Raw genomic sequence first — 51235 nt, 5'->3', positions numbered from 1 at the left:
TGGTGGAGGCGGGCGGCCGCGCGGCCGGGCGCCCGCGACGGCCCCGCGCCGGCTTCGCAGGCACGGCGGTGTCGCGGTCCTGCTGCGCGGCCCGCGACGGGGCCTTGGCCGCACGCGCTGCCGCGCGTGCGCTCCTCCTGCCCGCTCGGGCCGGAGCCGGCACCGGGGGCCGGCTCAGGAAGATCCGCAGGCCGCCGACGACCAGGACCGCCACCGTGGCGGTGAGCATCACGGGGAAGCGGTTCACCAGCGGATACGCGACGTTGAGCGCCAGATCCTTCAGGCCGCCGCCGCCGGATTCGACGAGGAACTCCTGCGCGATCGGGACGGCGACGAGGAGCAGCAGCGGCGGCTGCGCCATCGCCGTGAACAGCGCCCGGTGCTGCACGGCCGCCACCGCCGCGATGCATCCGAGCACGTAGAACGCGGAGAACGCCGAGCCGAGCTCGTTACCGCGTGCCGCGTCGATGAGGAAGCCGAGCAGGGTCGAGCCCGCCGCGACGAGGATCGCGCCCCACCACGGGACGCCAGGCACAGTGGGCGCCACCGACCGCATGTCGAGCGGCACCGCCGAGCGAGCACGTTGCGTTGCAGACACATGTCGACACTAGACCCATCGGGTCAACTTGCTTCGTCGACAGGACCGCCGGACTCGGAGATGTCGGTCGGAGTCGTGCGGCGCGGCCACGCGTCGACCGGTCGCACCTCCGGGTGCTCGCCGTCGAAGATCTCCAGTTCGCTCAGCTTCCGCGCCGTCACCGCCACCCGGGACTCCATCGACGCGACGGTCAGATTGAACGAGTCGACGGCCTTGCCCAGCTGGGATCCGAGCCGATCGAGGTGCCCCCCGACGACGCCGATCCGCTGGTACAGCTCCCGGCCGAGCTGGTGGATCGTCGCGGCCTCCTTCGACAGGGCCTCCTGCCGCCACGTGTGCGCGATGGTGCGCAGCAGCGCGACGAGGGTGGTGGGGGTGGCCAGGATCACGTTCCGGGCGAACGCGTACTCGAGCAGCTCCGAATCCGCGGCCAGCGCCGCATCGAGGAACGGGTCGCCGGGGACGAACAGCACCACGAACTCGGGCGTCGGATCGAACGACTCCCAGTAGGCCTTCGCCGAGAGCTGATCGATATGCGTGCGCACCTGGCGGGCGTGCCGCACCAGGTGCTGGTCCCGCCGGGCGACGTCCTCCTCCTGGGCGGCGTCGAGATAGGCGGCGAACGGCACCTTCGCATCCACGACGATCTGCTTGCCGCCGGCGAGATACACCAGCAGATCCGGGCGCACCCCGTCCTTGGCGACCTGGGTGTCGAAGTCGCAGTGCCGCACCATCCCGGCGAGCTCGACCACGCGTTCGAGCTGGATCTCGCCCCATCGTCCGCGCACCTGCGGGGCGCGCAGGGCCGTCACCAGCTGCTGCGTCTGCGTCGAGAGCAACTGCGAGGCGCGGTGCATGCCCTCGACCTGCTCGGTCAGGCCGGCGTAGGCGTGCACCCGGTTCCGCTCGACGTGCTCCACCTGCCGCGCGAGGGCTCCCACCGCCTCCTGCAACGGCCCGACGAGACGTGAGACCTGCTCGCCGATCGCACCGGAATGCCGGTGGGCGGAATCCTCGCTCACTGCACCGAGCGCCTGCCGCAGTTGCGCTTCGTTCTCGCGCAGGGCCGCGAGCTGGGCCTCTGCCCGCGCGGCGCGGTCGCCGCTGCGCGCGGCGTGCAGCAACCAGCCGAGAACCGCGCCGAGTGCGAGGGCGGCGAGCAACGCGAGTGCCGTGAGTGCCGTCATGGTGCGCATGATGCCCGAGACGACCGACAGGCTCACCCGGACCGGGAGATGTCGTGTCGGTGCGCTGCTCTACGGTCTGACGGCATGCGGATCCTGCACACCTCGGACTGGCACATCGGCCGCACCTTCCACGGCGTGGACCTGTTGTCCGACCAGGCGCAGGCCCTCGCTGCCCTCGCCGACCTCGTCGCCGAGCGGCGCGTCGACGTGGTGGTGGTGGCCGGCGACGTCTACGACCGGTCCATCCCGAGCGCGGATTCCGTCGCGGTGTGCAACGCGGGATTCGAGGCGATCCGCCGGGCCGGCGCCGTCATCGTCGCGACGTCCGGCAACCACGACTCACCCGTCCGTCTCGGCGCCGCCGCGGCATTCGCCGCCGAGGGCGGGCTGCACCTGATCACCCGGGTCTCCCAGGTCGACCGGCCCGTCCTGCTCGACGACGCCCACGGCCCCGTCGCCTTCTACGGCATCCCCTATCTGGAGCCGGAGATCACCCGCGCCGAACTGGGGGTGCCCGAGGCCCGCTCGCACGCGGAGATCCTCGGGGCGGCGATGGACCGGGTCCGCGCCGACGCGCGCGCCCGCGGCGTTCGCGCCGTGGTGCTCGCCCACGCCTTCGTCGTCGGCGCCGAGGCCGCCGGCTCCGAACGGTCGATCTCGGTCGGCGGCGTCGAAACCGTCCCGGCGTCGGCGTTCGACGGCGTCGACTACGTCGCGCTCGGTCACCTCCACTCCCCGCAGACCGTCGCCGAGCACATCCGCTACTCGGGCTCGCCGCTGCCGTACTCGTTCGGCGAACGCACCCACCGCAAGGCCGTGTGGCTCGTCGATCTGGACGCCACCGGGCGGGCGGCCGTCGAGCGCGTCGACCTGCCGGTCGTGCAGGGCCTGAGCCGTCTCACCGGCGTCCTCGACGACCTGCTCACCGACGTCGCGCACACCGGGGCGGAAGACCACTACGTCTCGGCCGTCCTCACCGACGCCGTGCGCCCCCTCGACGCGATGCGTCGGCTGCAGTCCCGTTTCCCCCGCGCCGTCCACGTCGAGTGGGAACCGCCCGTCGCGGCATCGACCGTCACCTACCGGCAGAAGGTGCGCGGCCGAAGCGACCTCGACGTCACCCGCGGATTCCTGGCCGATGTGCGATCGGAGCCGTCCGAGCGGGAGCTGCGCTGGGTGCAGCAGGCGCTGCGCGACGTCGACCGTGCCGCGGGCGTCGGGACCGAGCAGACCGTCGCACCGGGGGAGGCGTCCGCGTGAGGCTGCACCAGCTGGAGATCACCGCGTTCGGGCCGTTCGCCGACACCGTGCGGGTGGACTTCGACGAGCTCGGCGCGGACGGGCTGTTCCTGCTGCACGGCCGCACCGGCGCCGGCAAGACCTCCATTCTCGACGCGGTGGCGTTCGCCCTGTACGGCACGGTGCCCGGAGCCCGCGCCGACGGACGCCGGCTGCTGTCGGACCACGCTCCCGCCGGCACCGCACCGCAGGTGAGTCTCGAGGCGACCATCGCGGGCCGGCGGCTGCGGATCGTGCGCAGCCCCGACTACGAGCGCCCGAAGCTGCGCGGGACCGGGACCGTCAAGCAGAATGCCAAGGCGAGCCTGACCTGGCTCGACGGCTCGGGCGAGCACCTCTCGCGGCTGCCCGACATCGGGGAGGCCGTCCGGCGCCTGCTCGGGATGAGTGCCGAGCAGTTCTTCCAGGTGGTGCTGCTGCCGCAGGGCGAGTTCGCGAAGTTCCTGCGCGCCGACAGCGAGGACCGCGGCAAGCTGCTCGAGCGGCTGTTCGACACCACGCGATTCGGCTCCGTCGAGCGCTGGTTCAAGGACCGCCGCAGCACCGCCGCCAAACGCCTCGAAGAACAGCAACGCGCCGTCGACCTGCTGCTCGCCAAGGTCAGCGCCGCGGCTGGCCTCGAGGCCGGCGCCGACGCCGAACCGGTCGTGTGGGCGCACCGGCTGCGCGACGACGCCGCCGAGAGCCGCGATCTCGCGCTCGCGGCGCTCGACGTCGCGCGCGCCGACGACACCCGCGACCGGGCGGTCCTCGCCGAGGCGACCGAGCTGCGACGGTGCCAGGAACGACGCGCCCGCGCGGTCGCCGAACTCGCCGACCTCGATGCCGCGGCCGGCGAGCTGCAGACCCTGTCCACGGAACTCGAGACGGCCCGGCGGGCGGCGCCGGTCGTCGACGTCGCCCGCGACGCGCACCGCGCCGCGGAGGCCGCCGCCGCCGCACACGCCGCCGCGGTGGCCGCGGCCGCCCCGCTCGCCGCCGACGGGGAGGGACAGGCCCTCGTCGCCGAGCTCGACGGTTCCCCCGCCGAAACCGACCGCGCTCTGATCCGCCCCCACGAACAGCGGTGGTCTGCAGAGGTGGTCCGCCTCGACGCCCTGCTCGAACAGGAGCAGCGCCTGACCCGGCTCGAGGCCGACCGCGTCGCCCTGCAGCAGCAGCGGCGCGACCTGGCCGTGCGCGCCGAGCGGATCGCCGCGGAACTGGAGGGACTTCCGGGCCGCCGCGACGCCGCGGAGGAGGCCGCGCGCCGGTCCGAGCGGGCCGCGGCCACCCTGCCCCGGCTCGAGGCCGAATTGGCGCGGGCCACCGACGCCCTCGCGGCCGCCACCGAACTCCAGGACCGGGCCCCCTGGCTGCGACGCCTCGAGGACGAGGTCGTCGCCCTGCGCGACGCACACCACGACGCCCGCACCGCCCTGCTCGACGTGCGCGAGCGCCGCATCGCCGGGATGGCCGCCGAGCTGGCCACCGATCTGGTCGACGGGCGTCCGTGCGTGGTGTGCGGAGCCACGGCGCACCCGAACCCGGCCCGGCCCGCCTCGGACACCGCGACCAAGGCGGACGAGGACGCCGCCCGGGAGGCCGAGCAGCGAGCCGCCGCGGAACTGACGCGGGCGCAGGCGGCGGTCGCGGACGCGGCCAACACCGTCGCGGTGCTGCGGCAGCGCTGCGGTGACGCCGGTCTCGACACGCTCACCGAGATGCGGGCCGCGGCCGCCGCCACGCACGCCGCGACGGCGGCCACGGCCGCCGAACGCGAGCGCCATCGCGGCGAGATCGCCCGGCTGCGCGGGCTCGACGCGGACCTGCGCGAGCAGGCGCACGCGGTGGACGTCGAAGCCGCCCAGGCCGCGCACCGCGAGGAGAGCGCCGCGGCAGAGGCCGACGAGATCCGCACCCGCATCACCACGGCGGCCGGTGCCGAGGACTCCCTCGCCGCCCGCCGACGTCGGATCGCGGCGCTCGCCGGCGCTGCGGCGAACCTGCTCGACGCCCGGGTGCGGGCCGCGAACGCCGCGACGGTCGCGCGCGAGCGGGCCCAGGAGGCGGCGGCAGCCGCCGAACGGGCCGGGTTCGCGAGCATCGAGCAGGCACTCTCGGCGGTGCGCCCCGATTCGCGCCTCCGCGAGATCGAGCAGGCCCTGCGCGCGGCGGCGGACCGGCGTGCGGCCGCGCAGGCCGTGCTCGACGACCCGGAGACCGCCCGGGTCGGCGACGACCCGGTGGACCTGACGGAACCGGAGGCGGCGGTCACCCGGAGCGCGGCCGCGCTGGCCGCGGCGGTGTCCGCGGCCTCCGAGGCCGAGCGGCGCCACGCCGACATCGAGAAGTTCGCGGCGCGTCTCGAAGAGGAGTACGCCAAGCTGGTGCCGCTGCGGGACGAGCAGGCCGAACTCGCAGCGCTCGCCGACGTCGTCGCGGGCACCGGGCAGAACACGCGCAAGATGTCGCTGCGCTCGTACGTCCTCGCGGCTCGCCTCGAGGAGGTGGCCGAGTCGGCGTCGGTGCGGCTGCGGCGCATGTCCGGCGGCCGCTACGAGTTCGTGCACACCGATGCCGCCGGCACGCACGGCAAGCGCGGCGGCCTCGGCCTCGACATCCACGACGAGTACACCGGTGCGGTGCGGTCGACGAAGACCCTCTCGGGCGGCGAGTCGTTCCAGGCGTCGCTGGCGCTGGCCCTCGGGCTCGCGGACGTCGTCGCCGCCGAATCCGGGGGACTGGTGCTCGACACGATGTTCATCGACGAGGGGTTCGGCACGCTCGACGCCGACGCGCTCGACGCGGTGATGGGGGTGCTCGACGAGCTACGCGCCGGCGGCCGCGTCGTCGGCGTGGTCAGCCACGTCGACGAGATGCGTCAGCGCATCCCCAGCCGCCTGCACGTCGTGCGCGGCCGCACCGGATCCACGGTGGAGATCGCGAGCTGAGCCCCGCCGATCAGGCCGGGCCCGGCTCGGCTGCCGCCGGTCCCGGCGGCAGCGCCGGGGTCTCCTCCCCGGCAGTTTCGGGCTCCTCCGGCGTGGCGCTGCGTTCGTCGATCTGCTCGCCGACGTAGCGCAGCACCACCGCGGCGACGGCCGCGACGGGGACGGCGAGGAACGCGCCGATGATCCCGAACAGCGACGTCCCGGCGGTGACGGCGAGCAGCACCACCACCGCGTGCAAGTGCATGCTGCGTGACTGCAGCACGGGCTGCAGCACGTTCCCCTCGAGCTGCTGCACCGCGATGATGATGACGAGAACGATGATCGCGGTGGTCAGACCGTTCGCGACCAGCGCCACGAGGACGGCGAGCGCTCCGGCGACGAAGGCACCCACGATCGGGATGAACCCGCCGATGAAGGTGAGGATCGCCAGCACGGGCGCGAGGGGCACTCCGAGGATGACCAACCCCAGGCCGATGAAGAACGCGTCGATGAAGCTGACGAGCGCCTGGGTGCGGATGAAACCGCCGAGGGTGTTCCACATCCGGATCAGCACCTCCTCGAGGTGCCGGCCGGCGCGACCGCCGCCGACGGCGTGCACCCACGGGATGAACCGCGGGCCGTCCTTGATGAAGAAGAACACCAGGACGAGGACCAGACCGATCGTCACCAGCAGGGAACCGGCCGTGCTGACACCGGTGAACACGCCGCTGGCGATGGTCGCGCCGCTCTCCTGGACCTTGTCGATCACCACCTGCGTCGCGTTCTCGAGCTGCTCGTCCTTCAGATTGACCGGGGGGCCCTGCACCCAGTCGAGCACCTTGTTGATGCCGTCGGTGGTCTTGTTCGCAAGCTCCGGCGCCTGCGCCACCACCGACGGGACGATGCCGGCGATGATGCCGCCGAGAATCGCGAAGAACAGGAACAGGGTCAGGCCCGCCGCGGCCGCCGGCGGCACGCCGCGCTTCATCATGCCGCGGGTGGGCGGCCACAGCATCGTGGCGATGACGATCGCCAGCGCCACGGGCAGGACGATCACCCACATCTTCTCGATGATCCAGCCGATGACCAGTGCGCCCGCCGCGATCACCACCAACGCCGCCGACCACTTCGCCAGCGTCAACCCGCCGGAGGCGATCAGCGTGGTGCGGTCCGGTTTCGGTGCCGGTGGCTTCCGCTCGGTGCTCTGCACATCGCTCAACGGACGGTCCTTCCGATGCTCTCGACGACGTGGATCGGGCTCGTCTGCAATCTACGGGAACCGCGCCCCGCGGGGCGGTTCACCGGCGCGAACACCCGGATCGTGGCAGGCTCTGATCATGAGGAAGCTCACCGCCGTGCTGGCCGCGGGTGCCGCGGCCGTCGTGCTCGTGTCCTGCAGTTCCGGTGACGACGCGTCGAACGAATCCGATGCGGCGCGCACGACGCTTGGCGGGGCGGCCTCGAGCCTCGCCTCCGCCGCGTCGAGCGTGGCCGAGCGGGCGCGCGGCGCCTTCGACGAGGCGAAGCTCGCGACGTTCGTCGCCGCGTTCCGCACGGGCTATCCCAACCTCGCCGCCGACCGCGACGACGCCTCCATCGAGGCGATCGTCATCGAGACGTGTCCGCTGATCGACTCCGGCGCGAGCGATCAGGAGGTGATCGCGAAGGTCGGTGAGCTGGCACAGAACGGGGACACCGCTCCCACCGAGGAGCAGGCCGGCCGGATCTCGCAGCTCGTCCGCGTCGCCTGCTGACGCCCGCGGCCCGGGCTAGCATCGGGCCCATGTCCGCGACGCGATGGCAGTCCGAGCGCAGTGCCGGGGATTCCCGGGCCTACATCGAGCGGTTCGCCGAGCTCGCCCATGCGGGGACGGATCTGCACGGGGAGGCCCGATTGGTCGACGTGCTCGTTCCGCGCGGCGCGCGGATCCTCGACGCCGGCTGCGGCACCGGCCGTGTCGGGCTCGAGCTGGCCCGGCGTGGCCACAGCGTGACCGCCGTCGACCTCGACCCGGTGCTCGTGGAGGAGGCCCGGGCGCACCCGGAGCTGACCGTGCATCTCGCCGACCTGGCACAGCTGGATCTGCCGGGCGAGCGGTTCGACGCGGTGGTCTCGGCCGGCAACGTGATGGTGTTCCTCGCGCCCGGTTCGGAGCGGACCGTGCTCGAGCGGATCGCCACGCATCTGCGTCCCGGTGGGGTGTTCGTCGCCGGCTTCACCACCGGCGCGGCATACCGCCCGTCGCAGTTCGCCGCCGACCTCGCGGCCGCCGGCCTGAGCCTCGAGCACCGCTTCGCCACCTGGGACCTGCGGCCGTGGCACGACGACGCCGAGTGGCTGGTGGCCGTCGCACGCCGTGGGGATGGAAGGGGCGCGACCGCGACCACGTAGAATATCGATTCCGTGAGCCTAACCCTCGGAATCGTCGGTCTTCCCAACGTCGGAAAGTCGACGCTGTTCAACGCGCTGACCAAGAACGAAGTGCTTGCCGCGAACTACCCGTTCGCCACCATCGAGCCGAACGTCGGCGTCGTCGAACTGCCGGATCCGCGGCTGGAGCGGCTCGCCGAGATCTTCGGGTCGCAGCGGATCCTGCCCGCGACCGTGTCGTTCGTCGACATCGCCGGCATCGTCAAGGGCGCCTCCGAGGGTGCCGGGCTCGGCAACAAGTTCCTCGCCAACATCCGGGAGGCCGAGGCCATCTGCCAGGTCGTGCGGGTGTTCGCCGACGACGACGTCGTCCATGTCGACGGCCGCGTCGATCCGCTCGCGGACATCGAGATCATCGAGACGGAGCTGATCCTCGCCGACCTGCAGACCCTGGAGAAGGCCCTGCCACGCCTCGAGAAGGAGGCGAAGAAGAACAAGGAACTCAAGCCGCAGTTCGACGAGGCCGTCAAGGCCCAGGGCGTGCTCAACGAGGGGAAGACCCTGTTCGCGGCGAAGGACTCGCTCGACTTCGGCCTGCTGCGCGAGCTGAACCTCATGACGACCAAGCCGTTCCTGTACGTGTTCAACGCCGACGAGGCGGTGCTCACCGACGAGGCGAAGCAGCAGGAGCTCCGCGCGGCCGTCGCCCCGGCCGACTGTGTGTTCCTCGACGCGAAGGTCGAATCCGAGCTGATCGAACTCGAGCCCGACGAGGCCCAGGAGCTCCTCGAGTCCATCGGCCAGACCGAGCCGGGCCTGCACTCGCTCGCCCGCGTCGGCTTCCACACTCTCGGCCTGCAGACCTACCTCACCGCCGGGCCGAAAGAGGCTCGTGCATGGACCATCCCGCAGGGTGCGACCGCACCGCAGGCCGCCGGCGTCATCCACTCCGACTTCGAGCGGGGCTTCATCAAGGCCGAGGTCGTCTCCTTCGAGGACCTCGACTCGGCCGGGTCGATGGCCGAGGCGAAGGCCCGGGGCAAGGTCCGCATGGAGGGCAAGGACTACGTGATGGCGGACGGCGACGTCGTGGAGTTCCGCTTCAACGTCTAGATGTAAGAGGCCACGACGTTGGCGGCACCGGCTCGGCGTTTGCTCACGAACCGGTGTCGGTGACGATGCGGTGGATGTGCCCGATGCCGCGGCCGGCGCGAGGGCGAGGCGCCGCGCCGACCGCTTCTGCTCGCGTCGCCACTGCTCGATCCGGGCGGCGACCTCGGCCGTCGCGTCCACCGGGTTGCCGAGCGCGACGTCACCCGGCCGCGCACGCGCGGCGCTCAGCGCCCCGGCACGGGTGCCTCGCTCAGCGTCCGGCGGGTGACGAACCTTCGCGGCGTCCCCGACAGCGGATCGCTGAACTCCAGTTCCCGCGCGAGCAATTGGAGTGGGAGGGAATGATCGTCCGGGGCCTCGGGCAGCAGGTCGGGATACCAACGGTCGCCCAGGATCCCGGCGCCGAGCGCTGCCAGATGCACCCGCAACTGGTGCATCCGTCCGGTGTGTGGACGCAGAACCGTGTGCAGCACAGCACGTCCGGAGGCGCTCACGCCGGTCCCACTCACATCGACCACCGTCTCGGCGTTGGGCTCACGGAAGTTGTCGACGACCACCCGTAACTCCCCGCGCCGCGCCTCGATGTGGTTGCGGTAGACGATGGGCAGGGCGCGCCCGGCAAGCGCCGGTGCGTCCGGGTCCCACCCGGGTGGTCGCGCCGACACCGCCTCGTAAACCTTCACGACCCGCCGCTTTTCGAACAGCGACTGGTATGCGCCGCGCGTCGCGGGACGGGCCGAGAACATCACCAGGCCGGCGGTCGCTCGGTCGAGTCGATGGATCGGCGTCAGGTCCGGGTTGTCGAGGCGGGTCCGCAACCGGACGAGCGCGGACTCGCGCAGGTATCGTCCGCCCGGAGTGGTCGGGAGGAAGTGCGGCTTGTCGATCACGACGAGGTCGTTGTCGACATGCAGGATCTCCTCGTGGAACGGCATCGGTTCCTCCACCGGCAGATCGCGGTAGTACCAGACGAACCGATGCGCGCCCAGCGCGGTGCCGCGACCGATCGCACTGCCGTCGGAGCCCACGATCTCGCCGGCGTCGAACCGCCGGTACAGGTCGTCGGCGTCCAGGTGGTCGAACCTCGCGACGACGTACGCGGCGATCGTTGCCCACGGACCGGACGTCGGGACGCGCAGGCGCGTCGGTCCGACCCCGTTCTTGACGGGGAGCGGTGAGGGCATCGGCACGCCCGTCATCATCCCACCGCCTGCCGTCTCGTCCCGCCGCGGGTCGCGACGAGACGTGGGGTGAGGCGGCAGATTCCTCGGTGTGCCGCCGACGTCCGAAACCGGATGCTTCCGGGACGAGGGTGCCCGGGGGTCCTGTGGTTCGTGGTTGATCCCTTCCGGCACCGGGATTCGCAGCCGGTCGCGCGGTGCGTCGAATCATCCACGTACGCAATGGGGACCGGGGGAGATTCCCGCCCGCGCGGGACTGCCCGGCTCACAAGCGACCGCCGGGCCCCGCGGCGCGGAACCCGGCGATCTCCTGGGGCGTGTGATCAGTGGAGCCCGACGACCTCCTGGGCGATGGCGGCCAGGCGGGTCTGGGCGGCCGACACGACGCCGTGCCGGTTCTTGTGGGCCTCCTCGTACGCGACGATCGCGCGCACGTCGGCTGGTTCGGTAAGTTCCTTGACGGCGGCGACCGCCTGGGAGACGTTGAGGTTGTCGTAGTCGGGGATCGGGAGTTCCTCGGCAGTGAGGATCCCGGTTGCACTGCGGGCCGTGTGGATCGCCCGGGCGGTCCCGTCCGCACCTTCGCGGCGGGTGACCCGTTCGGCGGTCTCGAGCGCGGCGTCCCGGCTGGCCGTCAGGGTCTTCGTGGCGACGTCGCCGGCGTGGGCGCCGCGCGCCAACAGCGCGCCGAGGGCGGGCCGCGTCGAGCGGGTGGCGTCGATCGCGCGGTCGATACCGCGCGCGGACCACGTCACGGGCAGGTTGACGATGCGGACCGCGGCGCCCGCGGCGGCCTGCAGCGGGGTGCGCCGCAGCGCGGCGGGTCCGCCGAGCGCATCCTCGGCCAGGACGGTGGTCAGCCACTCCACGGTCGCGCTGTGGGCGGTGATCAGCCGGTCGGCCAGGCCGACGACCGCGGGGGCCTGGGCCGCCGTGGCGAGGGCCTTGAGGTAGCGGGCGCGGTCGAGTAGCTGGTGCTCGAGCGCGAGGTCGCCCAGCAGTGCCTCGTCGAACGGCTGGGCCTGTTCGGCCATGGCCTTCACCGCGGCGGCGGCGCGGCCGACGAACGGGCCGATGACGTCGGGCAGGCCGCCCAGCTCGCGGATGGTGCGCTCGATGGCTTCGGCGCGGGCCCGGCCGTTGGCGGCGTTCTCGGTCAGTTCGCGGCGGACCGCGTCGGTGCGGGCCTGGGGAATGCGGGTCTCGGCGACCTGGATCTCGGTGTTGGTCAGGTCGAGCAGTGCTCGCAGCTGTGTGAGCAACGTAGCGGTGTCGGTCTTGGTCATCGTGCGTTCGCTCCTTCGGTCGATGTCATCGATGGGGCTCACCGACGTGACACGATTCGGCTACCCGGCTCCTACCGACGGGTAACACGATGTGAGGGAGGACACATTCAGCGGGATGTGATCGGGTCCTGCTGGTCTGGCCCCGACGCCGGCGATCAGTCCGCGCGCGACATCACCGCCACCAGGAACTCGGACTCGTCGGTGAACGGGCGCAGATCCCAGGTCGAGAGCTTCAGGTCCACCACGAGACCGTTGGCCGCGGCGTCGGCGAGGAACTGCGGGAACTCGTAGCCCCGGTTGGCCCCGAACCCCACGACCGCCCGGCCGGTGGGCGCGAGATGACGGGCGAATCCCGCCAGTACCGCGCCCCGGGTGGACGGCGCCAGGAACGTCATCACGTTGCCCGCGCAGACGATGACGTCGAAGTCGGCCGCGACCCCGCGGGCCGGCAGATCCAGCTCGGCGAGATCACCGACGAGCCAGGTCGGGCCGGGATGGTCCTCCTCCGCGGCGGCAATCAGCACCGGATCGACATCGACGCCGACCACCACGTGACCGGCATCGTGCAGATAGCCACCGAGCCGGCCCGGTCCGCACCCCGCGTCGAGGACCCGTCCGCCGCGGCCGAGCATCGCGTCGACCAGGCGTGCCTCCCCGACGATGTCCTTGCCCTCCGCCGCCATCGACCGGAAACGCTCCACGTACCACGTGGAGTGCGCGGGATCGGCAGCGGTGATCTCCTCCCACTGGCTGGGGGTGCGATCGCTGGGAGTACGTGCACTCATCGTCGGTTCCTCCTCGATTCGACCGCGCGGCACGCCGCGGTCACCTGTGCGGCCCACCTTAGGCACCCGGGGCGTCGGCCCGCCGATGCCCGCCCGCCCGATGCCCGGTCACCGACCTGTCTCGGGCAGGTTGACATTTCCGCGCCCGGGGGCAAATCTCCGGTGGGACGAATCCGACGACGGCGGCCGTGGTGGGAGTCGTGCACCCTGCTCGCCCGATCTCCGGCGCAAAGGAGCGCGATGTGAGTTCCCGCGATGTGAATTCCCCTGCCCAGCCCGACCGTCCGGTTCCGGACGAGGGGCCCGGCGCCGGGAACCGCCCCGGCGCGGCGCGGCCGATCCGCCGGTATCGCAGGGGCCGGGCTCATCGCCTGGAGAACGCCCTGATGAGCGCGCTGGTCCGGGCCGGCGTCGTCCCGCACTCGTACCTGCTGACCACCCGGGGTCGTCGCACCGGCCGGAAGCGCGCCAACCCGGTCACGGTCGTCGAGCATGCGGGCCGACGTTGGCTGGTAGCGCCCTACGGTGTGGTGCCCTGGGTGCTCAACGCGCGCGCTTCCGGCCGCATCGGCCTGACCCGCAGGTTCCGCACCCGTCACTACACGATCCGGGAGGTGTCGGCGCGGGAGGCCGGACCCGTCCTGCAGAAGTACGTGGCCATCGCATCCGCGACCCGGGACTACTTCCAGGCCGACAAGAATGCCTCCCCGGAGGAATTCGCGGCCGAGGCCGACCGCCACCCGGTGTTCGAACTCGCCCCGTGCGGGACGTCCGAGGGCTGAACCGAACCTCTTCCGGCACCGAACCTCTCCGGAACCGAACCTCACCGGAACCGGGGCGCCCCCGGAGAGGCGCCGGATCCGAGGCAGACCCTCCCGGGTCTGTTATTCATTCGTGACTGTTTGTTGCCGTTCGGTGATGTCGGCAGGGGTGGGAATGTCACCGTAGGGGGGCATGCTCGAGCACGTCAGGCTCAGGAGCATCAGCAGCAACGGTCGGGCGACGACTGTGCGGTGCGCACGAGGTTGGGACGTGACCATGGCGACCAGACCGGCATCCCCCACCGTGTCCTCCGAGCGAACCGTGTCCTCCGAGCGAACCGCGTCCTCCGAGCGGGCCGCCCCGCTCGTCGAGAGCCCCGGGGTCGGGTGGATTCTGTTGACGCTCTTCGGCCTCGGTGGGGGACTGGTGGCGGCGTCGATCGCCGGGTCGTTCCTGATCGGGATCTCGGTGGTGCTGCTCGTCGGCGGGCTGGCCGCGGTGCTGGTCGCCGTCGTGTGATCTCCGGTCCCGGCTGGGGAAGGTCGGGACCGGGCCCGTCGCCCGCACCGGCCTTTGCGCAGCGGGTCGCGCATGCGACGCTGGGGTCATGGTGTTCGTCCTCTCCGACCCCACCCGGCACGCGGATCCCGAGGCCGCGGGCCTGCAGGTGACGCCGTCCTACGCGCCGGTGCGCCGGCTGGACTCGGGCGCGCTCGCGGCGGTGGAGGTCCAGTTGCGCGGCCCCGCGGACGGGCCGCTCGCCACCGCGGAGGCCCTGCGGGTCGCGGCGCGGACCATGAGCGAGAAGTGGCACCTCGACCGGCTCAAGTGGTCGGTCGCGCAGTCGAGGCCGGTCCGGAACGTACCCGCGCTGGTGGCGATGGACCTCGAGTCGGTCGAGAGCCTCGACGTTCCCGATTCGGAGGGATTGCGGCGCGACGTCGTAGTGATCACGGAGGAGTCCCTGACGGCCAACCCGTCGCGGACGCTGCGCGCGGTGGCCGATGCCCGCCGCAGCGGCAAGGTCGTCGCGGTCGACGAGGTCGGGTCGCGTCCGCAGTCCCTGGCCCTGTTGCCGCTCGTCGAACCGGACGTGATCATCCTCGCGGCGCGGCTGCTGGCCCATCGTGCGGACACGGACACCGCCCGTACCGCGCACGCCGTGGCCGCCCAGGTCGAGCGGACGGGCGCGCTCGTGATCGCGGACGGCGTCGACTCGGAACTGTGCCGGCGACGGGCCCTGGGGCTCGGGGCCACGTACGGCCTCGGCGCGCTGTACCCCGCCGTCGACACCCCGGAACAACTCGACGAGGAGGGGATCGACCCCTTCCCGCCCGCACCCGTCCGCAGCGTCCGCCCGGAGGAGGCGCGCACCCCGTTCGCGATCGCCTCGGTGGGGCGCCGGCCCGTGCGCAGCCTCAAGCGCCTCCTGGTCGCGATGAGCACGAATCTCGAGAAGCAGGCCGGCGCCGCGGGCCCGGAGACCATCGTGCTCGGCACCTTCCAGTACGCCCGGCACTTCGGTGAGCGCACCCGCGCGCGGTGGCAGTACATGGCGGACCGGATCGCGTACGCCGGGGTGTACGGCGTGGGCCTCGGGCACTACGCGGAGGCGGGCATCCACCACGCGCCGCTCGACCCGGACGACCAGCTCGTCGAGGAGTGGAACGTCGTCGTCCTCGGCCCGCACTTCGCGTGCGTGCTGTCGGCCGTGGACCTGCATCGCGGCACCGCCGACCTCGACCGCGAGTTCGACTACGTCGTCTCGTACGACCGCGACACCGTGGTGCGCTGCGCCCGCTCGATCATGGACCGGTTCACGACGACGTAGGGCCGTCCGGCGCGGATGCCACCGGGCCGATCAGGACCCCCGGGTTCAGGATGCCCGCCGGGTCGAGAGCCGACTTGGCCGCCCGCAGGACCGCCGCGAACGGCTCGGGGCGTTGACGGTCGTACCAGGGCCGGTGATCCCGGCCGATCGCGTGGTGATGGGTGATCGTGCCGCCCGCAGCGAGGATCGCCTCCGACACGGCGGCCTTGATGTCGTCCCACTGGGCCACCGTGCTGCCCCACCGGCCCGCGGCGTAGATGCCGAAGTAGGGTGCGGGGCCGTCCGGGTACACGTGGCTGAATCGGCACGCGATCACCCCCGTCGCGCCCGCCCGGCGCATCGCGTCGTTCGCGGCGTCGTGCACCGCCGCCCGAAGAGAATCGAATGTGTCCCACGTGCAGGCGGTTTCGAAGGTCTCGACGATCATCGACCGCGCGGCGAGGGCGTCGCGCAGGTACGGCATGCGCAGGAACGACGACCGCCACCTGCCCGCGGCGTCCGTGTCCCTCTCGTCGCCGGCCGAGCCGGTGCGCCGCGGCGCCTCCGGCGCGGTGCGCCGCGGCGCTTCCGGCAGGGTGCCGCCGTGCCCGCGGCACAGTTCGACGGCGCGGTCCATCCAGGCGTCCACGGGATGATCGGCCGACTCGAAGGCGAGCAGGAGGACACCGCCCCCCGACGGCGTGGCCGCGTTGACGAACGCCTCGACGGGGTCCAGCAACCGGCAGTTGGCGGGCCGGAGACCGGACTGGGCGACGGCGCGGGTCGCCGCCACCGCCGCTCCGTAGTCGGTGAAGTGCACCGACGCGTCCGCCCGCCACCGGGGGCGCGGATGCAGCCGCATCCAGGCCTCGGTGACGACACCGAGGACCCCCTCCGAACCGAGGAACAGGCGATCCGGCGACGGTCCCGCTCCCGAGCCGGGCAGGCGACGCGACTCGCACGTGCCCGCCGGGGTGACGACCCGCATCGACTCCACCAGGTCGTCGATGTGGGTGTATCCGGTCGCGAAGTGGCCTCCCGAACGCGTGGCCAGCCAGCCTCCCAGCGTGGAGAACTCGAACGACTGCGGGAAGTGGCGCAGCGTCAGACCGGACGGGCGCAGTTCGTCTTCGAGCGCGGGACCCAGGGTGCCCGCCCCGATGCGGGCCGCCCGGCTCGTGCGGTCGATCTCCCGAACTCCTTCGAGGGCACCGAGATCCAGGCTCACCGCACCGGAGAAGTCGCCGTCGAGCCGCGGCTCGACACCGCCGACGACGGACGTGCCGCCGCCGAACGGAATCACGGCGACGTGCACCCGGGCACACCAGTCCAGGACGTCCACGATCTCGCCCTCGACGGTCGGCCGCACGACGAGGTCGGGCGGATGGCGCAGGTCGCCGAGCAGGTTCCGGACCACATCCCGGAACGCGCGCCCGTGGGTGTGGGCGGCCCGGTCCGTCGGGTCGGAGGAGCACAGCGCCGCAAGGGAATCCGGTGGAACGATCCGCGGGGGCGGCAGTCCGAGCGACGGCACGTCGGGCGGCGGGTGGTCCGTGAGGTCGGCGCCGGGCAGCAGGGCCGAGGCACGGTCGACCAGGTCCCGCAGCTCGGCGCCGCGCACCGCGTCCTCGACCGTGCCCCAGCCCCACCAGGAACGCGTGCCGGATCCCGTCACCGGACCCGCCTCGCGGTCCGCAGGGTCACGTGGTCTCGCCCGGCGTCGACAGCACGAGGTCGGCGGTGGTGGTGAAGCCGATGGGACCGTGCGGGACCCGGCCGGCCCGTTCCAGCACCAGATGCGCGGCGCGGCCGGCCAGGCGCAGCGTCGCGATCTGATTGCCGAAGAACGGTCCCGTCGCCTTGGTCCACTCGATCGGCACCGGCGGCACCTCCGACACGCGCCCGAGCGCGAAGCGCACGGTCCGTTCCATCGCCCGGCTCCAGGAGATGCGGAACACCGCCCGGACCGCGGCGGGCACGTAGTTGTGCAGCGGCGAGCAGGTCAGCTGGTACACCCGGGTCTGCATCGGATCCGGGAACCGCGCCTGCGCGACGTAGGCGTGGTGCACGTCGCCCGAGAGCACGCAGATCGTCGCGGGGGGACGGCCGGACGGTCCGGTGCAACGGCCCCGGCCGATGTCGGCGAAGAGCCGGGCGAGCCGGTCGAACGAGTCGCGGAACGCCGCCCAGTGCTCGAGATCCGCGCCGCGACGGACGGTCTCCGCCCAGCGGGCGACCCGATTCCCGCGCACCCCGGCGGCGAGCCGCTCGTCCCAGGATTCGAGGTCGTGCAGCGCCCGCGGCAGCAGCCACGGCAGCGACGTCCCGACGAGCAGGTGGTCGTAGTCGCCCTGGGTCTGCCGCTCGATCCAGGAGAACTCCGGGTCCGAGACCATCTCCCGCCGGCCGCCGGACAGGACCCGCCCGCACCGCGAGTCGATCACGAGCAGTCGCACCCTCCCGAGGTCGCGCCGGTAGGACCACTGGGCGCCCTTCGCGCCGTCGGCCTCCTCGTCCGCGGCCGATGCGAACTCGCGCAGCAGCGGCTCGGCGTCCCCGTCTGCCTTCCGGACGCGCTGGTACAGCGCGTTCTCCGCCAGTTGGACGGGGTCGAGGTTGCCGAGGTGCTGGTACACCCAGTACGACGCCAGCCCGCCGACGATGCGTTCCTCCCACCACGAGGTGGCCTCGACCTCGTCGCGCCAGGACTGCGAGGTGTTCCAGTCGTCGTGCACGTCGTGGTCGTCGAAGATCATCGACGTGGGGACGGTGGACAGCAGCCACCGCACGTGCGGATCGGACCACGACTCGGCGTAGAGCCAGGTGTACTCCTCGTAGTTGCGGACCTGCGGGCCGGGAGGCTCGTCGAGGTCGTGGCGTTCGCGGACCCGCTCGAGGGTCTGTTCGGACAGTTCGTCGGCGTAGACCTGGTCGCCGAGGAGCAGCAGCGCGTCGGGCCACCGGTCCGGGGTCCGGGTCATCATGCGCTGCGCGTATGCGTCGAGGGCGTCGGCGCCGAGCTTGTCGTCGTTCTCGGTGGCGGACGTGGTGGCGAACCGGCACGATCCGAAGGCCAGTTCGAGCGGCCCGCCGTCGCTGAGGGTGCGGACGACGGACGCGGGGAAGTCGGGGTGCGGCCAGACCGGATCGCCGTCGAGGCGGACCTCGTACGGAGTGGTCGAGCCGGGCTCGAGGTCCTCGATCACCACCAGTGCGTAGTGGTGGCCGGCCACGGTCCAGGTGCGCTCCCGGTGGCCGAGAATCTCGACGGTGCACGGGTCCGACGTCTCCACCCACACGGTGGCGTCGCTGCGACCGACGTGCCGAAGGACCGGGCCCAGGATGAGCTCTGCCATGGCGCCACCTACCTCGGGGTTCGGATCGGCGATACAGCCATGCGCACGAGCCTACTGGTCCGCGGGGTCTCCGCGGCCCAGCTCGGCCGATTCGTCGGCGGGGGTGGTGCCGGGCGCCGATGCGGAGGATCGTGAGGGGTGCCGGGCGACCGGCGGCCAGGTGCACCGCGAGGGGATCGGAGCGAAACCGTTGAGTACCGAGCACAGGCCCGAGGATCCGCTGGAGAACATCGACGAGGACACGAAGCGCCGCGCGAAGGAACAGGCGGAGGAGATGCAGCGCCGGTACGAGCCGGGGGCCCGGCCGACGGTGACGCTGCCCGGGACCGGGGGGACGGTGTCGGGCACGGCGTTCGCCGACCTCGTCGACACGGGGTCCGACGAGGTCGACGAGGAGGGCGACACCGCCTCCGGGCGCTGAGCCCCGCACCGCGGGGAGGCGCTGAGCCCCGCACCGCGGGGAGGCGCTGAGCCCCGCACCGCGGGGAGGCGCTGAGCCCGGACGGCGGTCACATCCGGGCGAGCAGCGCGTCCAGCGCGTCGTAGCTCTGGCCGAGACCCTCGGCCATGCCGGAGTTCAGCATGCCGTCGCGTTCCTCGGGCGTGTGGAACTGCGAGACGGTGACCACGCGGGTGCGGCCGTCGCCGAGGTCCTCGAACGTCGCGGTGTCGATGGCGACGTATGCCGGCATCCCGTCCCATTCGAAGGACTGCACGATGCGGTCCTTGGGCGCGATCTCCCGGAATCGCCCTTCGAACCCGTGGGTTTCGCCGTCGCTGTGCTCGACGAACCGCCAGTGTCCACCCCGTTCGAACTCGTAGCGTTCGACGTCGAGCCGGTTGCCCCGGCCCCACCACTGGGCGAGCAGTTCGGGCTCGGTGTAGGCGGCCCACACGCGGTCGCGGTCGGCGTCGAAGACGCGCTCGACCCGGATCTCGCGCTCGCTGGGCGTCGTAACGGCAAGCGGAGCAGAGGGATTCGTGGTGGTCATGACGTTCCTTTCGTTCGGTCGAGGAACTCCGCGAGGCGGTCCATGCGGCCCTCGATCATCTGCTGGTGGTTGCGGATCCAGTCCGCCTCCCGCTCGAGCGGGTTGGTGCCGAGCCGGCAGTAGCGCACCCGGCCCTTCTTCTCGGTGACGACGAGACCTGCCTCCTCGAGTAGCCGGACGTGTTTGGTGATCCCGGTCGGCGTCATCCGGTACCGGGCGGCCAGGTCGCTGATCGAGGCCGGTCCGGCACGCAGGTCCTGGAGGATCCCGCGCCGGGTGGGGTCCGACAACGCCGCGAACGTGGCATCGAGACTCGAATACTGAACCATTAGGTTCAGTGTTGCATCGGGGCGGAGCCCTGTCAACGGTCCGGGCGGGCCGATAATGTGCAGCTCATGCCGAAGTCCTTCGCCTTCACCACCGAGCTGGACCACCACGTCCGGGACGTGCACGCGGCCCTGATCGACGAGCGGTACTGGCTCGACCGGGTGGCGGACCGGGCGAGCGCCACCGCGGTGGTCGAGGAACCGCACGGTCCGGGCACCCTGCGCGTGACCGTCACGGACCGGTCCGAACCCTCGGAGCTGCCGTCGATCGTGCGCGGGATGCTGCGCGGCCCGCTGGTCATCGAGCGCACGGACGAATGGGGTCCGCTGATGGGCGAGGCCGCCGAGGGGCGGATGTCCGGAGGCGCCACCGGCCTGCCCGTCGCCCTCGAGGGACGCTCGCGGCTGCGGGTGAGCGAGACCGGCGGCACGTTCATCGACGTACAGGGGCAGGTCGTGGTCCGGGTCCCGCTCCTCGGGGGCCGGATCGAGTCGATGGTGCACGGGATGGTCCTGCAGATCGTCGAGAACGATCGGATCGCGATCGCGGCGTGGCTGTCGCGCTGACCTGCCGCGACCGCCCGCGCCGCGCCTGCTGCACCGCCGCGGCGGCGAGCCCTGTCACCGCGGTGTGATAAGCCGGTGGAGGACCGGAACACACCGAGCGACGAGGGGACCTGCGTGCTGACGCTGCACCGCGCCGAGCGCGCCGACACCCTGGCGGCCGCCCTCGCCGACCTGCTCGCCGTGCCCCTCGCCGACCCGTTCGCCCGCGAGCTCGTCGCCGTCCCCGCCAAGGGGGTTGAGCGGTGGCTGACCCAGCGGCTGTCGACGGTGCTCGGGGGTACCTGCGGCGACGGCGTCGCCGCCAACATCGACCACCCGTCGCCGGCACGGCTGGTGGACGAGGCACTGGCCGCCGCCACCGGCCGGGCGGCGGAGGACGACCCGTGGCATCCCGACCGGATGCTGTGGACGCTGCTCGACGTCGTCGACGACTGCCTCGACGAATCGTGGTGCACCGTCCTCGCCCGGCATCTCGGCCGCGACGGCGTCGATCACCGCGCCGGCCGTCGCTACGCCACCGCCGCCCACCTGGCCGGCCTGTTCCGCAGCTACTCCACGCAGCGCCCGGAGATGCTCGTCGACTGGGCCGCCGGACGCGACACGGACGGCACCGGCCACGGCCTCGCCGACCACCTCGGGTGGCAGGCACGGCTGTGGCGGCGGCTGCGCGAGCGCATCGGCGACGACAGTCCCGCCGAGCGGCTCACCGCCGCCTGCGCGCGGTTGCGCGCCGAGCCCGCGCTCGTGGACTGGCCGTCGCGGCTGTCGCTGTTCGGACCCACCCGGCTCACCGTCGCCCAGTGCGCCGTGCTGTCCGCGATCGCCGCGAACCGCGATGTGCACCTGTGGATTCCGCACCCCAGCCCGGCCATGTGGGAGGGGCAGGCGGCCGCGGAGCCGGTGCGCCGGCGCGCCGACGACCGCAGCGCCCTCGCGGTGCAACACCCCCTCCTGGCGAGCCTGGCCCGTGACGTGCGCGAACTGCGCGCGCACCTGGCCGGCCCCGGAGTCGCCGACGTGCACCACACCGGCCGGCCCGGCCCCGACACCCTCCTCGGCCGGCTGCAGGACGACCTCCGCGCCGACCGGCCCCCGGCCCGCTCCGCGGTCGCCGACGGCACGATCCGCATCCACGCCTGTCACGGCCCGGCCCGGCAGGTCGAGGTGCTGCGCGAGTGCCTGCTGCACCTGTTCGCGGACGATCCGGGTCTCGAACCGCGCGACGTGGTCGTCATGTGCCCGGACGTGGAGACCTACGCGCCGCTCGTGCAGGCCGCCTTCGGTCAGGGCGCCCTCGCCCAGCGCGACGCTTCCGGACACCCCGGGCACCGGTTGCGGGTGCGTCTGGCCGATCGGGGCCTGCGCCGCACCAACCCGGTGCTGGCGGTCGTGTCGACGCTCGTGGACCTCGCCGACGCGCGGGTGACCGCCAGCGAGGTCCTCGACCTCGCCGCCGCCGCGCCGGTGCGCCGGCGGTTCGGCCTCGTCGACGACGACCTCGAACGGCTGCAGGAGTGGACCGCCGCCGCCGGCGCCCGATGGGGCATCGGCAAGGGACAGCGAAACGCCTTCGGGCTCGGGGACTTCCCGCAGAACACCTTCGGCACGGCACTGGACCGGATCCTGCTCGGTGCGGCCGCCGACGAGTCGCAGAGCGAGTGGCTCGGGCTCACCCTCCCGCTCGACGACGTCGAGAGCAACGACATCGACCTGACCGGACGGTTCGCCGAGTACATCGACCGGCTGACGGTGGCGCTGCACGGCCTGCGCGGTCCGCAACCGGCCGCGCAGTGGGCCGCCGCCCTCGCCCGCGCACTGGACCTGCTGACCGACGTCGAGCCCGCCGACGCCTGGCAGCTCGCCCAGGCGCACCGCGAACTCGCGGCCGCCGTCGAGCACGCCGGGCCGGCGCCGCTGCGGCTCGCCGACGTGCGGGCCATGCTGGCGGCCCGGCTCGCGGGGCGGCCGACGCGCGCGAACTTCCGCACCGGTGAACTGACCGTGTGCACGATGGTGCCGATGCGGTCGGTGCCGCACCGGGTCGTGGTCCTGCTCGGCCTCGACGACGAGGTCTTCCCCCGCGCCGCGCACATCGACGGTGACGACGTGCTGGCATTGAACCCCTGTCTGGGAGAACGTGATCCGCGCAGCGAGGACCGGCAGTTGCTGCTCGACGCCGTCATGTCGGCGGGGGAAACGCTACTGCTGTTCTACACCGGTGCGGACCCGGTCACCGGCGCCCGCCGGCCACCGGCGATCCCGCTCAGCGAGCTGCGCGATGTGGTCGAGACGATGGTCGGACCCGAGGGCATGGCCGAGGTCGTCACCCGGCATCCGCTGCAGCCGTTCGATCCGCGCAACTTCCGGCCCGGCCGCCCGCTGAGCTTCGACCGGGCCGCACTCGCCGGGGCGCGCGCCGCGCAGCATCCGGCGAGGCACCGGCCCGGGCTGCTGCACCGTCCGCTCGCGCCCGTCGCGCGCACCGACGTCGACCTCGCCGACCTCGTCGCGTTCGTCACCCACCCCACCCAGGCGTTCCTGCGGCAGCGGCTCGGGGTGCGGGTGCCCGACCGGGACGAGGACATCGCGGACGCCCTCGACATCGGGCTCGACCCGCTCGCCCGGTGGGACCTCGGCGACCGCATGCTCGAGGCGCTGCTCGCCGGCACGGACCCCGCGGACTTCCGGGCCGCCGAATGGCGGCGCGGGACACTGCCGCCGTACCGGCTCGGCGAGCTCGCGCTCGACGACGTCGCCGGCACCGTGGACGCCCTGGTGGCGGTGTGCCGGCCGATCTACACGGGACCGGCCGACACCGTCGACGTGAACGTCGACCTCGGCGACGGCCGGCGGCTGACCGGCACGGTCGGCGGGGTCCACGGCACCGTCGTCGCCCGCAGCACCTTCTCCCGGCTGGCGCCGAAGCACCGCCTCACCGCCTGGGTGCACCTGCTCGCCGTCGCCGCGTCGGACCGGCCGGGGCAGTGGCAGGCGATCACCACCGGCCGCGGCCGGTTCCGCAGCACCCCGGCCTGGCGGTCCACGATCAACGCCCCCGCCGACGCGCTCGAGCAGCTCGCCCGGCTCGTGGACCTGCGCGACCGCGGGCTGCACGAGCCGCTGCCGACGGCCACCGCCGCCGCCGCGGAGTACGCCGAGCGGCGACACCGCGGCGACTCCGTCGAGATGGGCGTCGACGCCGCCGCCCAGGAGTTCGGCTCCACCTACGGCGAACGCACCGACCGGCACATCGCCTACCTGTACGGCTCCGGCGTGACGCTGCGGGACCTGACCGCCGTCGCCGCCCGCGACGACGAGCAGGCGTGGCACGGCGAGCCCACCCGGTTCGGCGCCCTCGCGCGGCGCCTGTGGGAGCCGTTGCTGTCCAACGAGATCCAGGGGCGTCCGTGACCCGAACCGTGTCGAAGTTCGACCTGCTCGGGGCGCTCCCGACGGGCACCACCGTGCTCGAGGCCAGCGCGGGAACCGGCAAGACCTACGCCATCGTCGGCCTGGCCACCCGGTTCGTCGCCGAGGGGGCGGCGGAGCTGTCGCAGCTGCTGCTGGTGACGTTCAGCCGCGCCGCGACGCAGGAACTGCGCGAACGCACCCGGGACCGGTTCGCCGGCGTCGCGCGGGCGCTGGCCGACCCGGAGGCCGCGCGGCACCACCCCGACGAGCTGATCCGGCACCTCGCCGGCGGCGACGTGGCCACGCACCGGCGCCGGCTGCTGCGGGCCCTGTCCGACTTCGACGCCGCCACCATCGCCACCACGCACGGATTCTGCCAGCGCATGCTCGACGAGCTCGGTACCGCCGGCGAGCGGGACACCGACGCGGTGCTCGTCGAGGACGTCGACGACCTGACCATCGAGGTCATCGCGGACCTGTACCTGCGCCGGTACGGGCGGGCGGACAGGGCACCGATCTCGCATGCCGAGGCCGCGGAGGCCGCGCGCGCCGCGGTCTTCGACCCCCAGGCCGCCCTCGCCCCCGAGGGCGCCGACGGCACGCCCGCCGGGGAACGTGTCGAGTTCGCCCGGGCCGTGCGGGCCGAGGTCGACCGGCGCAAGCGCCTCGCGGGCCTGCGGGACTACGACGACCAGCTCGCGCTGCTGCACGCGGTGCTGACCGACCCGGAGCACGGCGAGGCCGCGTGCCGCCGCATCGGCTCCCGCTTCCGCGTCGTGCTCGTCGACGAGTTCCAGGACACCGACCCGCTGCAGTGGGAGATCCTGCGCAGCGCGTTCCACCGCCGCACGACCCTCGTCCTCGTCGGCGACCCGAAGCAGGCCATCTACGCGTTCCGCGGCGCCGAGGTGCTGAGCTACCTCGGCGCGATGGAGTTCGCCGACGGCCACCAGGAACTCGTCTGCAACTGGCGCAGCGACGGGAACCTGCTCGCCGCCCTCGACCATCTGTACGGCGGTGCGGCCCTGGGTGATCCGCGGATCGTCGCGCACCCGGTGGAGGCGGCGCAGCCGGCGTCCCGGATCGCCGGGGCAGCGCCGCTGCGGCTGCGGCACCTGCCGCGGACCGGGGCCGGCCCGTGCGGCGCCTCCGGTTTCCCGAAGGCCCAGGCGCTGCAGGAACGGGTGGCACGCGACGTCGCGGCCGACGTCGCGGCCCTGCTCGGTGGCGACGTCACCGTCGACCTCGGGGCCGGCCGCCGGCCCGTCGAACCCGGCGACGTCGCGGTCCTGGTGCGCACCAATGCGCAGGTCGCCCTCGTCCACGGGGCGCTCACCGGTGCCGGGATCCCGGCCGTGCTGGCCGGCGGGACGAGTGTCTTCGCGACCCCGGCCGCGCGGGAATGGCTGCGGGTGCTGCAGGCGCTCGAACAGCCGCACCGCCCCGACCGGGTGCGGTTGGCCGCTCTGACCTCGCTGATGGGCCGCACCGCCGAGGACGTCGATACCCGGGGCGACGAACTCGTCGCCGCGATCGGCACCCTGCTGCGCGAACTGGACGTCGTGTTCGAGCGGTCCGGCTTCGCCGCGCTCTTCGAGCGCCTCGCCGCGTTCTGCGACCTCGAACCGCGGCTGCTGGGATGGCCGGGCGGCGAGCGGGAACTGACCGATCTGCGGCACCTCGCGCAACTGCTCGACGAGACCGCGTCGGCCGAGGCGCTGGGTGTCACGGCGCTGACCCGCTGGCTGACGGAACGGATCGCCGAGGCGGGCACGGCCCGCGCCGACCGCAGCCGCCGCCTCGACAGCGACGCCGCCGCGGTGCAGGTGCTCACCGTCCACGCCAGCAAGGGCCTCGAATTCCCCGTCGTGTACGTGCCGTTCGCGTGGGAGTCGGGCGTCCGGTCGAAACCCGACCGGCTCCTGCTCCACGACGACGACGGCCGCCGCGTCCTCGACGTCGGCGGCGAGGGCAGCGCGGGCTACGGCGAGCGCCGCCGGCGCCACGACGAGGAGGTGGCCGGCGAGGAACTGCGCCTGCTCTACGTCGCGCTGACCCGCGCCCGCTGTCACCTGGTGCTGTGGTGGGCTCCGGGGTACAGCACCTCCGGTGCCCCGCTGCACCGCATGCTCTTCGGCCGCGTGCCGGGCACCTCCGAGATCGCCCACAAGGCGCGCGTGCCCGAGGACCCGATCGTGGCGCAGCAGCTGACCGGGTGGGCCGGCCGGGCCGCAGGCACGGCGTCCGTCGAGGCCGTCGGATCGGCGCCGATCCCCGCCGTCACGTGGGTGCGGCCGCACGAGACCGTCGTGGAACTCGAGGCCGCCCGCTTCGACCGCGAGCTCGACGACGCCTGGCGGCGCACCTCCTACACCGCCCTCACCGCCGCTGCCCACGAGGGGCCCGGCGCGGGCGCCGAGGCCGAACAGCCCGCGAAGACCGACGAACCCGAGGAACCCCCGCTGCTGCCGGCCGACGCGGCGGACGACGGCATCGCGTCCCCGATGAACCCGCTGCCCGGCGGGGCCGTGTTCGGCACCCTCGTGCACGCGGTGCTCGAGGTCGTCGACACCGCGGCCGCCGACCTCGGGGCGGAACTGCTGCGCTGTTGCCGCGACACCGTCGCCGAACAATTCTCCGACGTCGACCCCGAGGAGCTGGCCGAGGCCCTGCTGCCGGTCCTGCGCACCCCGCTCGCCGGGGGCGCGGGCACGCTCGCCGACATCGCTCCCGCCGACCGGCTCGCCGAACTCGACTTCGAGCTGCCCCTCGCCGGGGGTGACGACCCCGTCGCCACCACCGTCACCCTCGACGGTGTCGCCCGGCTGCTGCGTGCCCACCTGCCCGCCGGCGACCCGTTCGCGTCCTACGCCGATCTCGTGGGCATCCTCGAGCCGACCCCGCTGCGCGGCTACCTCACCGGCAGCATCGATTCGGTCCTGCGGATCCACGGCACCGAGCCGCGATTCGTGATCGTCGACTACAAGACGAACCGGCTCGGGCCGGAGGAGCTCACCACCGCCCACTACACCCGGGACCGGATGGCCGAGGAGATGCTGCGCGCCCACTACCCGATGCAGGCGCTGCTGTATGCCGTTGCCCTGCACCGGTATCTGCGGTGGCGGCTGCCCGGGTACGACCCGGCCGTGCACCTCGGCGGCGTGCAGTACCTGTTCGTGCGCGGCATGGTCGGCCCGGACACCCCCGCGGGCTGCGGCGTGTTCGACTGGGCGCCGCCGCCCGCCCTCGTCGCCGAACTGTCCGACCTGCTGGCAGGCAAGGAGGTCCCGTGACGAACGCCCAGGTGGCCCAGCGTGGCAAGGGGGCCCTGCGGGTCTTCAACGAGGCCGGGGTGCTCGCGGCCGCCGACGTGCACGTCGCGCTGCGGCTGGCCCAGCTGTCCGGGGAGACCGCCGAGGACGTGCACCTCGCGACCGCGTTGGCCGTGCGCGCCGTGCGTGCCGGTTCGGTGTGCCTGGACCTGACCCGGTTGCGGGAGGTCACCGTCGACGAGGCCGCAGAGGTGGATCTCGCGGCGCTGCCGTGGCCGGACGACGACGCCGTCGTCGCCGGGTTGCGCCGCAGTCCGCTCGTCGTCGGCGGCGACCGCGGCCCGCTGCGCCCGCTGCGCCTGGTGGACACCGCCGACGGCCCGCTGCTGTACCTCGAGCGCTACTTCCGTCAGGAGGAGACGGTCCGGCAGATCCTCGACGCCCGCGGGCTCGGTCATCCCGTCGTCGACGAGCAGACGCTCGAGCGGGGGCTGCGGGAGCTGTTCCGGGACCAGCACGACCCCGGCCGCCCGGCCGCCGCACCGGATCGGCAGCGCATCGCCGCGGCGCTGGCCGCCACCGGGTGGACCACGGTCATCGCCGGCGGGCCGGGCACCGGCAAGACCCACACCGTCGCCCGGATCCTGGCGCTCCTGACCACGCTGCACGGCCCCGCCCTGCGCATCGGATTGGCCGCGCCCACCGGCAAGGCCGCGGCCCGGCTGCAGGAATCCGTCCGCGAGCAGGCCGAGCCGCTGGGCCTGCGCGCCGACCTGTCCGCGATGACCCTGCACCGCATGCTCGGCTGGCAGCGCGGCCGCACCCGGTATCGCTACCACGCCGGCAACCACCTGCCCTACGACGTCGTGGTCGTCGACGAGACGTCGATGGTGTCGCTGACCATGATGTGCCGGCTGCTCGAGGCCGTCCGCCCCGGCACCCGCCTGATCCTGGTGGGCGACCCCGACCAGCTGACCTCCGTCGACGCCGGCGCCGTCCTGGCCGACCTCGTCGCCCGTCCCGTCACCGCCGCGGGAAACCCCGTTCTCGGCCGCGTCGTCGGACCCGACCTCGACGCCGGCGACGACCCCGCCGAGGCGGCGCTCTCGCCGGGGGAACGGAACCGGCTGCGCGGCGGCGTGATCCGGCTCAGCCGCGGCCGGCGGTTCGGTGGCGACATCGCACACCTGGCCGTCGCCGTGCGGGAGGGCGACGCCGACGCGGTGATGCGGATTCTCGAGGGCGGTGGCACCGAGGTGTCCTTCCACGCGCCGAACGACCTGGAGGCCCTGCGGCACGACGTCGTCACCACCGCCGCGACCGTCACCGCCGCCGCCGTCGCGGGCGACGCCGTGACTGCGCTCGAGCAGTTCGAGACGCACCGCCTGCTGTGCGCACACCGCGAGGGACCGTACGGGGTGCAGTGGTGGGCGCGGCGGGCGATGGAGTGGATCGCCACCGACACCGGCCGGCGGCTCGACGCCGAGCGCTGGTACCCGGGTCAGCCGCTGCTCGTCACCGCCAACGACCACGAGACCCGCATCTACAACGGCGACACCGGCGTCGTGGTCGTCGCCGCCGACGGCGAACCCGTCGCGGCGTTCGCGCGCGGCAAGGAGCCGTTCCGGCTCCACCCGAGCCAGCTGTCGGCCGTGCAGACCGTATACGCGATGACGATCCACCGCAGCCAGGGCAGCCAGTACGGCACGGTCTCGGTGATCCTGCCCCCACCCGAATCCTCTTTGTTGACCCGCGAATTGCTGTACACCGCGATCACCCGGGCGCGCGGTCACGTGCGCCTGATCGGCACCGAGGAAGCCGTCCGCGCCGGGGTCGAGCGTCGGGTGCTGCGAGCCAGCGGCCTGCGCCGGCAGCTGCCGGGCCCTCGAGCCGTCCGGTGATACCAAAGTGGTAGCATCGGACTCATGGCCATGACACTCCGGTTGACCGAAGAGCAGGAGCGAGCACTTGCGCTGTTGGCGGAGGCCGACGGTGTGAGTAAGCACGAGGCGACGGTGCGTGCCATCACGGAGGCGGCGGCGCGGCGCGTGCGGGACACGCGGGTGCAGGCGTTGTCCCGTGACGGCCGGGAGCGATACGCTGCGCTGCTCGACCGATTGGCTCAGTGAACGTCGAGTACCTGGAACTCGAGGATCTGCTCGCGCTTGCGGCGGATCTGGGAGTGCCGCACATTCGCGATCTCGGTCTCCTGGATTCGGCTGCGCACCGACCTCGCTCCTCGCTTTTCGGGCGTGATGCCTATCCGTCGATCCACGAGAAGGCCGCGGTGCTGCTCGAATCGATCGCGCGGAACCATCCTCTGGTCGACGGCAACACGCGGCTCTCGTGGATGGCGGTGTTCGTCTTCTACGGCCTCAACGGGCTCGATCTCGACGCGCCGGATGACGACGCGTACGACCTGGTGATCGCCGTCTCTACCGGGACGATCGACTACCGGGCAGCAGCCGAGACACTCGCCGGCTGGACGTAGCGTAGGTCCCCGACGAGCCGTATGAACGGCCGTGCGCCGGAGCGCCGAATCGGGTCGGAACCCCAGCGGGGACGGGCGCGCGGTGCTCGACCAGGTGCCGGACGACGTGCCCGGCGTCCGCGCCGGCCCCGCCCACGAGCATCGAGCGGAACGACGACTGGAAGCACAGCCCGGTGAAGTACAGGCCGGGGATGTCGGTCACCACCCCGTGCTCCTCGAGCGGCCAGCCGTCCGGGCCGAGCACCGGCAGGTCGATCCAGTCGTAAACCTGGCGGAAACCGGTGCACCACAACACGTTCGTCACGTCGAGGACGCGCCCGCCGGCGAGGACCGGACGGCCGTCGACGACCCCGGTGACCCGTTCGGTGATCCGTTCGACGCCGAGCTCGGCGAGATCCTCCCGCTTGACCCGCAACAGCGGTGCGCCGTGCCGGCGTTCGTGTTCACGCACCTTCCGGCCGAGCGGGGTGCGGACGGAGAGCACGTGGCCCCACACGAACCACAGGACCGGGAAGAGCACCCGCATCCGGCGGCTCTCGATCCGCACCGGGAGCTGCCCGGTGTCGCGGCCGCACAGGATCGTCGGATGGGACGTCGCCACCTCGTAGGCGAGGTCGCCGCCGGAGTGGGAGGCGCCCACCACGAGCACCGGGCCGTCGATCAGCTGCGTCGGATTACGGTATTCGCTCGAGTGCAGCTGCACGATCCGCGGGTCCAGCTCCGCCGCGAATTCCGGGATGCTTGGGGTGCGGCCGAACGTGCCGGTCGCGACGACGACGTTGCCGGCCTCGATCCGCATCTCGCCGCAGTCGAGGAGGAAGCGGTCGCCGTCGCGTGAGAGCCGACGCACCCGGGTGCCGCCCGCGACGGGGAGATCGAACCGCGCGGCGTATGCCTCGAGATAGTTTGCGACGTCGTCCTTCGTCGGAAACCGGTGCGGATCGCCGGGGAACGGCATGCCGGGCAGGCCGTCGTATCCGGCGGGGCTGTACAGGCGCAGCGAATCCCAGTGGCTGCGCCAGTTGTCGCCGATCCGCCGGTTCGCGTCGACGATCAGGAAAGAGCGGCCGCGCCGGGCGAGGTGGTAGCCGGCGGACAGACCCGCCTGGCCCGCGCCGATCACGACGGTGTCGATCAGTCGGGGTGCACTGTCGGTGGTCATGGGGAACTCCTGGCTCGAGGGGTCTGGACGGACGACGTTAGGCGCCGCCGGCATCGGCCGCGTCGGGCGAACTATGTAGCCGGCCGAGAACCCGGATGGGTCATTCTGTGCAGCTCAGAGCAGGTGGTGCTCGTACGCGTATGCCGTCGCGGCCGCCCGGGAGGACACGTCGAGCTTGGTGAAGATGTTGCTCAGGTGCCGTGCCACGGTCTTCTCGCTCAACACGAGTTCACGGGCCACGGCCCGGTTGGTCTTCCCGGTGGCGACGGCCCGCAGCACTTCGACCTCGCGCGGGGTCAGCCGGCCCCGCGCGGCCGGCCGCGTCGGCACTCGCGCGAGGTCCCGCAGGTCCGGCTCGGCGTGCAGGTCCCGGAACGTCGCCGCCGCGGCCTCGTACTCGAGCCGCGCCGACTCGGCATCGCCGAGCGCATCACAGCAGCGGCCCTGCAGCACCCGCACCCGCGCGCACTCGTAGGGCGCCTCGAACCCGCGCCAGAGCCCGCACGAGCGGCGCAGCCGGTCGAGGGCGGCGCGCGGTGCGCCCTCGGCGAGCAGGACGGCCCCGGTGACCTGCTCGGCGATCGCGCTCAACGCCGGAGCGTCCTGTTCGCGGGCCAGCGCCGCGAGTTCGTCGGCGCTGCGGCGCGCGGCCGCGACGTCGCCGACGGCGAGCGCGACCTCCACGTGGCCCGCCAGCAGCCGCGGACGATAGAGGGGAAGCGATTCGCCGAGCGCCCGCCGGATCCCGGCGAGCGCCGCGTCGGGGTCGCCCTGACGCAGACGCAACAGCGCCATGCCCGGTTGGATCTCGCGGCCCAGCCGGCCCGCGCGGCGGTAGGCGTCCTCGGCCTCGTCGAACTCGCCGCGCAGCCGGTGCAGTTCACCCTGTTCGTACAGGGCCATGCCGACGGCCGGTTGCCCCGGTGGGTCCGACAGCCGACGGAAGGCGAGCCGGGCCAGGTCCATGGCCTCCGTCCAGGCGCCCTCCAGTTGCAGGATCTCCGCGCGGTGTACGAGGCACTGTCCACGGAACGGGACGAGGCCGGGTTGGGCGTCGCACCAGCGGCCGAGTGCCCGCGTCCATTCCCTGGCCCGCTGCAGTTGGAACGTGCCCTGGCAGGCCTCGATCACCGCGCAGTACACCAGGCCGGCCACGACCGGCGAGACCTCTTCGAGGGTCACGCCGACCATCACCTCGTCCAGCGTGCCGAGACCGCCGGTGACGTCGCCGAGCAGGATCCGGCACTGCCCGATGCCGAGGGTGCTCAGCGCGACGAGGTCGGCGTCGCCGCAGGACCGGCCGATTTCCTGGGCGGCGGTGAACGCGGGCAGGGCGTCGGCCGGGCGGTTCGCATGCATGTCCTGCACCGCCGCCGGCAGCAGCAGGAAGCCGCGCGTCGCGCAGTCCGGGCGTCCGGGCTCGCTCAGGTGCTGGGCCCGGGCGAGCCAGCCGCCGGCGCGCGCCACCTCACCACGGTTCATCAGCAGGAAGCAGAGCCAGAAGGCACTGCGTCCGGCCCGCTCGGGGTCGTCGGCGTCGAGATGGGCCGAGAACGCACGTTCGCACAGCGTCGCGCAGTCGTCGTCCCGGCCGACCAGATACGCCGACCGTGCGAACAGGTCGAGGTCGTCGGCGGTGAGGGGCTCGTGCGCGTCGGCGGCGCGGAACGCGTCGAACGCCCGCGTCCAGTCCCGCGCGTGGAACGCTGCCCGCGCGTGGTCGAGCACCGTCGACGGGCCCATCCTCGCTCCCTGCGGCGACCGAACGTGCACCGAGTGGTTGCCTGCGATCCTACGCCCCCCGGCCACCCGGTCCGGGGCGCTGCGGAGATCAGTCCGGCAGGCCGGGCCGGGTACGGACCGGTGCCAGACCGGAGACGAGGACGACGGCGGTGATCGTTCCGGCGGCCATGATCGCGGCGAGCACCACGATCTGGAAGCGTCCGGCCTCGAGCGGGGACACACCCCCGAAGATCGCGCCGACGAAGGCGCCCGGCAGCGTCACCAGCCCGGTGGTCTTGGTCTGGTCCGTCGACGGGATCAGCGCCGAGTGGACGGCCAGGCGCGTGAGCTCGCGGGTGGACTGCCGCGGCGTCGCACCGAGCGCGAGCCAGCCCTCGACGGTGTCCCAGTTGTCCCCGGTCAGTTCCGTGAAGCGCCGCCCGGCGAGGGTCGCGATCGTCATGGCGTTGCCGACGACGATGCCGCCGATGGCCAGCACGTACCGCGGGGAGAACTCGATGGCGCCGGTGACGAAGACGATCGTGAGCGTCACGGCGATCCCGAGCGCCATCGCACCGGATACGAGGGCCACGTGTCCCGGGCTCCAGCCGATCCGGCGCGATGCGGTGAGAGCCGCCACGGTGAACATGACGAGCAGGGCGGCGCCCACCCAGATCGGATTCGTGATCACCCCGGACAGCACCACGCTGATCAGGGCCAGTTGCACGGCGCCCCGCAGCACCGCGATCGCCGGCGCGAACTGATGCGGGGCGCGGTAGCCCCACAGCACCGCGGTCGTCGTCCCGACGAGCAGTGCCACCCCGACGGCGGTGGGCACCAACTCCAGGGACCAGGTCACCTCCGGAGCGTATCCGCCGGTCGCGCCCCTGCAACATCACCTGTGTCTGCCGTCGGCAGACGAAGCGCCCCGGCGCGCGGAGCCGGCGCCAGGATGACGGTCATGATCACCACACCACCGCTGAACTACCGCGACCAACTCGCCGACCGGCTCTTCCAGCACCGCACAGTGCTGCTGACCGGGGAGGTGAACGACGACACCGCCGAACGGGTCTGCTCCGAACTCGTCCTGCTCGCCACGGCCGACACCGAACGCGACGTGGTCGTCTACATCAACTCGCCGGGCGGATCGGTCCTCGCCGGGCTGGCGATCTACGACACCATGAAGCTGATTCCGAACGACGTGGTCACCGTGGCTCTCGGGTTCGCCGCGAGCATGGGGCAGGTGCTGCTCGCCGCCGGCACGCACGGCAAGCGGATCGCCTTGGCGCACAGTCGCATCATGATGCATCAGCCGTCGGCGGGGATCGGCGGCACCGCGATCGACATCGCCATCCAGGCCGACAACTGGGAATACATGAAGCGCCAGTCCGAGGAGATCCTGGCGGCCGAGACCGGGCGCCCGGTGGAGCAGATCGCCGCCGACAGCGACCGGGACCGGTGGTTCACGCCCGAGCAGGCCCGCGAGTACGGCATCGTCGACGCAGTGGTCGACTCGTTCGGTCAGCTCGCCCCGTTCGCGGCCGGTCGCCGGATGGGGTTGTGATCATGTCCCAGTACACGATTCCGCACGTGATCGAACGGACGCCGGCGGGGGAGCGGTCCTTCGACGTGTTCAGCAGGCTGCTGAACGAGCGAATCATCTTTCTGGGCACGGAGATCGACGACGGCGTCGCGAACGTCGTGATGGCCCAGCTGCTGCACCTCGAAGCCGAGTCGCCCGATCGGGAGATCGGCCTCTACATCAATTCGCCCGGTGGGTCGAGCACCGCGATGATGGCCGTGTACGACACGATGCGGTTCCTGCGGCCGCCCGTCGCCACGTACTGCATGGGTCAGGCCGCGTCCGCGGCGGCGGTGCTGCTCGCGGCCGGAGCACCGGGCCGGCGCTTCGTGCTCGCCCACTCGCGGGTGCTGCTGCACCAGCCGTCGACGCAGGGGCAGGGCACGATCTCGGACCTGTCGCTCCAGGCCGCAGAGGTGTTGCGGATCCGCGCGCAGACCGAGGAGATCCTTGCCGAGCACACCGGTCAGGACCCGGCGCGCCTGCGCAAGGACACCGATCGGGACCGCGTCTTCACCGCGCAGGAGGCCATCGACTACGGGCTCGCCGACGAGCTGATCGTCGACCGCGAGCCGTAGTGGCCGGGCCGCAGGGTGCACTCCCCCCTTCGGGTGGCCGAATGTGACATGCGTTCGCTCGGATCGAAGCGGTGTGACATTCGGCCACGTTGGGTGGGGGCGCTCAGCGGATCAGGTTCCCCAGATCGACCGGGATCTGCGCGCCGGTGATGTACTTCGCCTCGTCCGAGCACACCCACGCTACGACGGCCGCGACGTCCTCGGGCTGCAGGATCTCGTACGGCAGGGAGTTCATGTAGATCGGGCCGAGAGTGGTCGCGTACTTCGCGATCAGCGGGTGCAGGTCGCTGACCTTCATGCCGGTCTCCACCCCGGCCGGGTGGACGGTGTTGACCCGGATCCGGTGCTCGCCGAGTTCGTTCGCCATCGTCTTCGCCAGTCCGGTGATGCCGTGCTTCGTCGCGACGTAGTGGCCGGTGAACGGGGTGCCCTTGAGACCCGAGACGGAACTGGTGAAGACGACCGCGCCGCCCTCGCCCTGCTCGATCAGGTAGGGCACGGCGGCCTTCGCGGTGTGGAACACTCCGGTGAGGTTGACGTCCACCGTTTCGCGCCACTGCTCGAGGGTGATCTCCCACGACAGCGCGCCCGAGCAGATGCCGGCGTTGGCGACGACCACGTCGAGCCGGCCGAGCCGGTCCACGCCGTCGGCGAGTGCCCGCGAGAGCGCGTCGAAGTCCCGCACGTCCGCGGTCGTGGCGACGATGCGACGCCCGGTCGTCTCGACCAGCCGCACGGTCTCCGCGAGATCCTCCTCCGTGGCGCCCGGGTAGGCGGTCGAGGCGAAATCGATGCACGCGTCGATCGCGATGATGTCGGCGCCCTCCCGGGCGAACTGCACCGCCTCGGCGCGGCCCTGGCCGCGGGCTGCGCCGGTGACGAAGGCGACCTTGTTCTCGAAACGGCCGGCGGCATCCATGCTCGTCTCCTCGGCAGTGGGGGATCGTCGGGTCGGACGCGGATTCTCCAGCCCCGAAGCGACGGGCGATACCACGGGTTCCGCTCAGCGGGACCGGGGCTCAGGCGGCGCACAGCTCCACGCGCGGGTCGCGCACCCGCTCGACCTGCGCGTTCACTCGCGCGGCGGTCAACCGCCGGATCCCGCGCGAGAGCAGGTGCTCGACGGGCAGGTGCAGCGCGCCGCACACCGAGCGCAGCACCTCCGACGACGGCTCCTTGCGGCCGCGCTCGATCTCGGACAGGTACTGCTTGGACATGCCGACCGCGGCCGCGACGTCGGCGAGGCTGCGGTCCTGATCCCGGCGTTCGTCGCGCAGGATCTCCCCGTAGACCTCGCGCAGCAGGCGCTCGGGCCGCGGCCGCTTGGCACGGTGCTGTCGGCGCCGGGCGTCGAGATCCGCGACGGCGGGCCGGTCCGCTGCTGACATGCCCCGAAGTCTCGCACGATGCCGGCGCCGGGGCCGGGGTATTCACCGACAGCGAAACGGGGGCCTCCGTCCGCGACGCGACGCGGCACGGCCGGCCGCGGTTCGGCAGCGCAGCCGATCGCCACCCCGCGGTTACCGCCTAGTAATAGAGCGCATGTTCTGTTATTGTCCCGCTGTGCCCCGCCCCCGCATCCATGACCTCGACGAGGTTCTCGACACCACCGAAAGTCTGGTGGTGGAGGGTGGCGCGAGTGCGGTGACGCTGCGTGCGGTCGCCGCGGCCACGGGGATGTCGAACGGCGCTCTGTATCACGCGTTCGGCTCACGAGGCGGGCTGGTCGGCCGGGCCTGGTTGCGCGCGGCCCACCGCTTCCTCGACCTGCAACACGCGGCGGTCGACGAGGTTCTCGGCTCCGCCTCGGCGCCGGGCTGGGCCGTCGGGGTCGACGCCGTCGTCGCAGCTGCCGATACCCCGGCGGCGTTCGCCGCCCGCTTCCCCGAGTCCTCGCGTCTTCTGCTCACCGTCCGGCGCGACGAGTTGCTCGGGTCCGACCTGCCGGAGGATGTCGCCGCAGAGTTGAGCCGGCTCGATTCGGTTCTGGTCGCGCTGCTCGTTCGCCTGACTCGGACGTTGTGGGGCCGCGGCGACGCGCGTGCGGTCGCGGTCGTCGAGGACTGCGTCGTCGGTCTGCCCACAGGGCTGTTGCTCCGGCGTCGGCGTGTCCCCGACACCGCCTTGCGGCAACGCCTCGAGGCCGCGGTCCGTGCGGTTCTCGCCCTCGATCCTCCGCCGGCGCCGCCCCGGCGCGGCGGCCACACGAAAGGTTCTCGATGACTGCCACTCTGACCTACCGGGACAAGATCGCCGTCCTCGACCTCGGCGACGACGAGAACCGGTTCTCCCCGGACTGGCTCGACACCGTCGACCGCCTCCTCGACGAAGCGCAGCAGAACGCGCACGCGCTCGTCACCACGGCGACGGGGAAGTTCTACTCCAACGGCCTGGACCTGGAATGGTTGACGGCGCACGGTGATCGGGCGCAGTGGTACGTCGGCCGGGTGCAGGCGCTGTTCAGCCGCATCCTCACCTTCCCGTTGCCGACAGTCGCCGCGGTGGTCGGGCACGCGTTCGGGGCGGGCGCCATGCTCGGCATCGCGCACGACTACCGGGTGATGCGCGCCGACCGGGCTACTACTGCTTCCCCGAGGTCGACATCCACATCCCGTTCACGCCGGGCATGGCCGCCCTGATCCAGGCCAAGCTGACCCCGCAGACTGCAGTCACCGCGATGACCACCGGGCACCGTTACGGCGGCCTCGAGGCCGAGGCTGCCGGCCTGGTCGACCGCACAGCCGGCGAGGGTACCGTCCTGGATGCCGCCGTCGAGCTCGTCACCCCGCTCGTGGGGAAAGACCCCGGCACCCTCGGTGTCATCAAGTCCACCATGTTCGCCACCGTGGTCGAGTCGCTCGCCCAGGGGCGGGCATGACCGGCCACGAGCGACATCCGGTATCGGGCGGAAGTGCGGGGCGCTAACCGGAATCCGTCGCCGGCAGCAGCGCCCGCACCGCGTCGATCGTGTCCGCCTCGGCAGCCGTCTTGTCGGGGCGGTAGCGCACCACCCGCGCGAATCGCAGCGCCACCCCGCCGGGGTAGCGCGGGCTGACCTGCACGCCGTCGAGTTCGATCTCCACGACCAGCTCCGGTCGCAGGTACGCCGCGTGTGCGTCGCGGCTGCGTTCGTGACGCGGGAATTCCTCGGTCTGCCATTGCAGCAGCGCGTCGGTCAGCCCCTTGAACGTCTTGCCGACCATGATCGGTTCACCGCCGTCCGGGTCCCGCGCGCCCAGATGGAGATTGGACAGGTACCCGGTGCGGCGGCCGTAGCCCCACTCGGCGCCGAGCACCACCAGGTCGAGGGTGTGCTCCGGCTTGACCTTCTGCCAGGCGCGGCCACGCCGGCCCGCCGCGTAGGGCGCGGTGAGGTCCTTGACGACGACGCCCTCGTGTCCGGCGGCGAGCGCGGCCTCGAACTGGGCCTTGGCTGCGGCGTCGTCCGGCTGCAGCACGCCCGGGATCCGGTGCTCGGGGGCGACCCGCTGCAGGGCGTCGAGACGCTCGGCGAGCGGTGCGTCGAGCAGGTCGACGCCGTCGAGGTGCAGGCAGTCGAAGAAGTACGGGTGCAGCAACAGATCGTGGGCGGACTCGGCGCCGAAGCGGCTCATGGTCTCCTGGAACGGCCGGGGCCGGCCCGCGGGGTCGAGCGCCAGGGTCTCGCCGTCGAGCACCACCGACGTGCACGGCAGCGCGGCGACCAGATCGACGAGTTCCGGTACGCTGCCGGTGATTTCGCGCAGGGTGCGGGTGAACACCCGCACCGTCTCGTCGTGGCGGTGCACCTGGATGCGGGCGCCGTCGAGCTTGTATTCGACGCTGACGTCGCCGCCGAACCGGCTGTAGGCGTCGGCGAGGGACGGCGCGGGAGAGGCGAGCATCGGCCTGATCGGCCGGCCCACCTCGAGACGGAACGCGGTGAGCGCGTCGGCGCCGCCGGTGAGCGCGGCGGCCGCCGTCACGGACAGTTGCCCGGAGAGCATGAACGCCCGGCGCACCGTCTCGGCGGGCAGACCGGCCGTGGCGGCCACCGCGTCGGTCATCACGCCCTCGAGCGCGCCCTGCCGCAGATCCCCGGTGAGCAGCCGCACCAGGAACTCCTGCTCGGCGGTGGTGGCCGCGCCGAGCAGCGTGGCGAGCAGTTCGCGGCGCCGCCCCGTCGATCCGGTCCCGGCCAGACCGGCGAGCTCGGTGAAGGCCCGGTCGACGTCGGAGACGGTCAGCGACGGCGCGTCGGCCGGGTCGACGCGGGCCCCGGCGAGGGTGCGCCAGCCCACGCCGATGCGGCCCTGGCGGGGCTCGCCCGCCAGCCACGACACCGCGGGCTCGACCTCCACGGGGTCGAGGACGGCGAGGAGGCTGCGCAGTTCTTCCACCTTGGTCCGTCGCGACCGGGTGGTGCCGACGGCCCGTGAGGTGGCGACGATCGTCGAGAAGAGCACGTCCCGACCGTACCGACCCCCGCCGGTTCCGGCGCAGGTTCACCGCCGGTTCCGGCGCAGGTTCACCGCCGGCCGGTCAGTCGCCGACGCGTTCGCCCGTCTCCGGATGGAACAGGTGCACCGAGCCCTCCCGCTTGCGCAGCCGGATCGTGTCCGCGAGCCGGGCCGGGGTGCGGGTCAGCGACCGCGCGACGAGGGTGGTGTCGCTGCGCGCGACGCGGGTGTACACGTACGACTCGCTGCCGAGTTCCTCGACGAGGTCGACGATGGCCTCGACGCCGTCGCCGTCCGTGATCTCCAGCTGTTCGGGCCGGATCCCGACGGTGACGGTCTCGAGGCCGGCGCGGTGCAGCGAGGCGATGCGGTCCCGTTCGACGTCGACGACGGTGCTGCCGATCTGCACGCCGCCGTCGACGATCCGCGCGTCGAGCAGGTTCATCGCGGGCGAGCCGATGAACCCGGCGACGAACGCGTTGGCGGGCCGGTCGTACAGCTCGGTGGGGGAGGAGAACTGCTGCAGCGTGCCGCCGCGCAGCACCGCCACCCGGTCGCCCATGGTCATCGCCTCGACCTGGTCGTGCGTGACGTACACCGTGGTGGTGCCGAGACGCCTTTGCAGCGCGGCGATCTGGGTGCGGGTCTGCACCCGCAGCTTGGCATCGAGGTTGGACAGCGGTTCGTCCATGCAGAACACCTGCGGTTCGCGGACGATCGCCCGGCCCATCGCGACGCGCTGCCGCTGGCCGCCGGAGAGCTTGGCGGGCTTGCGGTCCAGGTAGTCGGTGAGGTCGAGCAGCTTCGCCGCCTGCTCGACCTTGCGCCGCCGTTCGTCGGCGCTCACGCCGCGCATCTTCAGCGCGAAGCCCATGTTCTCGGCGACGGTCTTGTTCGGGTACAGGGCGTAGTTCTGGAAGACCATCGCGATGTCACGGTCCTTCGACGGCACGCCGACCATGTCGCGGCCGCCGATGCTGATCGAGCCCTCGTCGATGTCCTCGAGTCCGGCGAGCATCCGCAGCGCGGTGCTCTTGCCGGAGCCGGACGGTCCGACCAGGACGACGAACTCCCCGTCCTGGATGTCCAGGTTCAGCGAGTCGACGGCGAGGGTGTCGGAGTTCTCGTAGATGCACGACGCGTTGCGGTAGGTGATCTCGGCCATGACGATTCCTTCGAAAGTGATCGGGAGAGTTACTTGATTGCGCCGAACGACAGGCCGCGCACGAGCTTGTTCTGGGCGACCCAGCCGGCGAGGACGACGGGCAGCGCCGCCATCGTCGCGGCCGCGGACAGGCGAGCCCAGTACAGGCCCTCGCCGGTGATGAAGCCGACGAGGAACACGGGAATCGTCTGCGCCTGCACCGCCGTGAGGTTGACGGCGAAGAAGAATTCGTTCCAGGAGAAGATGACGCAGATCAGAGCGGTGGCGGCGATGCCGGGCGAGACGAGCGGCAGGATCACCTCCCGCACCGACGTCCACAGACCGGCGCCGTCCATGCTCGCGGCCTCGAGCAGCTCGCCCGGCACCTCGAGGAAGAACGAGCGCATCATCCACACCGCGATCGGCAGGTTCATCGCGGTGTAGAGGATGATCAGGGCCCAAATATTGTCGAGCAGACCGATGTTCGCGACGATCACGTACAGCGGGATGATCGCGGCGACGATCGGCAGCATCTTCGTGCTGATGAAGAAGAACAGGGCGTCCTTGGTCTTGCGCACCGGCCGCAGCGACAGGGCGAACGCGGCGGGCACGCCGAGCAGCAGGACGAGGATCGTCGACACGCCGGTGGCGAACGCCGAGTTGAGCAGGCTGACACCGACGCCGGTGTCGAACACCGCGCGGAACTGGTCGAGGGTGGGAGTGAAGAAGAACTTCGGTGGATCGGAGTAGGCGTCGGCCTCCTGCTTGAAGGCGGTGAGCACCATCCAGAACACCGGGAAGAAGAACCCCAGGGCGGCGATCCAGGCGACGACGCCCCATGGATTTGCCTTGCGGTGCTTGCGTTTCCGGGGACGTGCCGGGACGGTTTCCGGTGCGGGGAGCTGGTGTGTGGTGGGGGCGGTGGTGCTCATCAGGCGGCCTCCTCCTTGCCCGTGAACGATGTGAAGATCAGCCGCAGCGCGACGGTGGCCACGACGATGGTGGCGACGACGACCACCACGCCCATGGCGGCGGCCTGGCCGATGTCGAAGCCGAGGAACGCCCGCTGGTAGATGTAGAACGGCAGGTTGGAGCTGGCGGTGCCCGGTCCGCCCTGGGTCATCATGTAGATGGCGTCGAACGTGTTGACCAGGTGGATCGCGCCGAGCACGGCGCCGAGTTCGATGAACCGCCGCAGGTGCGGCAGCGTCAGCTCGCGGAACAGGGCGAAGGCGCCGGCCCCGTCGACCCGGCCGGCCTCGAGGGTGTCACGCGGCATGGACTGCAGCCCGGCCAGGATGAGCAGCATCATGAACGGGGTCCACTGCCACACCAGGTTGGCCATCACCGCGGCGAGCGGGTAGCGGCTGACCCAGTCGATCTGCCCGACGCCGAACGGGGAGAGCACGAAGTTGACGATGCCGAACACGGGATCGAACATCGCGGTCTTCCACATCAGCGCTCCCGCGACGGGGGTGACCAGGAACGGCGTGATGAGCAGGGTGCGGACGATGCCGCGACCGAGGAAGACCCGGTCGAGCAGCAGCGCGAGCAGCAGGCCCAGCACGACGGAGATCAGCACGGTGCCGACGATGAGGATCACGGTGTTGACGGCGACCTCGCGGAACTGGCTGTCGCGGAAGACGTCCGCGTAGTTCTGCAGGCCCACGAAGCTGCGCGAGCCCGGGCGCACCAGGTTCCACGACTGCGTGGAGTAGTAGAGGGTGAACACGAACGGAATCTGCGTGACCACGATCATGAAGATCAGGGCCGGCAGCAGGGGCCCCCGGCGGCGCCAGCCTTCCGCGCGGGAGACCGCGTCGCTCTTGGCTTCCCGCACCCGGCGGATGCGTTCCGAGTCGTCGGCGGTGGGTGCGCCGACTGCCACGGTTGTCATTGTTGATCCTCCCGGTAGGTGGCACCGACGACGTCGGCGTACTCCTGGGCCTGTTCCAGCGCTTCGGTGACGGTCTTCTGACCGGCGATCGCGGCGCTGATCTGCTGGCTCACGCGGGTTCCGAGGTCCTGGAACTCGGGGATGGCCAGGAACTGGACGCCGGTGTAGGGCACCGGCTCGACCGTCGGGGCGTCCGGGGACGCGTTCTCGATGGACCGGAGGGTGAGCGGCCCGTAAGCGGCTGCGGCCTCACGGTATTCGGGGATCTCGTAGGTGGACAGCCGGCTGCCGGGCGGCACCCGCTCCCAGCCGAGGGTCTCGCCGACGGTGCGCAGGTACTCCTTGCTCGTCATCCACGAGACGAACCGCCACGCCGAGTCCGCGTTGTCGCTGTCGACGGGGATGCCGAGCGACCAGCTGTAGAGCCAGCCCGCGTCGTCCTTGACCCGGATCGGTGCCGGCGCGTACCCGATCTTTCCGACCACGTTGCTCGACGCGGGGTCCTCGAGGGTGGAGACCGCCGACGTGGAGTCGTACCACATCGCGACGCGGCCCTGGGCGAGCTGCGTGGCACATTCGCTGAAACCGCTGGTGGCGGCGCCCGGCTGGCCGTGCTCGCGCACCAGGTCGACGTAGAACTGCACGGCCTCGACGACCTCGGGACTGGTGAGCTGCGCGTTCCAGTTCTCGTCGTACCACCGGCCGCCGAAGGTGTTGATCACCGTGTTCAGCGGGGCGAGCACCTCACCCCAGCCGGGCTTGCCGCGCAGGCAGATCCCGGCGGTGTCGGGGCTGTCGAGGCGGGCGGCGGCAGCGGCGACCTCGTCCCATGTGGGGGTGGGGGACAGGGCGATGCCGGCCTGCTCGAACAGGTCCTTGCGGTACATCAGGAACGAGGACTCGCCGTAGAACGGCACCGAATACATGTCGCCGTCGTAGGACAGCGATTCGCGCAGGGAGGGAATGAAGTCGTCTTCGTCGTAGCCCTCCGTCTGCCGGGCGTAGTCGGAGAGGTTGGTCAGCCAACCGTTCTCCGCCCACTGCGGGGTCTCGTAGTTGCTGATCATCACCACGTCGAACTCGCCGCCGCCCATCGCGGTGGAGGCCGTGATCTTCGCGCGGGCCTGGTTCTCCGAGAGCGTGACGAACCGCAGGTCGATGTCCGGGTTCTCGGCCTCGAACTGCGCGGCGAGTTGCTGGGCGTCCTGCATCTGGGAATTCGACACCATCGCGATGGTGACGGTCTGGTCGGAGGCGCCGAGCGAGCCGGCGCCGGCGCAGCCGGTGAGCGTGAGGCTGAGCGCCCCCGCTCCGGCCACCAGCATTCGGGTGGTCGTTCTGGATGTGTTCACCGATCGTCGCCTCTTCTTCGGTCTCTCCGGTGGGGTTATCGGTCGAGTAGCCAACGTGCGCACTCGATGTCGCACACGAGCATGGTGGCCAGGCTGCCGCGCAGCGCCCCGAGCGCGGCCTGGTGTTTGGCGGCCCCGCCGGTGACGAGGACCGTGCCGGGGCAGGCGCGGATGTCGTCGAGCGAGACCGACACGGCGCGACGGTCGAGGTCCCCGCCGACGGCCGTGCCGTCGGCGTGGAAGAACCGTCCCGCGATCTCCCCGACCGCGCCGAGGTCGGTGAGGGAGTCGAGCATGGCGGTGTCGAGGTAGCTGCCCTCGAACAGGGTGGTCGACGTGGACACCGCCCCCACGCCGAACATCATCATGTCGGCGCGGCGGCCGATGTCCAGGGTGCGGGAGATCATCGAGTCGGCACGCATGGACGCGACCGTCGCGGGGTCGGCGTACAGGGGAACGGGGAGGCGGACCATCTTGGCCTGCAGCTGTTCCGCGCATCGTCCGAGCACGTACTCGGCGCCGGTCTGGTAGTCGGACGCGGTGACGGCGCCGTCGAGCTGGACGATCGTCGCGCAGGTCGCCCCGCCCGGCGGCAGGGCCTGCGCGACGGCCACGGTCTCCGGGCCCCACGTGAATCCGAGGGTGTCCGTCGCGCGGATCCGCCGGCTGATCAGGGCGGCGGCGGCCCGTCCGACACCCGCGAAGCTGGCGGCCTCGTCGAGCGGGCCGGCCGCGTCCACGCCGTCGCCGACGACGACGGCCTCGAGCAGGCCGAAGCGCTCCTCGAGGGCGCGTTCCTCGTCGGCGTGCAGGTCGTCGCGCAGGTTGGCTGGCACGTTCACCTCGATGCGCACCAGGCCCTGGGCCCGGGCCCGGGCGACGAGGCGTCCCGCGGTCGGCCGGGAGACGCCGAGGCGCGTCGCGACCTCCGCCTGGGTGAGGCCGTCCAGGTAGTACAGCGTCGCCGCGCGCAGCGCCAGGCGCAGCTCCTCCGGCGCGGCGGCGGCCGCGGGCTGGTTCGTCACGTGGGGGACGGTCACGACATCTCCTGGTTCGGAGGAACAGCGTGAGCAAATGCTCATGGGTGCGTTCATTTGCTCAGTACGCTAGCATCGGCAATGTGACCCACACAACACCCCCGTCGATCCCGGCCGGCATGCGCGCCGCCGTCCTCGTCGAACCCGGACGGATCGAGATGCGCGAACGGCCGGTCCCCGAACCCGCACCCGGCGACGTGCTCGTCCGGGTCACCTCCGTCGGCGTGTGCGGATCGGACACGCACTACTACCGGGAAGGCCGCATCGGCGAATTCGTCGTCGAGGCCCCGCTCGTCCTCGGCCACGAGGCCGCCGGCACGATCGCCGCGGTCGGCGCCGGCGTCCCCGCCGGCCGGGTCGGGCAGCGCGTGTCCATCGAGCCGCAGCGCCCCGACCCCACCACCGACGAAACCCGGCGCGGGCGCTACAACCTCTGCCCGCACATGCGGTTCTACGCCACCCCACCCGTCGACGGCGCCTTCTGCGACTACGTCACCATCGGGGCGGAATTCGCCCACCCCGTGCCCGACACCGTCTCCGACGACGCCGCCGCCCTCTGTGAACCGCTGTCCGTGGGCATCGCCGCCGTCCGCAAGGCGGGCGTCACCGCCGGTTCCCGGGTCCTGGTCACTGGCGTGGGCCCCATCGGGATCGTCACCGCGCAGGTCGCCCGCGCGTTCGGCGCCACCGACATCGTCGTCACCGACCTCGACGCGGACCGGCGCGCGCTGGCCCGGAAGTTCGGGGCGACCGCCACGCTCGACCCGCGCACCGACGACGTCAGCGACCTGCACGTCGACGCCTACATCGACGCCTCCGGCGCCCCCGCCGCGGTCGCCGCCGCGATGCGGGCGGTCCGGCCCGCCGGCACCGTCGTCCTCGTCGGCTCCGGCGCCGAGACGATGAACCTGCCGGTCCAGCTGATCCAGAACCGCGAGCTGGTCCTCACCGGCGTCTTCCGTTACGCACACACCTGGCCGACGGCGATCGCCCTCGCTGCCACCGGCCGCGTCGACCTCGACGCGATGGTCACCGCCCGCTTCCCGCTCGAGAGGGCGGCCGAAGCACTCGAATCCGACCGGACACCCGGCAACATCAAGACCGTCGTGCGGGTGCACCCCGGCGACGACACGTAAGGAGCCCCGAAGTGGACCTGGGGGAGAACACCCTGAACGCCCTGCCCGTCCCCGGCCCGACCTACTCGCGCCGCGACATCGGCGTCGGCATCGTGCATTTCGGGGTCGGCGGATTCCATCGTGCCCATCAGGCGATGTACGTCGACCGGCTGCTCGAACGCGGCGCCCGCAACTGGGGCATCTGCGGCGTCGGCGTCATGCCCGGCGACCGCCGCATGCGCCACGCCCTCGCGTCCCAGGACGGCCTCTACACCCTGATCCTGCGCCACCCGGACGGCAAATGGGAACCGCGGGTGATCGGTTCGATCGTCGACTACCGCTACGCCCCCGACGATCCCGAGGCGGTGATCGAACTGATCGCCGCACCCACCACCCGCGTCGTCTCGCTCACCGTCACCGAGGGCGGTTACAACATCCGCCACGACACCGGCGAATTCGACGGCGACGACCCCGCCGTCCGCCGCGACCTCGAGCACCCCGACGCGCCGGCCACCGTCTTCGGCCTGGTCACCGCCGCGCTCGCGCGCCGCCGGGAGCGCGGGCTGCCGTCGCCGACGATCATGTCGTGCGACAACATCGAGGGCAACGGCACCGTCGCCCGGCGGGCTTTCACGTCCTTCGCCGAACTCGTCGACCCCGATCTCGCCGGCTGGATGCGCGAGCACACCCGGTTCCCCAACTCGATGGTCGACCGCATCACCCCCGTCACGACCGACGACATCGCCCCGGAACTCGACGCCCGCTTCGGCGTCCGCGACCGCTGGCCCGTCGTCGCCGAACCGTTCACCTCGTGGGTGCTCGAGGACGACTTCTCCTGCGGCCGTCCGGCCTTCGACGAGGCCGGGGTGCAACTCGTCGACGATGTCGCGCCGTACGAGTTGATGAAGCTGCGCCTGCTCAACGCGAGCCACCAGGCGCTGGCCTACTTCGCCCACCTGTGCGGCTACCGCTACGTGCACGAGGCCGCCCAGGACCCTCTGTTCGCGGAGTTCCTGCTCGACTACATGGACACCGAGGCCACCCCCACCCTGCGGCCCGTGCCCGGCATCGACCTCGCGCAGTACAAGCGCACCCTGATCGAGCGCTTCGCCAATCCCGAGATCCGCGACACCGTCGCCCGGCTGTGCGCCGAATCCTCCGACCGCATCCCGAAGTGGCTGCTGCCGGTGGTGCGGGAGAACCTCGCCACGGGCGGATCGGTGCGCCTGGCCGCCGCCGTCGTGGCCGGCTGGGCCCGCTACGCCGAGGGCATCGACGAGGCCGGCGACCCCATCGAGGTCGTCGACCGGCTCGCCGACACCCTCGGGCCCCTCGCCCGCAGCCAGCGCGAGGAGCCGACCGCCTTCCTCGGGAACCGGTCCGTCTTCGGGGATCTCGCCGATCAGCCGCGGTTCGTCGAGGCCTACCTGTGGGCGCTCGGGTCCCTGCACCGCGTCGGGGCCCGCGCCACCCTGCAAGCCCTGCGCAGCAAGGTCGGATCGTGAACGGGCCCGTCCTCGTGATCGGCGAGGCGCTCGTCGACATCGTCCGCCGGGGCGCGGCCGAGCCCGTCGAACACGTCGGCGGCAGCCCGCTCAACGTCGCCGTCGGCCTCGGCCGGCTCGGCCGCGACGTCGAGTTCGTCACCCATATCGGCGACGACGACCGCGGCCGCCGTATCGTCGGCCACCTCGCGGCCTCGAAGGTGCGGCTCGCCGCCGGCAGCAGCACCGCGGCGCGCACCCCGACCGCGACCGCCGTGCTCGACGAGAACGGCTCCGCCACATACGAGTTCGACCTGGAATGGCAACTGCCCGATCCTCGTCCCACGCCCGGTGCCCGGCACGTGCACACCGGATCCATCGCGGCCCTGCTGGAACCCGGCTGCGAGGCCGTCGCCGCGCTGCTCGACCGGCACGTGCCCACCGCGACCGTCAGCTACGACCCGAACGTCCGGCCCGCGCTCGTCGGCGACGACCCGCGCACCCGCGACCGCATCACCCGGTTCGTCGCGGGCGCCGACGTCGTCAAGGCCAGCGACGAAGACCTGAGCTGGTTCGCCCCCGGCCGCGACCCCCGCGACGTCGCGCGGGAGTGGCTCGCGCTCGGGCCGGCACTCGTCGCGGTGACGCTCGGTGCGGGCGGTGCCGTCGCCGTCGCGCGGTCCGGCGCCGTCGAGGTCGCCGCGCACCCGGTCGAGGTCGTCGACACCGTCGGCGCCGGCGACGCGTTCATGGCCGGCCTGCTCGACGCCCTGTGGACCCAGGAGCTGCTCGGCGACCGCGAGGGCCTGCGCGGAATCGGACCGGACGCGCTGCGCACGGCCCTGGACGTCGCCGCGCTCACCGCGGCCCGCACCGTCGCGCGTGCCGGCGCGGACCTGCCCACCCGCGACGAGCGGGACGCCGACCCGAAGGAGCCGTGGTGACGCTCGTCGCCGGGATCGACTCGTCCACCCAGTCCTGCAAGGTGCTCGTCTGCGACGCGCACACCGGCCGCATCGTGCGGCAGGGCCGCGCCCCGCACCCCGACGGCACCGAGGTCGACCCGCGTGCCTGGGCGGACGCCCTCGACCGCGCCGTCGCCGCCGCCGGCGGGCTCGCCGACGTCGCCGCGGTGTCGGTCGGCGGTCAGCAGCACGGGCTGGTGACCCTCGACGAGACCGGGACGGTGGTGCGCCCGGCGCTGCTGTGGAACGACACCCGCTCGGCCGCGGCCGCCGCCGACCTCGTCGCCGACCTCGGGGGCGGACAGAAGTGGGCCGACGCCGTCGGCGTCGTCCCGCTCGCCGCGATCACCGTCGCCAAGGCCCGCTGGCTCGCCGACCACGAGCCCGCCCGCGCCGACCGCACCGCGGCGCTGTGCCTGCCGCACGACTGGCTGACCTGGCGGCTGGCCGGAGGATCGGACATCGGTGCGCTGATCACCGACCGCAGCGACGCCAGCGGCACCGGCTATTACAGCGCCGCCGACGACGCCTATCGCACCGACCTGCTCGAACTGGCGTTGCGCGGCCGGCGGCCCCTGCTGCCCCGGGTGGCCGGACCGGCCGAACAGGTCGGGGAGACGAGCCGGGGCGCCGCGCTGGGACCCGGCGCCGGGGACAACGCCGCCGCCGCCCTCGCCCTCGGTGCGCGCGAGGGCGACGTGATCGTCTCCGTCGGCACGTCGGGCGTGGTCTCGGCGGTCTCGGTCACCCCCACCCGCGACCCCGACGGGCTGGTCGCCGGCTTCGCCGACGCCACCGGCCGCCACCTGCCGCTCGTGTGCACCCTCAACGCGGCGCGGGTCCTCGACGCCACCGCCGCGCTGCTCGGCGTCGACCACGACGAACTGTCACGGCTCGCGTTGTCGGCCCCGCCCGGCGCCGGCGGGCTCGTGATGGTGCCGTACCTCGAGGGCGAGCGCACCCCCAACCGCCCCGGCGCGACCGGCGCGATCCACGGCCTGCGCCTGACGAATTCGACGCGGGAGCACCTGGCGCGCGCGGCCGTGGAGGGGCTGCTGTGCTCGCTCGCGGACGGCCTCGACCACATCACCGCGCAGGGCGTGCCGGTGCGACGGGTGCTGCTCGTCGGTGGCGGCGCCCGTTCCCGCGCGCTGCGCGAGGTCGCGCCCGGCGTGCTCGGGGTCCCGGTCGAGGTGCCCGAGCCGGGCGAGTACGTCGCCGTCGGCGCGGCCCGCCAGGCGGCGTGGGTGCTCGACGGCGGTGCGGAACCACCGCGGTGGCAGGGTGGTGCCGTGCAGCGTTACGAGACCGACCCGATGCCGGCCGTGCGCGCCCGGTACGCGGAGGTCCGCGACCTGACCGAGGACACGATCCGTTGCAGCTGACGCGGGTGGCCGGCTCAGGACAGGCCGAAGGCACTGGCCAGGAAGTCGATCAGCCAGGAGAAGATCTCGGCGGACCCGATCACGCTCGAGCCCTCGTCGGTGGTGTCGGCGAGGGCCGTGCCGGGCGCGAGCGCCGACAGGACTGTGGCGCCGAGAACTGCCGTGGTGATGCGAGCCGACGTCCGCATGAGCGTCTCCTTCCGACGGGTATCGAAACCAGTTCATGATCGCCCGGGCGTGCACCGGTTCGCGACCGCGATGAGTTCCGGTTCCGTCTCGGGTCGATATCTGTGACACCGACGGCAGCGACACAGACGGCAGCGACACCGACGTCGGCGACACCGACGTCTGTGACACCGACGTCTGTGACACCGAGGGCAGTGCCGTCATCCACCCGAGCAAGGAGAAGACGATGCCGAAGATCACCCCGTTCCTGTGGTTCGACACCGAGGCCGAGGACGCGGCCAAGTTCTACACCAGTGTGTTCCCCGACTCCCGCATCCTGGGCACCACCTACTACCAGGACGCCGGCCCCAAGCCGGCCGGCACCGTCATGGCCGTCGACTTCGAACTCGACGGCCAGCGCTACGTCGCGTTCAACGGCGGCCCCGAGTTCTCGTTCTCCGAGGCGGTGTCGTTCCAGATCGACTGCGCCGACCAGGACGAGGTCGACCACTACTGGAACGCCCTCACCGAGGGCGGGGAGGAGAGCCAGTGCGGCTGGCTGAAGGACCGCTTCGGGCTGTCCTGGCAGGTGGTGCCGCGGCGGCTCTACGAGCTGCTCTCCGACACCGACCCCGAAGTGGGACGGCGCATCACCGAGGCGATGTTGCAGATGCGCAAGATCGAGATCGCGCCGCTCGAGGACGCCGCCCGCGGCTGAACCGGCGCGGCGGCCGAGCCCAGCTATCACCGCAGCGGCGGTGATAACTTTCGGTCGATGACCACGCGCACCGAGCGGCTCGACGAGCTCCCGTTCACCCGCAAACACGGCAGGCTGCTGCTCGGCTCCGGTGTGGGCTGGGCGCTCGACGCCATGGACGTCGGGCTCATCTCGTTCGTGATGGCCGCCCTGGCGGTGCAGTGGGGCCTGAGCACGACCCAGTTGTCGTGGATCGGTTCGATCGGCTTCGTCGGGATGGCCGTCGGCGCCGCGCTCGGCGGCCTGCTCGCCGACCGGATCGGCCGGCGCCAGGTGTTCGCGGTGACACTGCTGGTGTACGGCCTGGCCACCGGTGCCGCCGCGCTCGCCGGCTCCGTCGCGGTGCTGATCGTGCTGCGGTTCGTCGTCGGTTTGGGTCTCGGGGCCGAACTTCCGGTGGCGTCGACCCTCGTCAGTGAATACGCGCCGCGCCGGCAGCGCGGCCGCATGGTGGTGGCGCTCGAGGCGTTCTGGGCGGCCGGGTGGATCCTCGCCGCCCTCATCGGCTACTTCGTGATCCCGCTCGGCGACGACGGCTGGCGCTGGGCGCTGGCCGTGGGGATCGTCCCCACCCTGTACGCGGTGGTCGTGCGGTTCGGCCTGCCCGAATCCGTCCGGTACCTCGAGAGCCGTGGCCGCTACGGCGAGGCCGAGACGGCCGTCCGGTCCTTCGAGACGTCCGCCGGCGTCGACGCGCCCCCGGACCAGGAGGAGACGTCGCGCCCGGTGCGC

General features: G+C 72.4%; 46 protein-coding genes and 1 pseudogene. 25 read left to right on the top strand and 22 right to left on the bottom strand.

The window, feature by feature from the left end; genetic code table 11:
- Positions 1 to 568: DUF6542 domain-containing protein (locus AIIKEEIJ_RS16880; RefSeq protein WP_338020970.1), on the bottom strand; the 568-nt coding region annotated here is incomplete at its 3' end.
- 53 nt (positions 569 to 621) lie between these two features.
- On the bottom strand, positions 622 to 1785 hold the full coding sequence (locus AIIKEEIJ_RS16875) for a DNA recombination protein RmuC (RefSeq protein ID WP_161996197.1): 1164 nt from the start codon (positions 1783 to 1785) through the stop codon (positions 622 to 624).
- 84 nt (positions 1786 to 1869) lie between these two features.
- On the opposite strand from AIIKEEIJ_RS16875, the gene AIIKEEIJ_RS16870 reads away from it, so the two are divergent.
- Both AIIKEEIJ_RS16870 and AIIKEEIJ_RS16865 read left to right on the top strand, forming a co-directional pair.
- Complete coding sequence (locus AIIKEEIJ_RS16870; RefSeq protein WP_161996196.1) at positions 1870 to 3045, top strand: exonuclease SbcCD subunit D C-terminal domain-containing protein; 1176 nt, start codon at positions 1870 to 1872, stop codon at positions 3043 to 3045.
- On the top strand, positions 3042 to 6017 hold the full coding sequence (locus AIIKEEIJ_RS16865) for an AAA family ATPase (protein ID WP_161996195.1): 2976 nt from the start codon (positions 3042 to 3044) through the stop codon (positions 6015 to 6017). Before AIIKEEIJ_RS16870 ends, AIIKEEIJ_RS16865 begins: the two co-directional genes overlap by 4 nt.
- 10 nt (positions 6018 to 6027) lie before the next feature.
- Here AIIKEEIJ_RS16865 and AIIKEEIJ_RS16860 read toward each other — a convergent pair whose 3' ends face one another.
- Positions 6028 to 7206 carry an AI-2E family transporter gene (locus AIIKEEIJ_RS16860; protein WP_029542245.1) on the bottom strand — a complete coding sequence of 393 codons (1179 nt, stop codon included), beginning with the start codon at positions 7204 to 7206 and terminating at the stop codon, positions 6028 to 6030.
- A 127-nt stretch (positions 7207 to 7333) separates the two neighbouring features.
- Between AIIKEEIJ_RS16860 and AIIKEEIJ_RS16855 the strand changes: the two genes are divergently transcribed.
- From AIIKEEIJ_RS16855 to ychF, 3 genes are read left to right on the top strand one after another with little or no spacing between them, the layout of a single operon-like run.
- Positions 7334 to 7750 carry a hypothetical protein gene (locus AIIKEEIJ_RS16855; protein WP_029542247.1) on the top strand — a complete coding sequence of 139 codons (417 nt, stop codon included), beginning with the start codon at positions 7334 to 7336 and terminating at the stop codon, positions 7748 to 7750.
- A 29-nt stretch (positions 7751 to 7779) separates the two neighbouring features.
- Positions 7780 to 8388, top strand: a complete 609-nt coding sequence (locus AIIKEEIJ_RS16850; protein ID WP_202917145.1) for a methyltransferase domain-containing protein — start codon at positions 7780 to 7782, stop codon at positions 8386 to 8388.
- Between the two features lie 12 nt (positions 8389 to 8400).
- A complete protein-coding gene (gene ychF / locus AIIKEEIJ_RS16845) occupies positions 8401 to 9480 on the top strand; it encodes a redox-regulated ATPase YchF (protein ID WP_006934885.1) in 1080 nt (359 codons plus the stop codon).
- A gap of 224 nt (positions 9481 to 9704) precedes the next feature.
- Here the strand turns inward: ychF and AIIKEEIJ_RS16840 are convergent, their stop codons facing one another.
- The 3 genes from AIIKEEIJ_RS16840 to AIIKEEIJ_RS16830 all read right to left on the bottom strand — a co-directional run bounded on the left by AIIKEEIJ_RS16840 (position 9705) and on the right by AIIKEEIJ_RS16830 (position 12732).
- Positions 9705 to 10682: a pseudouridine synthase gene (locus AIIKEEIJ_RS16840; RefSeq protein ID WP_161996194.1), complete on the bottom strand. Its 978-nt coding sequence runs from the start codon at positions 10680 to 10682 to the stop codon at positions 9705 to 9707.
- 302 nt (positions 10683 to 10984) lie between these two features.
- Entirely contained in the window at positions 10985 to 11947 is a 963-nt protein-coding gene (locus tag AIIKEEIJ_RS16835) for a ferritin-like domain-containing protein (protein WP_161996193.1), read from the bottom strand.
- A 155-nt stretch (positions 11948 to 12102) separates the two neighbouring features.
- Positions 12103 to 12732, bottom strand: coding sequence for a class I SAM-dependent methyltransferase (locus AIIKEEIJ_RS16830; protein WP_029542256.1), 630 nt, complete (start codon positions 12730 to 12732; stop codon positions 12103 to 12105).
- Positions 12733 to 12974: 242 nt separating this feature from the next.
- Between AIIKEEIJ_RS16830 and AIIKEEIJ_RS16825 the strand changes: the two genes are divergently transcribed.
- From AIIKEEIJ_RS16825 to AIIKEEIJ_RS16815, 3 genes are all read left to right on the top strand, one after another.
- Positions 12975 to 13514 carry a nitroreductase family deazaflavin-dependent oxidoreductase gene (locus tag AIIKEEIJ_RS16825; RefSeq protein WP_231385873.1) on the top strand — a complete coding sequence of 180 codons (540 nt, stop codon included), beginning with the start codon at positions 12975 to 12977 and terminating at the stop codon, positions 13512 to 13514.
- Positions 13515 to 13815: 301 nt separating this feature from the next.
- Positions 13816 to 14013 (top strand): hypothetical protein, encoded by a 198-nt coding sequence (locus AIIKEEIJ_RS16820; protein ID WP_006948005.1) that lies wholly within the window; start codon positions 13816 to 13818, stop codon positions 14011 to 14013.
- Between the two features lie 88 nt (positions 14014 to 14101).
- Entirely contained in the window at positions 14102 to 15325 is a 1224-nt protein-coding gene (locus tag AIIKEEIJ_RS16815; RefSeq protein ID WP_050034834.1) for an EAL domain-containing protein, read from the top strand.
- On the opposite strand, the gene AIIKEEIJ_RS16810 is transcribed toward AIIKEEIJ_RS16815, so the two are convergent.
- Together AIIKEEIJ_RS16810 and AIIKEEIJ_RS16805 are read right to left on the bottom strand one after the other, a co-directional pair.
- Positions 15312 to 16979, bottom strand: a complete 1668-nt coding sequence (locus AIIKEEIJ_RS16810; protein ID WP_161996191.1) for an FAD-linked oxidase C-terminal domain-containing protein — start codon at positions 16977 to 16979, stop codon at positions 15312 to 15314. The two genes, AIIKEEIJ_RS16815 and AIIKEEIJ_RS16810, sit on opposite strands and share 14 nt — an antisense overlap.
- A gap of 25 nt (positions 16980 to 17004) precedes the next feature.
- Positions 17005 to 18660, bottom strand: a complete 1656-nt coding sequence (locus AIIKEEIJ_RS16805; RefSeq protein ID WP_161996190.1) for a DUF7800 domain-containing protein — start codon at positions 18658 to 18660, stop codon at positions 17005 to 17007.
- Between the two features lie 220 nt (positions 18661 to 18880).
- On the opposite strand from AIIKEEIJ_RS16805, the gene AIIKEEIJ_RS16800 reads away from it, so the two are divergent.
- Positions 18881 to 19081: a hypothetical protein gene (locus AIIKEEIJ_RS16800; protein WP_260502470.1), complete on the top strand. Its 201-nt coding sequence runs from the start codon at positions 18881 to 18883 to the stop codon at positions 19079 to 19081.
- Between the two features lie 88 nt (positions 19082 to 19169).
- Here AIIKEEIJ_RS16800 and AIIKEEIJ_RS16795 read toward each other — a convergent pair whose 3' ends face one another.
- Both AIIKEEIJ_RS16795 and AIIKEEIJ_RS16790 read right to left on the bottom strand, forming a co-directional pair.
- Complete coding sequence (locus AIIKEEIJ_RS16795) at positions 19170 to 19652, bottom strand: SRPBCC family protein (protein WP_006948019.1); 483 nt, start codon at positions 19650 to 19652, stop codon at positions 19170 to 19172.
- Positions 19649 to 19981 carry an ArsR/SmtB family transcription factor gene (locus AIIKEEIJ_RS16790; RefSeq protein WP_043799194.1) on the bottom strand — a complete coding sequence of 111 codons (333 nt, stop codon included), beginning with the start codon at positions 19979 to 19981 and terminating at the stop codon, positions 19649 to 19651. Before AIIKEEIJ_RS16790 ends, AIIKEEIJ_RS16795 begins: the two co-directional genes overlap by 4 nt.
- Positions 19982 to 20047: 66 nt before the next feature.
- Here AIIKEEIJ_RS16790 and AIIKEEIJ_RS16785 point away from each other — a divergent pair, with 66 nt between their 5' ends.
- The 6 genes from AIIKEEIJ_RS16785 (at position 20048) to AIIKEEIJ_RS16760 (ending at position 29719) form a co-directional block, all read left to right on the top strand.
- Positions 20048 to 20545, top strand: a complete 498-nt coding sequence (locus AIIKEEIJ_RS16785; protein ID WP_006948023.1) for a DUF2505 domain-containing protein — start codon at positions 20048 to 20050, stop codon at positions 20543 to 20545.
- A gap of 114 nt (positions 20546 to 20659) precedes the next feature.
- Positions 20660 to 23956: an exodeoxyribonuclease V subunit gamma gene (gene recC / locus AIIKEEIJ_RS16780; RefSeq protein ID WP_029542272.1), complete on the top strand. Its 3297-nt coding sequence runs from the start codon at positions 20660 to 20662 to the stop codon at positions 23954 to 23956.
- Positions 23953 to 27249, top strand: coding sequence for a UvrD-helicase domain-containing protein (locus AIIKEEIJ_RS16775; protein ID WP_029542274.1), 3297 nt, complete (start codon positions 23953 to 23955; stop codon positions 27247 to 27249). The genes recC and AIIKEEIJ_RS16775 overlap by 4 nt, the downstream gene beginning before the upstream one ends.
- The gene (recD, locus tag AIIKEEIJ_RS16770; protein ID WP_029542275.1) at positions 27246 to 29129 is read left to right on the top strand and encodes an exodeoxyribonuclease V subunit alpha; all 1884 of its coding nucleotides are present in this window, start codon (positions 27246 to 27248) and stop codon (positions 29127 to 29129) included. Before AIIKEEIJ_RS16775 ends, recD begins: the two co-directional genes overlap by 4 nt.
- Positions 29130 to 29153: 24 nt before the next feature.
- Positions 29154 to 29357, top strand: coding sequence for a hypothetical protein (locus AIIKEEIJ_RS16765; protein ID WP_006948033.1), 204 nt, complete (start codon positions 29154 to 29156; stop codon positions 29355 to 29357).
- Positions 29354 to 29719 (top strand): type II toxin-antitoxin system death-on-curing family toxin, encoded by a 366-nt coding sequence (locus tag AIIKEEIJ_RS16760; RefSeq protein WP_043799206.1) that lies wholly within the window; start codon positions 29354 to 29356, stop codon positions 29717 to 29719. The genes AIIKEEIJ_RS16765 and AIIKEEIJ_RS16760 overlap by 4 nt, the downstream gene beginning before the upstream one ends.
- Here AIIKEEIJ_RS16760 and AIIKEEIJ_RS16755 read toward each other — a convergent pair.
- The 3 genes from AIIKEEIJ_RS16755 to AIIKEEIJ_RS16745 form a co-directional block, all read right to left on the bottom strand.
- The gene (locus AIIKEEIJ_RS16755; RefSeq protein ID WP_161996189.1) at positions 29664 to 30881 is read right to left on the bottom strand and encodes a flavin-containing monooxygenase; all 1218 of its coding nucleotides are present in this window, start codon (positions 30879 to 30881) and stop codon (positions 29664 to 29666) included. The two genes, AIIKEEIJ_RS16760 and AIIKEEIJ_RS16755, sit on opposite strands and share 56 nt — an antisense overlap.
- Positions 30882 to 30995: 114 nt before the next feature.
- Complete coding sequence (locus AIIKEEIJ_RS16750) at positions 30996 to 32624, bottom strand: LuxR family transcriptional regulator (RefSeq protein WP_161996188.1); 1629 nt, start codon at positions 32622 to 32624, stop codon at positions 30996 to 30998.
- A gap of 88 nt (positions 32625 to 32712) precedes the next feature.
- Entirely contained in the window at positions 32713 to 33462 is a 750-nt protein-coding gene (locus tag AIIKEEIJ_RS16745; protein ID WP_043799209.1) for an ABC transporter permease, read from the bottom strand.
- A 102-nt stretch (positions 33463 to 33564) separates the two neighbouring features.
- Here AIIKEEIJ_RS16745 and AIIKEEIJ_RS16740 point away from each other — a divergent pair, with 102 nt between their 5' ends.
- Together AIIKEEIJ_RS16740 and AIIKEEIJ_RS16735 are read left to right on the top strand one after the other, a co-directional pair.
- The gene (locus tag AIIKEEIJ_RS16740; protein WP_029542283.1) at positions 33565 to 34167 is read left to right on the top strand and encodes a ClpP family protease; all 603 of its coding nucleotides are present in this window, start codon (positions 33565 to 33567) and stop codon (positions 34165 to 34167) included.
- Between the two features lie 2 nt (positions 34168 to 34169).
- Positions 34170 to 34763 carry an ATP-dependent Clp protease proteolytic subunit gene (locus AIIKEEIJ_RS16735; protein WP_029542284.1) on the top strand — a complete coding sequence of 198 codons (594 nt, stop codon included), beginning with the start codon at positions 34170 to 34172 and terminating at the stop codon, positions 34761 to 34763.
- Positions 34764 to 34866: 103 nt separating this feature from the next.
- Here the strand turns inward: AIIKEEIJ_RS16735 and AIIKEEIJ_RS16730 are convergent, their stop codons facing one another.
- Both AIIKEEIJ_RS16730 and AIIKEEIJ_RS16725 read right to left on the bottom strand, forming a co-directional pair.
- A complete protein-coding gene (locus AIIKEEIJ_RS16730; protein ID WP_006948042.1) occupies positions 34867 to 35682 on the bottom strand; it encodes a mycofactocin-coupled SDR family oxidoreductase in 816 nt (271 codons plus the stop codon).
- A 100-nt stretch (positions 35683 to 35782) separates the two neighbouring features.
- Entirely contained in the window at positions 35783 to 36151 is a 369-nt protein-coding gene (locus AIIKEEIJ_RS16725; protein WP_050034842.1) for a helix-turn-helix domain-containing protein, read from the bottom strand.
- 175 nt (positions 36152 to 36326) lie between these two features.
- Between AIIKEEIJ_RS16725 and AIIKEEIJ_RS16720 the strand changes: the two genes are divergently transcribed.
- Positions 36327 to 36986 (top strand): TetR/AcrR family transcriptional regulator, encoded by a 660-nt coding sequence (locus AIIKEEIJ_RS16720; protein ID WP_006948046.1) that lies wholly within the window; start codon positions 36327 to 36329, stop codon positions 36984 to 36986.
- Positions 36983 to 37641: pseudogene (locus AIIKEEIJ_RS16715) on the top strand (enoyl-CoA hydratase-related protein). The gene AIIKEEIJ_RS16720 and the pseudogene AIIKEEIJ_RS16715 overlap by 4 nt, the downstream one beginning before the upstream one ends.
- Positions 37642 to 37684: 43 nt before the next feature.
- On the opposite strand, the gene AIIKEEIJ_RS16710 reads toward AIIKEEIJ_RS16715, so the two are convergent.
- From AIIKEEIJ_RS16710 to AIIKEEIJ_RS16685, 6 genes are all read right to left on the bottom strand, one after another.
- Positions 37685 to 39208, bottom strand: coding sequence for an ATP-dependent DNA ligase (locus AIIKEEIJ_RS16710; protein ID WP_161996187.1), 1524 nt, complete (start codon positions 39206 to 39208; stop codon positions 37685 to 37687).
- A 76-nt stretch (positions 39209 to 39284) separates the two neighbouring features.
- Positions 39285 to 40367 carry an ABC transporter ATP-binding protein gene (locus AIIKEEIJ_RS16705; RefSeq protein ID WP_006933842.1) on the bottom strand — a complete coding sequence of 361 codons (1083 nt, stop codon included), beginning with the start codon at positions 40365 to 40367 and terminating at the stop codon, positions 39285 to 39287.
- Between the two features lie 29 nt (positions 40368 to 40396).
- On the bottom strand, positions 40397 to 41278 hold the full coding sequence (locus tag AIIKEEIJ_RS16700) for an ABC transporter permease subunit (protein ID WP_161996186.1): 882 nt from the start codon (positions 41276 to 41278) through the stop codon (positions 40397 to 40399).
- Positions 41278 to 42243 (bottom strand): carbohydrate ABC transporter permease, encoded by a 966-nt coding sequence (locus tag AIIKEEIJ_RS16695; protein WP_006933844.1) that lies wholly within the window; start codon positions 42241 to 42243, stop codon positions 41278 to 41280. The genes AIIKEEIJ_RS16700 and AIIKEEIJ_RS16695 overlap by 1 nt, the downstream gene beginning before the upstream one ends.
- Complete coding sequence (locus AIIKEEIJ_RS16690) at positions 42240 to 43568, bottom strand: extracellular solute-binding protein (RefSeq protein WP_161996199.1); 1329 nt, start codon at positions 43566 to 43568, stop codon at positions 42240 to 42242. Before AIIKEEIJ_RS16690 ends, AIIKEEIJ_RS16695 begins: the two co-directional genes overlap by 4 nt.
- Positions 43569 to 43630: 62 nt before the next feature.
- Positions 43631 to 44635 carry a sugar-binding domain-containing protein gene (locus tag AIIKEEIJ_RS16685; protein WP_161996185.1) on the bottom strand — a complete coding sequence of 335 codons (1005 nt, stop codon included), beginning with the start codon at positions 44633 to 44635 and terminating at the stop codon, positions 43631 to 43633.
- A 116-nt stretch (positions 44636 to 44751) separates the two neighbouring features.
- On the opposite strand from AIIKEEIJ_RS16685, the gene AIIKEEIJ_RS16680 reads away from it, so the two are divergent.
- From AIIKEEIJ_RS16680 to xylB, 4 genes are read left to right on the top strand one after another with little or no spacing between them, the layout of a single operon-like run.
- Positions 44752 to 45768 carry a zinc-binding dehydrogenase gene (locus AIIKEEIJ_RS16680; RefSeq protein WP_161996198.1) on the top strand — a complete coding sequence of 339 codons (1017 nt, stop codon included), beginning with the start codon at positions 44752 to 44754 and terminating at the stop codon, positions 45766 to 45768.
- A gap of 11 nt (positions 45769 to 45779) precedes the next feature.
- Positions 45780 to 47252 (top strand): mannitol dehydrogenase family protein, encoded by a 1473-nt coding sequence (locus AIIKEEIJ_RS16675; protein ID WP_161996183.1) that lies wholly within the window; start codon positions 45780 to 45782, stop codon positions 47250 to 47252.
- Positions 47249 to 48175 carry a PfkB family carbohydrate kinase gene (locus AIIKEEIJ_RS16670; protein ID WP_161996182.1) on the top strand — a complete coding sequence of 309 codons (927 nt, stop codon included), beginning with the start codon at positions 47249 to 47251 and terminating at the stop codon, positions 48173 to 48175. The genes AIIKEEIJ_RS16675 and AIIKEEIJ_RS16670 overlap by 4 nt, the downstream gene beginning before the upstream one ends.
- Positions 48172 to 49581: a xylulokinase gene (gene xylB, locus AIIKEEIJ_RS16665; protein WP_161996181.1), complete on the top strand. Its 1410-nt coding sequence runs from the start codon at positions 48172 to 48174 to the stop codon at positions 49579 to 49581. The genes AIIKEEIJ_RS16670 and xylB overlap by 4 nt, the downstream gene beginning before the upstream one ends.
- Positions 49582 to 49595: 14 nt before the next feature.
- Here xylB and AIIKEEIJ_RS16660 read toward each other — a convergent pair whose 3' ends face one another.
- Positions 49596 to 49769, bottom strand: a complete 174-nt coding sequence (locus AIIKEEIJ_RS16660) for a hypothetical protein (protein ID WP_161996180.1) — start codon at positions 49767 to 49769, stop codon at positions 49596 to 49598.
- A gap of 224 nt (positions 49770 to 49993) precedes the next feature.
- Here AIIKEEIJ_RS16660 and AIIKEEIJ_RS16655 point away from each other — a divergent pair, with 224 nt between their 5' ends.
- A complete protein-coding gene (locus AIIKEEIJ_RS16655) occupies positions 49994 to 50464 on the top strand; it encodes a VOC family protein (RefSeq protein ID WP_161996179.1) in 471 nt (156 codons plus the stop codon).
- Between the two features lie 57 nt (positions 50465 to 50521).
- Positions 50522 to 51235 (top strand): MFS transporter (locus tag AIIKEEIJ_RS16650; protein ID WP_161996178.1); only part of this gene is annotated, 714 nt, incomplete at its 3' end.

Origin of the sequence: Rhodococcus sp. YH1 (genome assembly GCF_009939605.1) — a bacterium.
Lineage (GTDB): Bacteria > Actinomycetota > Actinomycetes > Mycobacteriales > Mycobacteriaceae > Rhodococcus > Rhodococcus aetherivorans.
This window is presented reverse-complemented; position numbering and strand designations above follow the sequence as displayed.

Bases quoted from the DNA above. Each gene is read 5' to 3' on its own strand.
- AIIKEEIJ_RS16875 (WP_161996197.1), bottom strand. From the start codon at position 1,785: ATGACGGCACTCACGGCACTCGCGTTGCTCGCCGCCCTCGCACTCGGC.
- AIIKEEIJ_RS16870 (WP_161996196.1), top strand. From the start codon at position 1,870: ATGCGGATCCTGCACACCTCGGACTGGCACATCGGCCGCACCTTCCAC.
- AIIKEEIJ_RS16855 (WP_029542247.1), top strand. From the start codon at position 7,334: ATGAGGAAGCTCACCGCCGTGCTGGCCGCGGGTGCCGCGGCCGTCGTG.
- AIIKEEIJ_RS16850 (WP_202917145.1), top strand. From the start codon at position 7,780: ATGTCCGCGACGCGATGGCAGTCCGAGCGCAGTGCCGGGGATTCCCGG.
- AIIKEEIJ_RS16840 (WP_161996194.1), bottom strand. From the start codon at position 10,682: ATGATGACGGGCGTGCCGATGCCCTCACCGCTCCCCGTCAAGAACGGG.
- AIIKEEIJ_RS16835 (WP_161996193.1), bottom strand. From the start codon at position 11,947: ATGACCAAGACCGACACCGCTACGTTGCTCACACAGCTGCGAGCACTG.
- AIIKEEIJ_RS16830 (WP_029542256.1), bottom strand. From the start codon at position 12,732: ATGAGTGCACGTACTCCCAGCGATCGCACCCCCAGCCAGTGGGAGGAG.
- AIIKEEIJ_RS16815 (WP_050034834.1), top strand. From the start codon at position 14,102: ATGGTGTTCGTCCTCTCCGACCCCACCCGGCACGCGGATCCCGAGGCC.
- AIIKEEIJ_RS16805 (WP_161996190.1), bottom strand. From the start codon at position 18,660: ATGGCAGAGCTCATCCTGGGCCCGGTCCTTCGGCACGTCGGTCGCAGC.
- AIIKEEIJ_RS16795 (WP_006948019.1), bottom strand. From the start codon at position 19,652: ATGACCACCACGAATCCCTCTGCTCCGCTTGCCGTTACGACGCCCAGC.
- AIIKEEIJ_RS16790 (WP_043799194.1), bottom strand. From the start codon at position 19,981: ATGGTTCAGTATTCGAGTCTCGATGCCACGTTCGCGGCGTTGTCGGAC.
- AIIKEEIJ_RS16785 (WP_006948023.1), top strand. From the start codon at position 20,048: ATGCCGAAGTCCTTCGCCTTCACCACCGAGCTGGACCACCACGTCCGG.
- AIIKEEIJ_RS16765 (WP_006948033.1), top strand. From the start codon at position 29,154: ATGGCCATGACACTCCGGTTGACCGAAGAGCAGGAGCGAGCACTTGCG.
- AIIKEEIJ_RS16755 (WP_161996189.1), bottom strand. From the start codon at position 30,881: ATGACCACCGACAGTGCACCCCGACTGATCGACACCGTCGTGATCGGC.
- AIIKEEIJ_RS16750 (WP_161996188.1), bottom strand. From the start codon at position 32,624: ATGGGCCCGTCGACGGTGCTCGACCACGCGCGGGCAGCGTTCCACGCG.
- AIIKEEIJ_RS16740 (WP_029542283.1), top strand. From the start codon at position 33,565: ATGATCACCACACCACCGCTGAACTACCGCGACCAACTCGCCGACCGG.
- AIIKEEIJ_RS16735 (WP_029542284.1), top strand. From the start codon at position 34,170: ATGTCCCAGTACACGATTCCGCACGTGATCGAACGGACGCCGGCGGGG.
- AIIKEEIJ_RS16730 (WP_006948042.1), bottom strand. From the start codon at position 35,682: ATGGATGCCGCCGGCCGTTTCGAGAACAAGGTCGCCTTCGTCACCGGC.
- AIIKEEIJ_RS16725 (WP_050034842.1), bottom strand. From the start codon at position 36,151: ATGTCAGCAGCGGACCGGCCCGCCGTCGCGGATCTCGACGCCCGGCGC.
- AIIKEEIJ_RS16705 (WP_006933842.1), bottom strand. From the start codon at position 40,367: ATGGCCGAGATCACCTACCGCAACGCGTCGTGCATCTACGAGAACTCC.
- AIIKEEIJ_RS16700 (WP_161996186.1), bottom strand. From the start codon at position 41,278: ATGAGCACCACCGCCCCCACCACACACCAGCTCCCCGCACCGGAAACC.
- AIIKEEIJ_RS16695 (WP_006933844.1), bottom strand. From the start codon at position 42,243: ATGACAACCGTGGCAGTCGGCGCACCCACCGCCGACGACTCGGAACGC.
- AIIKEEIJ_RS16690 (WP_161996199.1), bottom strand. From the start codon at position 43,568: ATGCTGGTGGCCGGAGCGGGGGCGCTCAGCCTCACGCTCACCGGCTGC.
- AIIKEEIJ_RS16680 (WP_161996198.1), top strand. From the start codon at position 44,752: ATGCGCGCCGCCGTCCTCGTCGAACCCGGACGGATCGAGATGCGCGAA.
- AIIKEEIJ_RS16660 (WP_161996180.1), bottom strand. From the start codon at position 49,769: ATGCGGACGTCGGCTCGCATCACCACGGCAGTTCTCGGCGCCACAGTC.
- AIIKEEIJ_RS16655 (WP_161996179.1), top strand. From the start codon at position 49,994: ATGCCGAAGATCACCCCGTTCCTGTGGTTCGACACCGAGGCCGAGGAC.